Source organism: Mycetocola manganoxydans (assembly GCF_003667545.1).
Taxonomy (GTDB): Bacteria; Actinomycetota; Actinomycetes; order Actinomycetales; family Microbacteriaceae; genus Mycetocola_A; species Mycetocola_A manganoxydans.
The window spans coordinates 1-56,489 of the sequence record NZ_RCUV01000001.1; the positions used below are offsets into that span (position 1 = coordinate 1).

General features: G+C 65.1%; 56 protein-coding genes (1 of these 56 running past the window's edge). 16 read left to right on the plus strand and 40 right to left on the minus strand.

The genetic code is table 11. The annotated features are described in order from the left end of the window. Window positions 1-330: 330 nt before the first annotated feature. Together D9V29_RS00005 and D9V29_RS15060 are read right to left on the minus strand one after the other, a co-directional pair. On the minus strand, window positions 331-1,023 hold the full coding sequence (locus D9V29_RS00005; RefSeq protein ID WP_259462869.1) for an AraC family transcriptional regulator: 693 nt from the start codon (window positions 1,021-1,023) through the stop codon (window positions 331-333). Continuing rightward, window positions 933-1,340, minus strand: coding sequence for an AraC-like ligand-binding domain-containing protein (locus D9V29_RS15060; protein ID WP_310793910.1), 408 nt, complete (start codon window positions 1,338-1,340; stop codon window positions 933-935). The genes D9V29_RS00005 and D9V29_RS15060 overlap by 91 nt, the downstream gene beginning before the upstream one ends. A 510-nt stretch (window positions 1,341-1,850) precedes the next feature. Between D9V29_RS15060 and D9V29_RS00010 the strand changes: the two genes are divergently transcribed. After that, a complete protein-coding gene (locus tag D9V29_RS00010; protein ID WP_147436194.1) occupies window positions 1,851-3,524 on the plus strand; it encodes a sensor histidine kinase in 1,674 nt (557 codons plus the stop codon). A gap of 567 nt (window positions 3,525-4,091) precedes the next feature. Here the strand turns inward: D9V29_RS00010 and D9V29_RS00015 are convergent. From D9V29_RS00015 to D9V29_RS00025, 3 genes are all read right to left on the minus strand, one after another. Then, the gene (locus D9V29_RS00015; protein WP_121671277.1) at window positions 4,092-4,397 is read right to left on the minus strand and encodes a winged helix-turn-helix domain-containing protein; all 306 of its coding nucleotides are present in this window, start codon (window positions 4,395-4,397) and stop codon (window positions 4,092-4,094) included. Next, window positions 4,394-4,969, minus strand: a complete 576-nt coding sequence (locus D9V29_RS00020; protein ID WP_121671278.1) for a hypothetical protein — start codon at window positions 4,967-4,969, stop codon at window positions 4,394-4,396. The genes D9V29_RS00015 and D9V29_RS00020 overlap by 4 nt, the downstream gene beginning before the upstream one ends. Window positions 4,970-5,290: 321 nt before the next feature. Continuing rightward, window positions 5,291-5,677 (minus strand): tautomerase family protein, encoded by a 387-nt coding sequence (locus tag D9V29_RS00025; RefSeq protein WP_121671279.1) that lies wholly within the window; start codon window positions 5,675-5,677, stop codon window positions 5,291-5,293. Window positions 5,678-5,694: 17 nt separating this feature from the next. Between D9V29_RS00025 and D9V29_RS00030 the strand changes: the two genes are divergently transcribed. Next, window positions 5,695-6,483 (plus strand): alpha/beta fold hydrolase, encoded by a 789-nt coding sequence (locus tag D9V29_RS00030; protein WP_121671280.1) that lies wholly within the window; start codon window positions 5,695-5,697, stop codon window positions 6,481-6,483. On the opposite strand, the gene ispG is transcribed toward D9V29_RS00030, so the two are convergent. The 3 genes from ispG to D9V29_RS00045 form a co-directional block, all read right to left on the minus strand. Further along, window positions 6,476-7,630 (minus strand): flavodoxin-dependent (E)-4-hydroxy-3-methylbut-2-enyl-diphosphate synthase, encoded by a 1,155-nt coding sequence (ispG, locus tag D9V29_RS00035; RefSeq protein ID WP_183084854.1) that lies wholly within the window; start codon window positions 7,628-7,630, stop codon window positions 6,476-6,478. The genes D9V29_RS00030 and ispG overlap by 8 nt on opposite strands. Window positions 7,631-7,719: 89 nt before the next feature. Further along, on the minus strand, window positions 7,720-8,361 hold the full coding sequence (locus D9V29_RS00040) for a CoA transferase subunit B (protein ID WP_183084855.1): 642 nt from the start codon (window positions 8,359-8,361) through the stop codon (window positions 7,720-7,722). A 4-nt stretch (window positions 8,362-8,365) separates the two neighbouring features. Further along, the gene (locus tag D9V29_RS00045) at window positions 8,366-9,145 is read right to left on the minus strand and encodes a CoA transferase subunit A (protein ID WP_121671510.1); all 780 of its coding nucleotides are present in this window, start codon (window positions 9,143-9,145) and stop codon (window positions 8,366-8,368) included. A 209-nt stretch (window positions 9,146-9,354) separates the two neighbouring features. Here D9V29_RS00045 and D9V29_RS00050 point away from each other — a divergent pair, with 209 nt between their 5' ends. Next, complete coding sequence (locus tag D9V29_RS00050; protein ID WP_121671282.1) at window positions 9,355-10,539, plus strand: acetyl-CoA C-acetyltransferase; 1,185 nt, start codon at window positions 9,355-9,357, stop codon at window positions 10,537-10,539. A gap of 72 nt (window positions 10,540-10,611) precedes the next feature. Here D9V29_RS00050 and D9V29_RS00055 read toward each other — a convergent pair whose 3' ends face one another. Beyond that, on the minus strand, window positions 10,612-11,397 hold the full coding sequence (locus D9V29_RS00055; protein WP_121671283.1) for an acetoin reductase: 786 nt from the start codon (window positions 11,395-11,397) through the stop codon (window positions 10,612-10,614). A 145-nt stretch (window positions 11,398-11,542) separates the two neighbouring features. Then, on the minus strand, window positions 11,543-13,606 hold the full coding sequence (locus tag D9V29_RS00060) for a prolyl oligopeptidase family serine peptidase (RefSeq protein WP_229790411.1): 2,064 nt from the start codon (window positions 13,604-13,606) through the stop codon (window positions 11,543-11,545). Between the two features lie 105 nt (window positions 13,607-13,711). On the opposite strand from D9V29_RS00060, the gene D9V29_RS00065 reads away from it, so the two are divergent. The 3 genes from D9V29_RS00065 (at window position 13,712) to D9V29_RS00075 (ending at window position 16,015) form a co-directional block, all read left to right on the plus strand. Further along, on the plus strand, window positions 13,712-15,091 hold the full coding sequence (locus tag D9V29_RS00065; protein ID WP_121671285.1) for a pyridoxal phosphate-dependent decarboxylase family protein: 1,380 nt from the start codon (window positions 13,712-13,714) through the stop codon (window positions 15,089-15,091). A gap of 190 nt (window positions 15,092-15,281) precedes the next feature. Further along, entirely contained in the window at window positions 15,282-15,704 is a 423-nt protein-coding gene (locus D9V29_RS00070) for a VOC family protein (protein ID WP_121671286.1), read from the plus strand. Window positions 15,705-15,742: 38 nt separating this feature from the next. Beyond that, complete coding sequence (locus D9V29_RS00075) at window positions 15,743-16,015, plus strand: DUF2277 domain-containing protein (protein ID WP_121671287.1); 273 nt, start codon at window positions 15,743-15,745, stop codon at window positions 16,013-16,015. Between the two features lie 26 nt (window positions 16,016-16,041). Here the strand turns inward: D9V29_RS00075 and D9V29_RS00080 are convergent, their stop codons facing one another. From D9V29_RS00080 to D9V29_RS00095, 4 genes are all read right to left on the minus strand, one after another. After that, on the minus strand, window positions 16,042-16,359 hold the full coding sequence (locus D9V29_RS00080; protein ID WP_229790410.1) for an SHOCT domain-containing protein: 318 nt from the start codon (window positions 16,357-16,359) through the stop codon (window positions 16,042-16,044). Between the two features lie 120 nt (window positions 16,360-16,479). After that, the gene (locus D9V29_RS00085; RefSeq protein WP_121671289.1) at window positions 16,480-17,145 is read right to left on the minus strand and encodes a response regulator; all 666 of its coding nucleotides are present in this window, start codon (window positions 17,143-17,145) and stop codon (window positions 16,480-16,482) included. Then, the gene (locus D9V29_RS00090) at window positions 17,142-17,462 is read right to left on the minus strand and encodes an ATP-binding protein (protein WP_121671290.1); all 321 of its coding nucleotides are present in this window, start codon (window positions 17,460-17,462) and stop codon (window positions 17,142-17,144) included. Before D9V29_RS00090 ends, D9V29_RS00085 begins: the two co-directional genes overlap by 4 nt. Before the next feature lie 480 nt (window positions 17,463-17,942). Beyond that, window positions 17,943-18,884, minus strand: a complete 942-nt coding sequence (locus D9V29_RS00095; protein WP_121671291.1) for a GlxA family transcriptional regulator — start codon at window positions 18,882-18,884, stop codon at window positions 17,943-17,945. Window positions 18,885-18,991: 107 nt separating this feature from the next. Here D9V29_RS00095 and D9V29_RS00100 point away from each other — a divergent pair, with 107 nt between their 5' ends. Both D9V29_RS00100 and D9V29_RS00105 read left to right on the plus strand, forming a co-directional pair. Continuing rightward, the gene (locus D9V29_RS00100) at window positions 18,992-19,303 is read left to right on the plus strand and encodes a putative quinol monooxygenase (RefSeq protein WP_033107114.1); all 312 of its coding nucleotides are present in this window, start codon (window positions 18,992-18,994) and stop codon (window positions 19,301-19,303) included. Between the two features lie 107 nt (window positions 19,304-19,410). Next, window positions 19,411-20,736 (plus strand): ISL3-like element ISPfr2 family transposase, encoded by a 1,326-nt coding sequence (locus D9V29_RS00105; RefSeq protein WP_121671292.1) that lies wholly within the window; start codon window positions 19,411-19,413, stop codon window positions 20,734-20,736. Here the strand turns inward: D9V29_RS00105 and D9V29_RS00110 are convergent. Further along, entirely contained in the window at window positions 20,716-21,528 is an 813-nt protein-coding gene (locus D9V29_RS00110) for a histidine kinase dimerization/phosphoacceptor domain-containing protein (RefSeq protein ID WP_121671511.1), read from the minus strand. The two genes, D9V29_RS00105 and D9V29_RS00110, sit on opposite strands and share 21 nt — an antisense overlap. Window positions 21,529-21,604: 76 nt before the next feature. Beyond that, window positions 21,605-22,933, minus strand: a complete 1,329-nt coding sequence (locus D9V29_RS00115; protein WP_121671293.1) for a M50 family metallopeptidase — start codon at window positions 22,931-22,933, stop codon at window positions 21,605-21,607. Window positions 22,934-23,002: 69 nt separating this feature from the next. On the opposite strand from D9V29_RS00115, the gene D9V29_RS00120 reads away from it, so the two are divergent. Continuing rightward, the gene (locus D9V29_RS00120; RefSeq protein ID WP_229790409.1) at window positions 23,003-24,541 is read left to right on the plus strand and encodes a Mur ligase family protein; all 1,539 of its coding nucleotides are present in this window, start codon (window positions 23,003-23,005) and stop codon (window positions 24,539-24,541) included. Window positions 24,542-24,618: 77 nt separating this feature from the next. On the opposite strand, the gene dxr is transcribed toward D9V29_RS00120, so the two are convergent. Both dxr and D9V29_RS00130 read right to left on the minus strand, forming a co-directional pair. After that, a complete protein-coding gene (gene dxr / locus D9V29_RS00125) occupies window positions 24,619-25,704 on the minus strand; it encodes a 1-deoxy-D-xylulose-5-phosphate reductoisomerase (RefSeq protein ID WP_121671295.1) in 1,086 nt (361 codons plus the stop codon). Window positions 25,705-25,738: 34 nt separating this feature from the next. Further along, entirely contained in the window at window positions 25,739-26,719 is a 981-nt protein-coding gene (locus D9V29_RS00130) for an FKBP-type peptidyl-prolyl cis-trans isomerase (protein WP_183084856.1), read from the minus strand. A 238-nt stretch (window positions 26,720-26,957) separates the two neighbouring features. Between D9V29_RS00130 and D9V29_RS00135 the strand changes: the two genes are divergently transcribed. Next, window positions 26,958-27,638 (plus strand): lysophospholipid acyltransferase family protein, encoded by a 681-nt coding sequence (locus D9V29_RS00135; protein ID WP_229790422.1) that lies wholly within the window; start codon window positions 26,958-26,960, stop codon window positions 27,636-27,638. Window positions 27,639-27,641: 3 nt separating this feature from the next. Here the strand turns inward: D9V29_RS00135 and D9V29_RS00140 are convergent, their stop codons facing one another. After that, a complete protein-coding gene (locus D9V29_RS00140; protein ID WP_121671298.1) occupies window positions 27,642-28,112 on the minus strand; it encodes an OsmC family protein in 471 nt (156 codons plus the stop codon). Window positions 28,113-28,162: 50 nt separating this feature from the next. Between D9V29_RS00140 and D9V29_RS00145 the strand changes: the two genes are divergently transcribed. Both D9V29_RS00145 and ald read left to right on the plus strand, forming a co-directional pair. After that, window positions 28,163-29,185 (plus strand): asparaginase, encoded by a 1,023-nt coding sequence (locus D9V29_RS00145; RefSeq protein ID WP_121671299.1) that lies wholly within the window; start codon window positions 28,163-28,165, stop codon window positions 29,183-29,185. A 121-nt stretch (window positions 29,186-29,306) separates the two neighbouring features. Next, window positions 29,307-30,422 carry an alanine dehydrogenase gene (gene ald / locus D9V29_RS00150; protein ID WP_121671300.1) on the plus strand — a complete coding sequence of 372 codons (1,116 nt, stop codon included), beginning with the start codon at window positions 29,307-29,309 and terminating at the stop codon, window positions 30,420-30,422. On the opposite strand, the gene D9V29_RS00155 is transcribed toward ald, so the two are convergent. The 6 genes from D9V29_RS00155 to D9V29_RS00180 form a co-directional block, all read right to left on the minus strand. Beyond that, window positions 30,419-33,292, minus strand: coding sequence for an FtsK/SpoIIIE domain-containing protein (locus D9V29_RS00155; protein WP_121671301.1), 2,874 nt, complete (start codon window positions 33,290-33,292; stop codon window positions 30,419-30,421). The two genes, ald and D9V29_RS00155, sit on opposite strands and share 4 nt — an antisense overlap. 94 nt (window positions 33,293-33,386) lie before the next feature. After that, entirely contained in the window at window positions 33,387-34,205 is an 819-nt protein-coding gene (locus D9V29_RS00160; RefSeq protein WP_121671302.1) for a PP2C family protein-serine/threonine phosphatase, read from the minus strand. Window positions 34,206-34,284: 79 nt separating this feature from the next. Beyond that, window positions 34,285-35,439 carry a DUF4192 family protein gene (locus D9V29_RS00165; protein WP_121671303.1) on the minus strand — a complete coding sequence of 385 codons (1,155 nt, stop codon included), beginning with the start codon at window positions 35,437-35,439 and terminating at the stop codon, window positions 34,285-34,287. An 87-nt stretch (window positions 35,440-35,526) separates the two neighbouring features. After that, window positions 35,527-37,503 carry an ABC transporter ATP-binding protein gene (locus D9V29_RS00170; RefSeq protein WP_121671304.1) on the minus strand — a complete coding sequence of 659 codons (1,977 nt, stop codon included), beginning with the start codon at window positions 37,501-37,503 and terminating at the stop codon, window positions 35,527-35,529. Continuing rightward, window positions 37,500-39,233, minus strand: a complete 1,734-nt coding sequence (locus tag D9V29_RS00175; protein WP_121671305.1) for an ABC transporter ATP-binding protein — start codon at window positions 39,231-39,233, stop codon at window positions 37,500-37,502. Before D9V29_RS00175 ends, D9V29_RS00170 begins: the two co-directional genes overlap by 4 nt. A gap of 146 nt (window positions 39,234-39,379) precedes the next feature. Further along, the gene (locus D9V29_RS00180) at window positions 39,380-40,357 is read right to left on the minus strand and encodes an aldo/keto reductase (RefSeq protein ID WP_121671306.1); all 978 of its coding nucleotides are present in this window, start codon (window positions 40,355-40,357) and stop codon (window positions 39,380-39,382) included. 110 nt (window positions 40,358-40,467) lie between these two features. Here D9V29_RS00180 and D9V29_RS00185 point away from each other — a divergent pair, with 110 nt between their 5' ends. Together D9V29_RS00185 and D9V29_RS00190 are read left to right on the plus strand one after the other, a co-directional pair. After that, complete coding sequence (locus D9V29_RS00185) at window positions 40,468-41,001, plus strand: methylated-DNA--[protein]-cysteine S-methyltransferase (RefSeq protein WP_121671307.1); 534 nt, start codon at window positions 40,468-40,470, stop codon at window positions 40,999-41,001. 53 nt (window positions 41,002-41,054) lie between these two features. Next, on the plus strand, window positions 41,055-41,636 hold the full coding sequence (locus D9V29_RS00190; RefSeq protein WP_121671308.1) for a DNA-3-methyladenine glycosylase I: 582 nt from the start codon (window positions 41,055-41,057) through the stop codon (window positions 41,634-41,636). Between the two features lie 3 nt (window positions 41,637-41,639). Here D9V29_RS00190 and D9V29_RS00195 read toward each other — a convergent pair whose 3' ends face one another. The 13 genes from D9V29_RS00195 to prmC all read right to left on the minus strand — a co-directional run bounded on the left by D9V29_RS00195 (window position 41,640) and on the right by prmC (window position 52,772). Continuing rightward, window positions 41,640-42,380 (minus strand): YaaA family protein, encoded by a 741-nt coding sequence (locus D9V29_RS00195; protein ID WP_121671309.1) that lies wholly within the window; start codon window positions 42,378-42,380, stop codon window positions 41,640-41,642. A 29-nt stretch (window positions 42,381-42,409) separates the two neighbouring features. Beyond that, window positions 42,410-42,673 (minus strand): F0F1 ATP synthase subunit epsilon, encoded by a 264-nt coding sequence (locus D9V29_RS00200; RefSeq protein WP_121671310.1) that lies wholly within the window; start codon window positions 42,671-42,673, stop codon window positions 42,410-42,412. A gap of 2 nt (window positions 42,674-42,675) precedes the next feature. Then, window positions 42,676-44,142 (minus strand): F0F1 ATP synthase subunit beta, encoded by a 1,467-nt coding sequence (gene atpD / locus D9V29_RS00205; RefSeq protein WP_121671311.1) that lies wholly within the window; start codon window positions 44,140-44,142, stop codon window positions 42,676-42,678. Between the two features lie 27 nt (window positions 44,143-44,169). After that, entirely contained in the window at window positions 44,170-45,069 is a 900-nt protein-coding gene (locus tag D9V29_RS00210) for a F0F1 ATP synthase subunit gamma (protein ID WP_121671312.1), read from the minus strand. Window positions 45,070-45,072: 3 nt separating this feature from the next. Then, entirely contained in the window at window positions 45,073-46,710 is a 1,638-nt protein-coding gene (atpA, locus tag D9V29_RS00215; protein WP_121671313.1) for a F0F1 ATP synthase subunit alpha, read from the minus strand. A gap of 48 nt (window positions 46,711-46,758) precedes the next feature. Then, window positions 46,759-47,553, minus strand: a complete 795-nt coding sequence (locus D9V29_RS00220; protein ID WP_121671314.1) for a F0F1 ATP synthase subunit delta — start codon at window positions 47,551-47,553, stop codon at window positions 46,759-46,761. Further along, a complete protein-coding gene (locus tag D9V29_RS00225) occupies window positions 47,553-48,116 on the minus strand; it encodes a F0F1 ATP synthase subunit B (RefSeq protein WP_121671315.1) in 564 nt (187 codons plus the stop codon). The genes D9V29_RS00220 and D9V29_RS00225 overlap by 1 nt, the downstream gene beginning before the upstream one ends. Window positions 48,117-48,125: 9 nt before the next feature. Continuing rightward, window positions 48,126-48,353: an ATP synthase F0 subunit C gene (gene atpE, locus D9V29_RS00230; protein ID WP_183084857.1), complete on the minus strand. Its 228-nt coding sequence runs from the start codon at window positions 48,351-48,353 to the stop codon at window positions 48,126-48,128. A gap of 51 nt (window positions 48,354-48,404) precedes the next feature. Continuing rightward, the gene (gene atpB / locus D9V29_RS00235; protein WP_229790407.1) at window positions 48,405-49,226 is read right to left on the minus strand and encodes a F0F1 ATP synthase subunit A; all 822 of its coding nucleotides are present in this window, start codon (window positions 49,224-49,226) and stop codon (window positions 48,405-48,407) included. 163 nt (window positions 49,227-49,389) lie between these two features. Then, window positions 49,390-49,836 carry a Cg1360 family ATP-synthase-associated protein gene (locus tag D9V29_RS00240; RefSeq protein WP_121671318.1) on the minus strand — a complete coding sequence of 149 codons (447 nt, stop codon included), beginning with the start codon at window positions 49,834-49,836 and terminating at the stop codon, window positions 49,390-49,392. Beyond that, window positions 49,833-51,122: an MraY family glycosyltransferase gene (locus D9V29_RS00245; RefSeq protein ID WP_121671319.1), complete on the minus strand. Its 1,290-nt coding sequence runs from the start codon at window positions 51,120-51,122 to the stop codon at window positions 49,833-49,835. The genes D9V29_RS00240 and D9V29_RS00245 overlap by 4 nt, the downstream gene beginning before the upstream one ends. After that, window positions 51,119-51,823, minus strand: coding sequence for an L-threonylcarbamoyladenylate synthase (locus D9V29_RS00250; protein ID WP_121671320.1), 705 nt, complete (start codon window positions 51,821-51,823; stop codon window positions 51,119-51,121). The genes D9V29_RS00245 and D9V29_RS00250 overlap by 4 nt, the downstream gene beginning before the upstream one ends. 76 nt (window positions 51,824-51,899) lie before the next feature. Next, on the minus strand, window positions 51,900-52,772 hold the full coding sequence (gene prmC, locus D9V29_RS00255) for a peptide chain release factor N(5)-glutamine methyltransferase (protein ID WP_121671321.1): 873 nt from the start codon (window positions 52,770-52,772) through the stop codon (window positions 51,900-51,902). A 169-nt stretch (window positions 52,773-52,941) separates the two neighbouring features. On the opposite strand from prmC, the gene cysK reads away from it, so the two are divergent. Both cysK and epsC read left to right on the plus strand, forming a co-directional pair. Continuing rightward, a complete protein-coding gene (gene cysK / locus D9V29_RS00260; RefSeq protein WP_121671322.1) occupies window positions 52,942-53,880 on the plus strand; it encodes a cysteine synthase A in 939 nt (312 codons plus the stop codon). A 3-nt stretch (window positions 53,881-53,883) separates the two neighbouring features. Continuing rightward, a complete protein-coding gene (gene epsC, locus D9V29_RS00265) occupies window positions 53,884-54,447 on the plus strand; it encodes a serine O-acetyltransferase EpsC (RefSeq protein WP_121671323.1) in 564 nt (187 codons plus the stop codon). A gap of 77 nt (window positions 54,448-54,524) precedes the next feature. On the opposite strand, the gene prfA is transcribed toward epsC, so the two are convergent. After that, a complete protein-coding gene (prfA, locus tag D9V29_RS00270; RefSeq protein ID WP_121671324.1) occupies window positions 54,525-55,604 on the minus strand; it encodes a peptide chain release factor 1 in 1,080 nt (359 codons plus the stop codon). A 114-nt stretch (window positions 55,605-55,718) separates the two neighbouring features. Continuing rightward, window positions 55,719-56,489: the final stretch of a transcription termination factor Rho gene (gene rho / locus D9V29_RS00275; RefSeq protein ID WP_121671325.1), read on the minus strand. 1,458 nt of this gene lie beyond the right edge of the window; the window shows 771 of its 2,229 coding nt (coding positions 1,459-2,229); the start codon falls outside the window, past its right edge; it ends in the stop codon at window positions 55,719-55,721.

The window sequence follows — 56,489 nt, forward strand, 5'->3', positions numbered from 1 at the left end:
ACATCTTCAGCGGGGACAAATAGGAGAACAACGATTTTCCGCGCCTGCGAAATTGCTTGTGTTCAGCACGCCCAACCGCTGTCAAGAACCACAGCGTTGGAAACGCGACGTACTTCGTGGACGTCTACTGGAAACAACAGCTGACGCTGCAGCGCGGCATAAGGGACCCTCTATGGCGCACCGCGGGGAAGGTTGCGACGGCGCCCGTCAGCCAAACACTTGAATAGCGATCCAGCCGTTCGTGATCGTCGGTATTCGGCCCTGAATACTAATCAGCACACTTATGGAATCCGGGCCTCGCAACGCCCATGGGCGGGCTCTTATTCCTAATCAGCGTCTCAGGCTATCCGATGGGCGTTCGGCGAACGTTTGCCGATAGGCGACCGCGAAGCGACCGAAATGGACGAATCCCCAACGCGCTGCTACTTCCGTCACTGTCACGGCCCCGGGCTCGGCGGCTATAAGTACTTTGTGCACCTGCTCGAGCCGGAAATCGCGTAGGTATCTCATCGGTGATGTGCCAAGTGAACGGCGGAAGTTCTCCTGCAGGCTGCGTACGCTGGTCGAAGAAGCGGCGGCGAGCTCAGCCGCAGTCCACGGGTGGGCCGGACGTGCACGCATCAGCTCCACTGCCTCCGACACTGAACGTGTCCCGGCGAGCGGCGGTGTAACCCGAAGGCTTTCGGAATAGTTGTGAGGTTGCGCGAACAGCAGACTGTGCATCAATACTTGCTCAAGACGGTGTGCGGCGAGCGGGTGCTGAAGCATGCCGTCTTCTTGGTTCGACGCAGCATCGATCATTCGCAGTGTCTGCAACACTGCGCCTCCAGGCGCAGACGCCAGGTCCAGGACCATTGAAAACTCCAGCGGCGTCCTGAGGCTGTGTCCCAGGAGGCTTTCCAGCTCGAGGTGCAGTTCAGTCTTCGGGAGCATCAGTGCGATCTGGGCGAATTCGTCGTCGCAGACGAGATCGACGGGAAGCCCGGGGGCGAAAATCGCTGCCCTCCTCGGGGTTCCGTACACGGGTCACGGAAGCCGGCCTGCATCCTCGCCCTGCCGGCGACGGGGATGTCGACATGGTAGTTCGCAGCTTCAACAGTCTGAATCCGCATGGCGTCCCCGAACTGCAGGTATCCGGCAGTCACACGTCCAATCTTGATGACGTTCAGGGACATGTCGAGGGAGGTCGACGCTGACGCCGATGGGAATTCCATCGGCAGGTACGCCTCGCTCAGCGCCTGCCGCGCCACATCAAGGTCTCGAGAGGAGACGACGGGATGACGGCCGAACAGCTCAGGAGACGTTGACGGCATACTGTGATTCTGGCTTAGAGAAGGCATCGTAGGCACGCCTGCCACTCCGGTGCGCGTTATTGGGATCCCGTGCACCGCGCTTTTCGGATTTCGTATTCACCTGCAGGCGCTTAGCTTGGAAGGACCACGCTCCGGACCGATAAGGCTCCGTCGCGCGGCCGCACGGCGCTCGTCCTTCACGGGTAAGATGGGCACGGTACTTTTCCGAACGCCAGAATCAACGCTATGCAAAGCCTCCTCGGCTCGCACTAATCACCATGACTTGGGCGTGTCGACGCGTCCAACAGGAGCTGGCTATGGCGGCCGCTCCCCACTGGGTGGGGTTGTATCCCCTGCATCCCCACCCTCCCTCACTTGCCGCGCCTGGCGACGATTCCAAGGACACCACGAACATCGAGACCAACACGTCCCAACCAGCAACACCCGAGTTCCTAAGTAGACGTAGCAGTCGGGCGGCGGCGATGGCCTCCGGCCCGCGGCAGCGAGCGAGGCTACTCGCGATTCCGATTATTTTTATCCAGATCGGCCTGGTGATTCGTGAACCAGTTCAATAAGGGGACCACGATGCGCACTGAACGTTTCTTGCCCGACTGGGACGGGGATGTGCCGACGTTCAGTCGACGACGAGTGGTGCTCTACCAGCTTCCGCTGTCTGTCACGCTGCTGGTTCTACTCGTCATTTATGCCGCGGTCAGTCCGGCAGAGCTCGGAGATCCTCGGCTCCACGCGAGCATCATCCCTCACGTCATCATCGTTGGCGTGTGCGCCGCGGTTCCCTGGGGTCGGCTTCCCGAACAGCTGACACTGCTCATACCCCTTCTCGATATGTTCGCAATCGGGCTGAGCCGCGAAGTGGATCCACACGTTCTGAGTGCCATGGGCCTCCTGCTGGTTTACCCGGTCGTGTGGCTCTCGACGGCCGGTCCAGTGGTCGGGCCGATCCTCACCGTGATTGGTTCAGGACTTGCGTTGATGCCGTCATTCGTACTGAGCGACGATGGCGACCACGGGACTGTTGTTCGTCCCTTCCTTTTGACGTTCGTACTCGTCGCGATCTCGATTTCGACCGCCATCGTCTTCAGAGCTCTCATGATGAAACGCCAACAGCTCGACGTTAAGGACGCCGAGCTCCAGACACTGCTCCGTGACGCCGAACAACGCGAACGCCTCGTCAACACCATTGTTAACACGGTGAGCGTTGGAGTGCTGGCACTCGATGAACACGGCGATTCAATCCTCATCAGTCATGAGCAGCAGGAACACATGAACTGCGCTATCGAACCGCACCAGACGTTGGCTGCGTCAATGCCGATTTTCTCCGGAGACATGATCACTCCGATCCCGGAAGCGGCGCATCCGATCTCTCGCGCCGCGAAAGGTGAAACTTTCGCGGATCAACTGGTCTGGTCAAAGAGAGGAGACGACCGAGTCGCCCTTGCCGCAACCGCCCGGGTTATGACCGATGACGCTGGCAATTTCGCAGGCTCCGTACTGGCCTTTTCCGACATCACATCCCTAGTCACCGCGCTCACCGCCAAGGATGACTTCGTCGGGAATATCTCTCACGAACTCCGAACCCCGCTGACGTCGCTGCTCGGCTACCTCGAACTCGTCAAGGACGGGTCCTTCTCTTTGCCCGCCGACGTCACCAAGTACCTTGCCGTAGCCGAACGAAATGCACAGCGGCTACTGCGACTCGTCACAGATGTGCTGGCTGTAGCGGCCGACGAGTTCACCGTCAGCCCGCAGCCAACCGATCTGGCAGAATTGCTCGAGAAGAGGGTCGCGAACGCTCGACCTGCAGCCGCCAGTAACAAGGTCCAGCTGATCCTTGATCAACCTCCGTCGCTGACAGCGTACGTCGATACGGACCAAATCTCGCGCGTGGTAGATAACCTGATCTCCAACGCAATCAAGTTCTCTCCTGCGGGTGGCACCGCGAAAGTGTCCGTGAGGCACACCGCACACAACGCCATAGTCGAGGTCTCAGACACGGGCATCGGGATGAGCGCAGATGAGCAATCACAAGCCTTCACGAAGTTCTTCAGAAGCCCAACACACAGCAAATTAGCCATCCCCGGCGTCGGACTGGGCCTGCTCACGTCTAAATCAATAGTTGAAAGTCATGGCGGAACTCTCACACTCACAAGCGCACTCGGCACGGGCACCACCGTGACGGTGAGCCTTCCCTTGAGCCAGAGGGACTCCTAAATACCTCAGGGTGTGAACGTTCAAGGGAGCAACAGCCTTGTCGAAACGAGCGAAGGACGCCGATGTGGGTGGCGAACAGACCTGGGCACGAACACGCGCCGTCATGCGCTTCCCGCGAGCGTGTATGCCTGTCCTTGCATTGTCGTTGTGCGCCCCGGATGACGGTCCAATCCCAGAGCACACTGTGCCCGCAGGCTATTGGTATTCCTTACCCACCTGTGAACGACCGGACGGCGAGACTTCTGCGGGCCACGAAATGCGCCTCACAAAGAAGGCCGTAGCAGGGAGCCGTTCCCGGCTGCCCGGACACGATTCTGCCTTGGGTTGCCCGCAGATGACTAGCAAAACGCTGAAGAAGTTGAGGTCGACGATGGCGCTGCTCTACGTGCCGATCCGGCGGGTGGCCGGCGTTGCAAAAACCCACGCCCGCCTCGGCCTCAGCCGCTGAACTCGGTCCAGCTCCCTAAGCAGAGATGCAATCGAGGAACGACTGACGCAGCAATAGTCGTACAGCGGCTGCACGAGCGCAGCGCTTCGATCAGACGCGCGACAGCACCGCCTCTTCGATCAATTTTGTGACGGTTGCACGCGGCCGACGATATCGCGCAACATATCGACCTCGATCCGAAGGGCACTGGTTCCCTGCGGGGTAAGGCTCACCCAAGTGCGGGCTCGTCGGCCGTCGTATCCCCGTCGAGTAGCGACGTATCCCGCGGCGGCGAGGACTTCGATGTGCCGACCGAGGTTGCCATCGGTGAGGTCCAGGGTGCTTTTCAGAAACGCGAAGTCTGCCTCGCCGGCCTCGTATAGAACGGTCATGATGCCGAGACGTGTGCGCTGGTGGATGGTTTCGTCTAGGTCGAACGGATTCATGACGACCGTCGCCGAAGGGTTGCTGATTCACGTCCGAACCGTTTGAGGCCACTGACAAGGAAGAACACGCCAAGAAGCAGGAGGACGACATCATCTGCAGCCATTGCCGTCTCCCAGACTGCACCCGTCAGTGCTTCCTCGATGCGATAGACCAGGGTTTGAATGAGCGAGTAGCTGAGTACCGGTGAAGCCACCGCAATGATTGCTCCAGCAGTCCACTGCCCACGATCAAGCGATCGCCAGCCCACGAAGAACAGCAGAACTCCCAGGAGAAACGCTGGGCCAAGAGCGAGTTGAATCAACCAAACGGTACTGACAAGGGCGATCACGATGACGATCAGCCCATAACGTTCCCGCCCCATACCGACCCCGGCCCGTACTGCCGTGACCTTCATGCTGATCCAGAGAGCGAGCGCAACGACAGGCGTAACGACCATGCCGACCTCAAAATCAAGGTCTACAAGCGGCGACAGCGCAACGAGGATCACGCCAATGGGAACAACGATGAGTGGGATGGAGGTTGCTCGCCGCGTAGCGCGCACCCGCGTCTGGAGGATTTCCTCGATCGTCATGGTCCACTCCTCTGCGCAGGCTGTTTGCTCTGCAATACAGAGCAAGTTACTCTGCGTTGCAGAGTAAAGCAAGAGCCCCGATCAGCGGAAGTCGATGTTGCTCGTGTCCACCTCCGTCGGTGGGGGGACCCTGAGCGGACACTCCCCCGCGATTCCGGTGCCCAGCGCATCGGGCGGAGCTCGCAGTGCCGTTTGACCCGCCCGCGTGAGATTCGCAGTGACGCACCCTATGCGGACGCCTCATGTGAGCCAGCGAAACCAACCGAAGCTTCGATCAAGCTGAGACGCACCGCACTGGCGACCCGCCGGGTCATATGAAAGTTACACATCGACCGAGTAGTTCAACTCCAGTTCATCCGCCGGCACTCCCCTGATTGCCCAGTTCGCACGGGGCGTCTCAGTGATCGTGATCTCAATGTCGTCAGGCGCGATGCCGAGAGCTGCCACATTCCTGATCAGCAGGCGAAGAAAGTCCTTTTTCGTCTCGCTGGAGCGCCCCTCGAACATACTGATCTCGATGATCGTGTAGTCGATCGAACGGTCGGCAGGCGCGATGAACTGCTCGGGATCCAGAGGGATGAAGCGGTGAAACCGTTTCTCAGCCGGGAGCCGAAGTATCGACACCGCGGCGGAGTGGATCGCGTCGGACACCGCAGGGATCCGCGGCATGATGGCGGCCCGATGACCGTAGACAACAAATTGAGCCATGCCTCAGTGTTGCAGTTATGGAATGCCGAATCTCTGAGGTTTCTGTTCACTACGTCGCGCATGGCGAGGGCGTGCCGCTCGTCGCGCTTCACGGCGCCGGTGTTGACCATCGGGAGATCGAGGCGGCCCTGGAGACGATTCTGCCCTCCGCGGGGTACAGGCGGATCTACCCTGATCTGCCCGGCATGGGGCTCTCGAGTGCGGACGGTCTCGAATCCAACGGTGACGTCGTCACACTCCTGTCCGATTTCATCGACTTTCTGCAGGCCGGCCCGGTGCTGCTCGTCGGGCATTCCTACGGCGCCTACCTGGCGCGCGGTCTCGCAGCAGCATTTCCCGACAAGGTGCTCGGCCTCGCACTCATCTGCCCCGCGGGCGAACACACAGGTGATGTGCCGACCCACGATGTCGTGCGTTCAGACAGGAACGCATACGACGAGCTCGACCCCGCCCTGCGACCAGGCTTCGACGAGTATTTCGTCGTGCGCTCCCGAGTGACGGCCCGCCGCTACCGGGACTCCGTCGTCCCCGGCACTGCCTTGGAGCGGGAGCAGGACCTAGAACGCATATTCACCCGGTGGCCGATCGACGTCGGCGCTGACCCTGTCTCCATCCCGAGCCTGATTGTGGCCGGCAGGCGCGATTCAACGGTCGGCTACTCCGACGCCGTCGCGCTTCTCGAGCAGTACCCGCACGCGACCTTCGCGATTCTCGAGGACGCCGGCCATGCGCTCATGCACGAGCAACCTGAGCTCCTGGCAGCACTTCTTGACGACTGGTTGGAACGATGCCGAAAGGTCAGCTGACGCTGACGACCGGAGAACCGAGAGACGTTTCGCTCGCCGGCATTTCGGCAGCAATACGGTTCGCCTCTTCGATGAGCGTCGCGACGATCTCGGACTCAGGAACGGTCTTGATGACCTCGCCCTTGACGAAGATCTGACCTTTACCGTTTCCGGATGCCACGCCGAGGTCCGCCTCGCGCGCCTCGCCCGGTCCGTTGACGACACAGCCCATGACAGCCACACGAAGCGGAACAGTCATGCCCTCGAGCCCGTCGGTCACGTCGTTCGCAAGCTTGTAGACGTCGACCTGGGCACGGCCACAGCTCGGGCAGGAGACGATCTCGAGCTTGCGCTCACGCAGGTTCAGCGACTGCAGGATCTGCAGGCCGACCTTGATCTCCTCCGCGGGAGGGGCGCTCAGCGACACCCGGATGGTGTCACCGATGCCCTCGGAGAGCAGGATGCCGAACGCCGTGGCGCTCTTGATGGTTCCCTGGAACGATGGCCCCGCCTCGGTCACTCCGAGGTGAAGCGGCCAGTCGCCCCGCTCGGCGAGCAGGCGGTAGGCCTTGACCATGACGATCGGGTCGTTGTGCTTGACCGAGATCTTGAAGTCGTGGAAGTCGTGCTCCTCGAACAGGCTCGCCTCCCAGACAGCACTTTCAACCAGTGCCTCCGGTGTCGCCTTGCCGTACTTCTGCAGCAGGCGCGGGTCGAGCGATCCGGCGTTGACACCGATCCTGATCGAGACGTCAGCGGCCTTCGCGCGACGCGCGATCTCGGCAATCTGATCGTCGAACTTGCGGATGTTGCCCGGGTTCACGCGCACAGCAGCACAGCCGGCGTCGATTGCCGCGTAGACATAGTTCGGCTGGAAGTGGATGTCGGCGATGACCGGGATCTGGCTCTTCTTGGCGATGATCGGAAGTGCTTCGGCGTCGTCGCGACTCGGAACGGCGACGCGGACGATGTCGCAGCCGGATGCCGTCAACTCGGCGATCTGCTGGAGCGTCGCGTTGATGTTCGGCGTCGGGGTGGTCGTCATCGACTGCACGCTGATCGGCGCATCTCCACCGACGAGAACCTTGCCCACCTTGATCTGGCGGGTCTTCCGACGCGGAGCGAGGACTTCAGGGACCTTGGGCATTCCCAAATTTACTGCTGGCACGATGCCATCCTATGCCGGGTGCCCTGAGCGCTTGCCTTACGCCGCTCTCAATCAGCGGCCATTGACAGCGGATGCCGCCGTGTGGCCGCTCAGTCCCGAAGCGCGACTTTCAGAGGCGGCTCGGTCGCAGCGACGACGTCATCGACGCTCACCCCTGGCGCCAATTCCACGAGTTCCAAGCCGTCGGGTGTCACGTCGATCACGGCGAGATCCGTGATGATCCGGGACACGACGCCGCGTCCGGTGAGCGGAAGCGAGCACGCGTTCACGATCTTCGCCGACCCGTCCCGCGCGACATGTTCCATCAACACGATCACCCGGCCTGCGCCGTGCACGAGATCCATGGCACCGCCTGGCCCCTTCACCATCTTGCCGGGAATCATCCAGTTGGCGAGGTCGCCGTTCACCGACACCTGCATCGCGCCGAGGATCGCGGCGTCGATCTTTCCACCGCGGATCATCGCGAAACTCAGCGCTGAATCGAAGAACGCAGTTCCGGGCAGCGTCGTCACTGTCTCCTTGCCCGCGTTGATCAAGTCGGGATCGACGGCATCCTCCGTCGGATACGGGCCGACCCCGAGGATGCCGTTCTCCGATTGAAGGGTCACGGTCACCCCCTCGGGAACGTAGTTGGGCACGAGCGTCGGCAGACCGATGCCCAGGTTCACGTACGACCCGTCGGCCAGTTCGCGTGCGGCTCGAGCGGCCATTTCGTTGCGGGTGAGAGCCATGGGTTCAGTTCCCTTCCGTCGATCGAACCGTGCGGCGTTCGATACGTTTCTCGATGGCGCTGCCGACGGGAACGACCCGGTGCACGAAGACCCCTGGCAGGTGGACCGCGTCGGGGTCGATCTCTCCCGGTTCGACGAGTTCCTCGACCTGGGCGATGCAGATCCGCCCCGCCATCGCCGCGAGCGGCGAAAAGTTCCGTGCGGACTTGTTGAAAACGAGGTTGCCGTGGCGGTCGCCCCTGACGGCATGCACGAGGGCGAAGTCGGTGGTGATCGCCTCCTCGAGAACGAACTGCTTCTCCTCACCACGCACACCGAACGCACGCACATCCTTCGGCGGTGACGCGATCGCCACTCCCCCGGAGCCGTCGTATCGGCGCGGCAGCCCGCCCTCGGCGACCTGCGTGCCGACACCCGTCTGCGTGTAGAACGCCGCGATCCCCGAGCCGCCAGCGCGAAGCTTCTCCGCGAGCGTGCCTTGCGGGGTGAGTTCCACTTCGAGTTCACCGGTGAGGAACTGGCGCTCGAACTCCTTGTTCTCCCCCACGTACGACGACGTCATTTTGCGGATGCGGCGATTGGCCAGCAGAACTCCGAGACCCCAGTCGTCGACGCCGCAGTTGTTGCTGACGATCGACAGGTCGTCGCTGCCCAGATCGAGCAATGCCGAAATCAGGCTCATCGGGTTGCCGCACAGGCCGAAGCCGCCGACGGCGATCGACGATCCGCTCGAAATGTCTGCGACAGCCTCGCTCGCGCTCACCACTGTCTTGTCCATTGCCATCGGGTGCACCTCCATCGCTGCGTTCCGCGGGCGATCGACGAGGGGCATCCGTGCCGTCTGGACGTCGATGTCCGCGACTACCAACCTAGCGTCTGCGCGGTGCAGTATCCCGGTTGCTTCGGGGAGAATCCGGTCCGTTCCGTGGCAAGCTGGAAGGAGCGGAATTGCGGCCCGACGGCGCCGCACCCAGACGAAGGAGTCGACGAAGAATGAGTTCAGACGATGTGGTCATCCTGGCCGGAGCACGCACCCCACAAGGGCGGTTGCTCGGCCAGCTCGCGAGTTTCAGTGCGGTCGAACTCGGCGCCATCGCGCTGAGATCGGCGATCGAGCGTGCCGGCGTCGACGTGTCAGACATCGACGCTGTGATCTTCGGCCAGGTGCTCCAGGCCGGGGCGGGCCAGAATCCCGCCAGACAGACCTCGCGTGCGGCCGGTATCGGCTGGGAGGTGCCCGCCGTCACCGTCAACAAGGTCTGCCTCTCCGGTATCCACGCTGTCGTCGACGCGGCCCGTCTCATCCGCGCCGGCGAGGCATCCGTCGTCGTAGCCGGTGGCCAGGAGTCGATGACCAACGCTCCCCACGTTCTTCCCGCCGCCCGAAAGGGCTATAAGTACGGCGAGGTCACGATGATCGACACCGCGGCATTCGACGGGCTGACGGATGCCTTCGACGGCGACTCGATGGGAATCTCGACGGAACGGCACAACGGCCCGCTCGGCATCGATCGCGGCGAACAGGATACGGTCGCGGCCGCATCCCACCAGCGCTCGGCTCAGGCGCAGGCTGCCGGAGTGTTCGACGACGAGATCACCCCGGTCACTGTCCCGACCCGCCGCGGCGAGCCCACGGTACTGACGAGTGATGAGGGAGTCCGGGGCGACTCAACGGTCGAATCGCTCTCGGCGCTGCGACCGGCGTTCGACAAGGAGGGCACGATCACAGCCGGCAACTCGTCGCCGCTCAGTGACGGCGCGTGCGCGCTGATTCTCGCCCGCCGCTCCTGGGCCGAAGAACGCGGACTGTCATGGCTCGCCGTCGTTGGCGCATCCGGCTCCGTCGCCGGCCCCGACAACTCCCTGCACTCGCAGCCGTCGCGCGCGATCGCGGATGCTCTCGCGAAAGCGGGCTGGACGGCATCCGACCTCGATCTGATCGAGATCAACGAGGCGTTCGCGGCGGTGAGCGTGCAGTCGATGCGCGACCTCGACGTCGACCATGAGAAGGTCAACATCCACGGCGGGGCGATCTCGCTCGGTCACCCGATCGGTGCATCAGGGGCGCGGGTGGTGCTCCATGCTGCTCTCGAGCTGTCGCGACGCGGGTCAGGCAAGGCAGCCGCAGCATTGTGCGGTGGCGGCGGGCAGGGCGACGCGCTCCTGTTGTCGCGCTGAGCTGAGCGCTGAGGCGTTAACGACGAAGCGGGGCCTGCCGGCACTTCGGCAGGCCCCGCTTGATCGCGTTGCCTAGTTGTACAGCATTCCGCCGTCGACGAGGAGGACCTGTCCTGTGACGTAGTCAGAGTCAGGGCCGGCGAAGAAGGAGACGACCTTCGCGACATCCTCAGGGGTTTCGATCCGGCCGAGGGCGATGCCCTCGACATTCTCCTTGAGGTTTTGGCCGATCGGCTTGCCGTTGATCTTGCTGAGCTCGGCGTCGATCTTCTCCCACATGCCCGTTCCGACGATGCCGGGCGCGTACGCGTTCACGGTGATGCCCTTCGGTGCCAGCTCCTGTGCGGCAGCCTGGGTGAACCCACGCACCGCGAACTTTGATGCGGAGTATGCGCTGAGGATCGGGAAGCCCTGAATTGCGGCGATCGACGCGGCTGAGATGATCTTGCCGCCGTGTCCGAGCTCGTCGAACTTCGCGGCCGCGGCCTGGATGCCCCAGACGACGCTGTTGACGTTGATCTGGAAGATCGAGTTGAGCTCGTCTTCGGTGATATCGAGGATGGGCTTGATCTGCGCGATACCTGCGTTGTTCACGATCACGTCGAATCCACCGAGCTTCTGGGCTGCGGCGTCGACAGCACCGACGATGTCGTCACGCTTCGAGACGTCTGCTGCGACGAAGATCGCCTTGCGACCGAGGGCTTCGATCTCAGAGACGACGCCCTGGCCCTTTTCTTCCTGGGCGGCGAGGTCGGCGATCGCGACGTCGAAACCGTCCTGTGCGAGCCGCAAAGCGATGCCGCGGCCGATTCCCTGTCCTGCTCCAGTGACGAGTGCGACTTTGTTTTCTACAGTCATGGGCTTCTCCTTCTGTTTCGGGCGGGATGCGCGCAACGCGGACCCGCCGGACGTTTCGGAAGACGCATAACGCGTCTCCCCACACCGGCTACAACAGAGATGGAGGGAGGACTATTCCATACGTACGTATAAAAGATCGCTCCTGTTAGGCGTCTGGGGATGCCATGCCAAGACGCTCGGCGAGGAACCGGTAAGCGAGAGCCGACATCCGTGCGGCCTGCGCGTTGTTGGCCGCCCCGCCGTGCCCTCCCTCGATGTTCTCGTAGTAGGTCACGTCGTTGCCGAACTCGAGCATGCGGGCAGCCATCTTGCGCGCGTGACCCGGGTGCACCCGGTCGTCGCGGGTCGACGTCGTGAACAGCACGGGCGGATACCGACGCTCCGGGTCGACCAGGTGGTACGGCGAGAAAGTCTGGAGGAACTCCCACTGCTCGGGGTCGTCCGGGTCGCCGTACTCGGCCATCCACGAGGCTCCGGCCAGCAGGTGCGAATACCGTTTCATGTCGAGCAGCGGGACCTGGCAGACGACGGCACCGAAAAGTTCCGGGTAGCGGGTGAGCATGTTGCCGGTGAGGAGACCGCCGTTCGAGCCGCCCTGGATGCCGAGGTGTTCGCGTGAGGTGATTCCGAGAGACACGAGGTCTCGCGCGACGGCGGCGAAGTCCTCGTACGCCCGATGGCGGTTCTCGCGGAGCGCCGCCTGGTGCCAGGTCGGACCGTACTCTCCCCCGCCGCGGATGTTCGCGACGGTGTACGCGCCGCCCTGTTCCAGCCATGCCCTGCCGAGCGTCCCGGAGTAGCCGGGAGTCAGGGAGATCTCGAATCCGCCGTACCCGTAGAGCAGGGTGGGTGTCGATCCGTCGAGTACTGTGTCCTCCCGCCGGACGAGGAAGTAGGGCACCCGCGTGCCGTCGTCCGACTCGGCGAAGTGCTGCTCTATGGTGAGGCCTGCCGCATCGAAGAACGCGGGCTGAGACTTGAGTGCCACCGGGAGCGCGCCGCCCTGTCCCACGGTCGCGATCGACAGCGTGGTCGGCGTGAGGTAGTCGGTGGCCACAACCCAGACCAGGTCGTTCTCGTCGGGGTCGACGGCTGACACCTGCACGGTACCGATCTCGGGAGCGCCCGCGAATTCGCTGCGGTGCCACGCGGCATCCGTCGGGGTGAGGACACGGATGCGACTCTTCACGTCATCGAGGACGGTCAGGACCAGGTGGTCTCGCGTCCACGTTGCGCCGGCCAGCGATGTCGTGGGAGTGGGCTCGAACACGACCTCGAACCGGCGGTCGCCGGCGAGGAACCCGTCGAAGTCGGCGGCGAGAAGCGAGCCGGCTCGATAGGTGGTGTCGGCAATGGTCCAGTCGTCGCGCAGCTCGATGAGGAGCCACTGCCTCGAGTACCCGATCTCTGCCGAGTCCGGTACATCGATCCGGGTCGGGGTACCGTCGACGAGCACGAAGACCTCGTTGGTGTAGAAGGTCGGTGCCCGCCAGAAGAAGTCGCGGATGTAGCCGGGTGTGTGGCTGCGGAACGCCCGAACCGATACGTCGGTTTCGACGCCCTCGAAGACCACCTCGGATGCGTCGATCGGGGTGCCGCGGCGCCAGCGGCGGGCGATGCGCGGGTATCCGGAGGTGGTGAGCGAGTTCTCGCCCAGTTCGGTGGAGAGGTAGACGGTGTCGTCGTCGATCCAGCCGACTCCTCCCTTCGCCTCCGGGCGGAAGAAACCGCCCTCCTCTGGAGATACGAACCGGAAGCTATCGAGGTCGAATTCGCGCGTGACGTCGGCGTCTGAACCGCCGTGCGAGAAGTCGATGAGTGCTTTCGTGTAGCCCGGCCGGAGAACGCTCGCTCCATGCCACACCCAGTCTTCGCCTTCCTCCCGGTTGAGAGCGTCGATGTCGAGCACGATCTCCCACGCCGGTTCGGGTGTGCGGTATTCCTCAAGTGTGGTCCTGCGCCAGATGCCCCGTTCGTGCTCGGCATCGGTCCAGAAGTTGTAGTAGAAGTCACCGATCTTGTGCACCAGCGGCAGCTTCGCCGAGGAGTCGAGAACCTCACGGATGCTGTGCTCGGTGTGCGCGAATTCGGCGGTTGCCCCGAGGCTGCCGAGGGTTTCGGCGTTGCGCTCACGCACCCAGCCCAGAGCGGCGTCCGAATCGATGTTCTCCAGCCAGAGGTATGGATCGTTCCGCTCGTCGACAGTCATGGCACCCAGCCTAGGAGTTTCTCCGGTGCCGCCACGTGGCATCCGCCCGATGGGCCTGTCGATGGGGTCTACCGCGCCCCGGGGTCGAGGATTACGCTGCGTCGTGTGACCGCTTCATCTGAGGATTATCGCGCCGCGCTCGACCGGGCGCACGCACACACGAGCGAGTGGCTCGAATCGCTCGACACGCGGCCGGTGGCGCCGCGGCAGACGGCCGATCAGGTCGCTGAACACTTCGGCATCGCCCTTCAGACCGAGGGGATAGACCCGGCCGAAGTCGTCGACGAGCTCGCCACGTTCGCCGAACCGGGTCTCATGGGCATCCCGTCCGGGCGTTTCTACGGCTGGGTGATGGGCGGGACCCTCCCCGCCGCGCTCGCCTCGGACTGGCTGGTCAGCGCGTGGGACCAGAACACGGGCATCCGTTTCGCGACCCCGGCGTCGGCGGCGATCGAGGAGGCGGCCGAGACCTGGTTGCTCGACCTGCTGGGACTGCCAGCGGAGTCCGGCGTCGGGTTCACCACCGGGGCGACGATGGCGAACTTCGTCGGTCTCGCGGCAGGCAGGAAGAAAGTGCTGGATGCCGTGGGCTGGAACGTCGACGAGGACGGGCTCTCCGGCGCACCCCGGATCACCGTTCTTGCCGGTGCCGAAAGCCACGCCTCGATCGACATGGCGTTGCGGTATCTGGGGCTTGGCCTTCGTTCACCGGTCGCCGCAGATGAGCAGGGCAGGATTCGGGTGGACGCGCTTCGGGAGGCACTGGACGCTTCCTCCGGACCGACGATCCTGTGCCTGCAGGCCGGGAACCTCCACTCCGGTTCGTTCGACCCGTTTCGGGAGGCGATCGAGCTGGCTCATGCCCACGGCGCGTGGGTCCATGTCGACGGTGCGTTCGGGCTCTGGGCTGCGGCCAGCCCTGCCTGGGCTTCCGCCGTCGACGGCCTCTCGCTGGCCGACTCGTGGGCAACGGACGCACATAAAACCCTCAATGTGCCATACGACTGCGGTGTCGCGATCGTCGCCGACCGGGCCCTGATGCGGAGCTCATTCGGGGTCCACACGGACTACCTGATTCACGATGCGCAGGGTGACCCCTTCGAGCGCGTGCCGGAGTTTTCGCGCCGTGCCCGCGGCATCCCGGTCTGGGCTGCTCTTAGATCTTTGGGCCGAAGCGGAACCATCGCCCTCGTCGAACGGCTCGCTGCCAACGCGCGCGCTCTCGCCGACGCTCTCGGCGCCCTGCCCGGCGTCGAGATTCTCAACGATGTCGTGTTCACCCAGGTCTGCCTGAGCTTCGGAACCGACGAGCGCACGAGAGCCGTGACGGAGGCGCTCATTCGCGACGGAGCGGTGTGGATGTCCGGCTCACGCTGGCGCGACCGCGCGATTCTGAGGATCTCGGTCAGCAACTGGTCGACGGATGCCGAGGACGTCGCGGAGTCGATTCAGGCGGTGCGCAGGGCGATGGCTGCCGCCGGTTGACTTTGGATTCACGCCGCTGGCATCGATACGCCACACTCTGCTGCTCCGGGCGTCCGGTAGCGACAGAGTGCGGTGATTCGGCGAGCGCGACGACGTTTCGTGGAGAATCGGCGCGCCGGCGGGGGCTTCTGCGAAACGGCGTCACGGAACATAATTCTCGGCAGGACGTCGACAGAAAAGGAACTCGACCATCGCCACTCAGCTGAACCCGTACCTCAACTTCGCCGGCACCGCACGGGAGGCGATGACGTTCTACTCCGAGGTCTTCGGCGGTGAACTCGACCTCAACACCTTCGCCGAGTTCGGCGTGAACGATGACCCTGCCGACGCCGAGAAGATCATGCACGGGCAAGTCACGAGCCCGTCCGGACTTGTGCTCATGGGGGCAGATGTCACCAGCGGGATGGAGCACGTCGAGGGGAACAACTTTGCGGTCTCGCTCAGCGGCGAGGACGAGACTGAGCTCCGCGGTTACTGGGACAAGCTGGCCGACGGTGCGACCATCGTCGAGCCGCTCGTGAAGGCTCCGTGGGGTGACACGTTCGGGATGCTGGTCGACCGGTTCGGCATCAACTGGATGGTCAACATTGCGGGCAGCACCGACGAGAGCTGACCCTTCCGTGTGCGGCACAACAGGCTTAATCTGTTGCCATGTGCCGGAACATTCACACCCTTCACAATTTCGAGCCCGCCGCGACTGACGACGAGGTCCACGCTGCAGCTCTTCAGTTCGTCCGCAAAGTGAGCGGGTCGACCAAACCGTCCAAGGCCAACAGCGAAGCATTCGACCGTGCGGTGATCGAGATCGCCCACGTGACCCGTCACCTGCTCGAGGACCTGGTGACGACGGCTCCTCCGAAGAACCGTGAGGTGGAGGCGGAGAAGGCGCGCGCCCGGTCGGCGGAGCGATACGCCCGCGTGTAGCCCAAGGCTCCACGCGGGCGTCACCCTCACCGCTGGTCGGGGTTGTTCGCGCGGATGACTTCGAGGCGTGCCCGGTATTCGGTCTCGTCGATGTCTCCCTGGGCGAACCGTTCCGCGAGCGTGGACTCAGCACTCGTGCCCGGGCCGTGTGCGGTCACCCACGGCGGTGCCGATCGGCGCCAGCGGCGGCTGAACAACCCGATGAGCAACGCGATCAGGAGGACCCAGAGGAACGGGACGAGGATGAACACCCAGCCGGGTCCTCCTCCACCTCCCCAACCGGGTCCCCAGCCTGGGTGCGCAGCCACCGACGCCAACGCGGGTGAGACGAGTGTGCTGATCATGGACATGTCCCTTCGTTCCTGAGATCCCAGCCGGGACCCTCGGATTCAGCATCGCCGGGTGGCGCGTCGGGCGAATCTGCCGCGGGAACGAACCCGGCATACTCCGCTGGGAGGATGAGTTCAGTCGGCAAAGCCCGGAGAGACGAGTCCGCTCTCGTAGGCGAGGACGACGAGTTGCACCCGATCCCGGGCACCGAGCTTGCCGAGGATGCGGGACACGTGTGTCTTCACGGTCAGCGGACTGAGAAGGAGCCGCGCGCCGATCTCCTCGTTCGAAAGGCCCGCAGCCACGAGAACCATCACCTCACGCTCGCGATCGGTGAGGACCTCGACGAGGTTCGGCATCGCGGTCCTGTGCAGCCGCCCGGAGATCCGTTCGAGCAGCCGCCGCGTCACACTCGGTGAGAGCAGCGCGTCGCCCGCCGCAGCGATGCGGACCGACCGGATGAGCTCGACCGGCTCCGTGTCCTTGACGAGGAATCCGCTCGCCCCCGCGGCGATTGCCTGGGCGACGTATTCGTCGAGCTCGAACGTTGTCACGACCACGATCCGCGTCGTCGACAGGTCCGGGTCCGCCGTGATCTGCTCCGTCGCCCACAGCCCGTCACCGTCCGGCATCCGAATGTCCATGAGCACGACGTCCGGGCGCTGTTCACGGATGCGGGTGACGACATCCACTCCGGTCGCCGCCTCGCCAACCACGTCGATATCGGGCTCCGCTTCGAGCAGCGCACGGAAGCCGGCCCGGATGAGCTGCTGGTCATCGGCGATCACCACGCGGATCATGGCACCTCCGGAAGAAGAACGGTGACCTGGAAGCCGCCGTCCCGCCGGTTGCCCGCGGTCAACGTGCCCCCGAGAAGCTCAGCACGTTCGGTCATCCCGAGGATGCCGTTCCCCGCGTCCGAGCGTGCTGCAGCAGCGCCCGCGCCGTTGTCCGAAATGGCCAGGCGGATGCCCGCATCGTCCTGGGCCAGTTCCACGTGTGCGCGGGTCGCCTGTGCGTGCCGCAACACGTTCGTGAGGCTCTCCTGAACGATCCGGTAGAGGGCGAGCTGCATCGCGGCGGAGGGCTGCCGGGCGATCGACACCGAGTAGTCCACGTCGAGTCCCTGGGCGCGGAACGACTCGATGACACCGGGGATCCTCGCGAGGTCCGGCTGCGGTGCCAGTGCCGCAGCACTAACGCGGCTCTTCCCAGATGAAGGTGTAGGTCGGCCGGGCGCGTCGGTCCGCAGATAGACGTCGAGGTCTCCCGACGATGGAGGTTCCTACGCCATCCATCCGAAAGACCTCGACGTGCCCGACGCTACCCCGCCGGCCGGCTTCGGCCGCCCTGACCTAACCGCCTTCGCGGCTCATCCCAATCGGCTCTGATCGGGTCTGCTGACCCTCTCGACGAGAACGCAGCGACATCACAGCCACCCAACCCCGACCGTCCGGGAAGCCGGGGCACGTCACATGGGCTGTGCTGCGGGCGTGTCGAGTGGGTAGTCCAGGGGCGACGCAGGAGCGTCGACGCGACGTGCTGAGAGGTGGTTCCAACCGAGCGCTAGGACACAAGCTACAGGCATGGCGATAGGTCAGGAACGGCGTCGCTCCCTGCGCAGGAGGGAGCGCAGAGTCTCGGCGTTTGCGTAGCCGACCCGTAGCGCGATCTCGGCGGAGGTGAGGTCCGTGGTTGCTGAGAGGTGTCGAGCTCGTTCGGTGCGAAGCCGTTGGACGAAGCCGAGCGGAGTGAGGTTGAGCGCCGCACGGACTCGTCGTTCGAGGGTGCGCCGGCTGGTGCCGAGCGACTGCGCGACGAAGGCGACGTTGAACGGTTCGTCCAGGCGGGCGCGCACGAAGCGTTCGAACTCGACGACGATCGGGTCCTCGTGCCGGAGATGTTCGTAGGCGACGAAAGCCGCCTGCGACGGGCGCTCGTCGATGATGAGGAGCTTGGCGACATGTTGGGCCAGGTCGGGGCTGATCGATCGCACGAGTGAGAGCGCGAGGTCGATGTGGGCGAAGGCGGCGCCGGCGGTGACGAGGTTCCCGTCGACCACGACCATGGTGTCGAGATCGAGGGCGACGGTCGGATAGCGCTTCCGGAACTCCGGCCCCAGGAACCAGCTGGTCGTCGCCCGCCGATGATGCATCCGTCCTGTCTCGGCGACGGCGAACACGCCGGTGCACGCCGCGGCGATCCGGGTGGTCGCGTCGTCGAGGCGCCCGAGTGAGGCGATGACCGAACGAGCATCTCGACTCTGGAGGGCGTCGTTGGTAGCGGCGGCCGTGAGGGTTCCAAGCGCAGGGACGACGACCACGTCGAACTCTCCGGACTCCGGCAGCGGGTGGTCCACCGACAGGGTCATCGATGCCGTCGTGGTCACTCGCCGTTTCGGTCCGAGGATGGCGAGTTCGATCGGGTCGATCCGCGGGTCGACATCGCCGCGGGCTCCGTCGGCCACCCGCACGATGTCGATGATCGACGCGATAGCCGAACCGAAGCAGCCGTCGATCGCGATCAGTCCGATACGCATGACGTAAACAATAGCAATACTGCCGTATACGCCACTACCCACCGGCCCTCGCTCGTCATACGCTGAACTCGTCCCACGAAGAACCCCGACGTCAAGGAGAGTCCCTCATGTCCACACCCGCATCACTTCCGTATGCCTTCGTCGCCAAGATCGTCGCGGCCGATGGACAGCACGACGCGGTCGCCGATCTGCTCGCCGGCGCTGTCGCACTCGCCAACGAAGAAGTAGGAACGATTGTCTGGTTCGCGGTCAGGACCCACGCCGACACCTTCTGGATCTTCGATGCATTCCCCGACGAAGCCGCTCGCGACGCCCACGCCAACGGCGCAATCGTCGCAGCCCTGATGGCCAACCAGCACCTCCTCGGCGCAGCACCCGAGATCCTGGCGGCCGACGTCCTCGCGTCCAAGCTCCCGTAGTCCGCCAACGCACGAGACGATCGCGCCCCGCCGAGTCGGTCCGCAGATAGACGTCGAGGTCTCCCGACGATGGAGGTTCCTACGCCATCCATCGGAAAGACCTCGACGTGCCCGACGCTACCCCGCCGCCCGGCTTCGGCCGCCCTGGCCTGACCGCCTTCGCTCGACTCGACGGCCTCGGTCTGAGCGTGATCGGGCAACGACTTGAACCGGATCGTGCGGTCCTCGCGTGCCGCGTGGTGGAACCAGATCAGTGGTGCCGACGGTGCGGCAGCGAAGGCGCCGCTCGTGACACCGTGATCCGGCGGTTGGCCCACGAGCCGCTGGGCTGGCGACCGACCGTGCTGAAAGTTGTAGTGCGCCGCTACCGCTGTGCAGACTGCGGACACGTGTGGCGCCAAGACACCAGCGCCGCGGCGGAGCCACGCGCGAAGCTCTCGCGCACCGGGCTGCGGTGGGCGCTGGAAGGGATCGTGGTCGCACACCTCACCGTCGCCCGTGTCGCCGAGGGACTCGGGGTCGCGTGGGACACCGCCAACAACGCGGTCCTGGCCGAAGGCAAGCGGCTGCTGATCAACGACCCCACGCGGGTCGAGGGCGTGAAGGTGATTGGCGTCGATGAGCACGTCTGGCGCCACACCAGGCGTGGCGACAAGTACGTCACCGTGATCATCGACCTCACCCCGGTCCGCGATGGCGCCGGCCCAGCAAGGCTGCTGGACATGGTCGAGGGCCGGTCGAAGGCGGCGTTCAAGACCTGGCTCGCCGACCGCGACGACGCCTTCCGTGACGCGGTCGAGGTGGTCGCGATGGACGGCTTCACCGGGTTCAAGACCGCCGCTGCGGAGGAGATCCCGGACGCGGTCACGGTGATGGATCCCTTCCACGTCGTGCGCCTGGCCGGTGACGCCCTCGACAGGTGCCGGCGCCGGGTCCAACTCGCGATCCACGGGCACCGTGGGTTCAGGGACGATCCGCTCTACAAATCGCGGCGCACGCTGCACACCGGCTCGGACCTGCTCACCGACAAGCAGAGCGACAGGCTACGCGCGCTGTTCGTTGATGACGCTCACGTCGAGGTCGAGGCGACCTGGGGTGTCTACCAGCGGATGATCGCCGCCTATCGCCACGAGGACCGGCAACGTGGCCGCGAGCTCATGGAGAAGCTGATCACCGACCTCAGCGCCGGCGTCCCCAAGGTGCTCACCGAGCTCACCACCCTGGGCCGGACCCTGAAGAAGCGAGCCGCCGACGTGCTCGCCTACTTCGAACGACCCGGCACCAGCAACGGGCCGACCGAGGCACTCAACGGACGGCTCGAACACCTGCGCGGCTCCGCACTCGGGTTCCGCAACCTGACCAACTACATCGCCCGAAGCCTGCTCGAGACCGGCGGCTTCGGACCCCAACTCCTACACCCCCGATTGGGATGAGCCACTAACGCTGTCTGCGCGCAGGAACGCGAGCACACCGCGTACCTCGTCGAGGGCGGTCTTGCTCGACGACTTGATGTTGCTGAGCGCCTCGCGTGCCCGCTCCGGTTGCGCATCCATCAGGTGGAGCCCGACCCCCGCCTGGACGTGAATCTGTGACAGCGAATGGGCGAGCACATCGTGCAGTTCGCGCGCGATTCGCATCCGTTCCGCCTGCTCGACACTCTGGCGGTGCTCGAACGCTTTCCGCCGGGCCGCGGCGAACCGTTCACGACGCTCCCGAAATCGTTCAGCGAACGCGAGCAACAGTGCGATTCCCGCTGTCGTGACGGCGATGCGCACCGGGTGCCAGCCGACGCCCAGCAGGGAACCAAGCGTGAGCGCGGCCACCCACCCGACCGCGACCGACGCGTACACCCACATTCGCGCCCCGCGCAGGATGCCGGAGACGACCGCGAACGCGAATGCGAGGTAGGGCGGACCTCCTTGTGGCGGCAGCAGCAGATCGGCGACCGCTGCTGCGGTGACGACGGATGCAACGGGGCCGGGAAACCGTCGCGCCGCCAGGAGTGCGAGCGGCCCGAGGGCGGCCAGCGCCAGAGCGATGGGGGCAACGGGAAAGCCAGGCGAGAATCGCCACAGCAGGAAGATCGTGGCAGGCACGGAAACGAAGAACGACACCACGACGGGGAGCCACAGCCTCGCCGTCGGCGGCAACCCCCGGAACGGCGGACGGGAACCCCACCTCGCGAACGGGTCTCCCTGTTCGGAGTCGACCGCGGCGGGGAGCATGCGCCCAGCGTAGCGACGGGAGGAGTCGGCGGCATCCTCCACGGGGTACCTCCTCCTACTCCCAGCGGAGTACGGCTCAGCCGAAGAGGTTCACCGGTTTGACGATGTCGGCGAAAATGAGCAGCGCACTCATACCGCCGAGGACGATGACGACGAGGAACGTGAGAGGCATGAGCTTCGCCGCATCCACGGGTCCGGGGTCGCGTCGTTGGAAGAGTTTGGCGAAGCCGCGCCGGATCGATTCCCACAGCGCGGCGGCAACGTGCCCGCCGTCGAGCGGGAGCAGCGGCACGAGGTTGAAAACGAACAGGGCGACGTTGAGCGAACCGAGGATTCCCACCATGGTCTGGACCTTGCTGGCGACGGGAACCTCTTCAAGGCTGACCACTTCACCGGCGATCCTGCCGACGCCGACGACACTGATCGGCCCGTTGGGGTCGCGCTCCCCCGGACCGAACGCGGCGTTTGCGATATCGACGAGGCGTTCGGGCAGGTTGACGATCATGTTGGCGACACGGCCGATGTTGTCTCCGACGGCGGGAAGCACCGCAGTAGCCGGCTCGGGCACGAGTTCGGTCTGGGAGATGATTCCCACGAAACCGACCTCCTCCGTGACAGGCGTACCCGAGGCATCCGTCACGATCTGGCCGTCCTCGTCTGCCTTCTGTCGCTCGGTGAGCAGTGGTGTGAGCGTGACCTGCTGCTCAGCCCCGTCGCGCAGGACGACGACGTCGAGGGCCTCGCCCGGAGAGGTGCGGACGACGCTCGTGACGTCGGACCAGGCGTCGACCGGTGAGCCCTCGATGGTGAGGATGGTGTCACCGGGCTTGAGGCCGGCGGCGGCGCCCGGGGCGAGTGGGTCGTCCGGGTCGCAGCTGGTCTTGGTGCTGCCGGCGGGGAGCACGCACTCGTTCACCGACGCGATCGTCGGGCTGGCCTGGGGGCTGCCGAATCCCATCAGCACGATGGCGACGAGCACGACAGCGAGCAGCAGGTTCATCATGGGCCCGCCGAGCATGATGATGATGCGCTTGTAGACGGGAAGGCTGTAGAACGTCCGCTTTTCTTCGCCCTCGCCGACGGTCTCGGCGCTCGCTTCGCGGGCGTCCTGAACGAGGGTCTGGAAGAAGCCGGTGCTGGAGCTGCGGGTGGCTCCGTCCTTGCCTGGCGGGTACATCCCGATCATCGAAATGTAGCCGCCGAGCGGGATCGCCTTGACGCCGTATTCGGTGTCGCCCTTTTTTCTCGACCAAAGCGTCTTGCCGAACCCGATCATGTACTGGGTGACTTTGACGCCGAACAGCTTGGCGGGGACGAGGTGGCCGATCTCGTGCAGCCCGATCGACACGGCGACGCCGACCAGAATGATCAGCACACCGAGGATGTAAAGCAAGACGGATTCCACTCCCAGAGAGTAGCGTCACGCGCTGGACGGATGCTGGTGGCGCGCTGGGAGAGGCGCCCCGATCGCGCTGTGAGAACATGGGCTGTGCGTCCGAACCAGCCCCAACCCACAAGCCTTGAAGACTTCGCCGCCAAGTTCCGTCTGGCGCTGCACGACGAGATTTCTCCGGTCACCCTGACCGGGATCACGATGGACTCGCGGTCGGTCGAACCGGGCGATCTCTACGTCGCTGTTCCAGGAGCGCGGTTCCACGGGGCGTCCTTTTCGGCGGATGCCGTCGCCCGCGGAGCGGTCGCAATCCTGACGGATGCTTCCGGCGTCGTCGATGCGACGGTATCCGGTGTCCCCGTGGTCGTCACTGTGGAGTCTCCCCGTGAACTGATCGGTGACATCGCGGCGTGGCTGTACCGGACCGACAGCGCAGCACCGCAGCTGTTCGGGATGACCGGGACCAATGGCAAGACATCGACCGCCCACTTCCTCGACTCGATCCTGCGCCAGCTCGGCATTCCGACGGGCCTCAGTTCGAGTGCCGAACGCCGGATCGGTGCCGAGGTGATGCCCAGCACGATGACCACGCCGGAAGCACCAGAGTTGCACGCCCTCGTCGCGCGCATGCGGGAGGTCGGTGTGAAGGCTGCGGTCGTCGAAGTCAGCGCTCACGCCCTCACCCGGCATCGGGTCGACGGTCTCGTCTTCGACGTCGCCGGCTTCACCAACTTCGCCCAGGATCACCTCGACGACTACGCCAGCATGGAGGAGTACTTCGCCGCGAAGCTCGAACTCTTCACGCCCGCCCACGCCCGGAAGGCGGTCGTCTCGCTCGACACTCCGGCAGGAGCCAACGTGGTCGCGCTCGCTGGCATCCCGACGACGACGATCACATCGCTGCCGGAGATGTCTGCCGACTGGACCGTTGTGGTCGACGAAGAGCAGCCCTCCTACACGTCGTTCAGCCTGACCCACGCCGAATACGGGTCGCTCGCCACCCGCGTGCCGGTGATCGGCAGGCACATGGCCGCGAACGGCGGTCTTGCCATCGCGATGCTCGTCGAGGCCGGGTACTCGCTCACAGCCATCGACGCCGCCCTGCACCGTGACGGCGGGATCACGGCGTCGCTCCCCGGTCGAGCCGTGCATGTGCCCGTGCCGAACGGCCCTGCCGTCTACGTCGACTCCGGGCACACCGCAGAGGCGTTCGCCAAGACACTCGGGGCGGTTCGCGGGCTCACAGCCGGCCGGGTGATCATGGTCGCCGGCGCGAACGGAGATCGTGACCAGTCCAAGCGACCCGAGATGGGGCGGCAGGCAGCACTCGGCAGCGACGTGCTCATCATCACCGACCACCAGCCCCGCTCCGAAGACCCCGCGGTCATTCGCGAGGCGGTTCTCGCCGGGGCGCGCGCTGCCAAGCCGACCGGCGACATCCGCGAGGTTGCGTCACCGGCCGAAGCGATCCGTGTTGCCGTTCGCGAGGCAACCGCCGACGATGCGATCCTGTGGGCCGGGCTCGCCGAAAAGAACCATCGCGAGGTCGCCGGACAGAAGATCCCGTTCTCGGTGCTCGACGAGACCCGGGGCGCGCTGGCGGAGGCCGGCTGGCTCTGACCAGCCTCGAATTCACCCGTTACGGACGGATTCACCCGGCGCGCCGCGTGAAACGGTCCGCAGCGGGTGAAAACGCGTCAGCGCAGGGCCGCGATTGCGCGGTCGGCCTCCGCGCGGGCCCAGAGTTCTGCTTCCGCCAGTGACTGGAGCGTGAGCTCTCCGTCGGGCTTGTGCGCGTCGACCACCCGAGCGATGGTGTCGACGATGTCGAGGAATCCGATGGCACCAGCGTGGAACGCCGCCACGAGCTGCTCGTTGGAAGCGTTGAACACGGCCGGGTAGGTGCCGCCGGCCCGACCGACGGTCTTAGCGAGTTCGACGGCCGGGAAGGCAACCTCGTCGAGCGGTTCGAACGTCCAGTTCTGGGCACGTGTCCAGTCGAGCGGCGCTCCGACCCCGGCGACCCGGGCGGGCCAGTCGAGTCCGAGCGAGATCGGCAGGCGCATGTCCGGAGGCGATGCCTGCGCGATCGTCGACCCGTCGACGTATTCGACCATCGAGTGCACGATCGACTGCGGGTGAACCACGACGTCGATCCGCTCGTACGGCACGTCGAACAGCAGGTGCGCTTCGATCACCTCGAGGCCCTTGTTCACGAGCGTCGCGGAGTTCGTCGTGACGACGAGGCCCATGTCCCACGTGGGGTGGGCGAGCGCTTCAGCGGGAGTCACGCGCGTCAACGCCTGCCTGCTGCTGCCACGGAAGGGACCACCGGATGCCGTCAGCACGAGGCGGCGGACCTCCTGCTTCGTTCCCGACCGGAGCGCCTGCGCGATGGCGGAGTGTTCGGAGTCGACGGGCACGATCTGGCCGGGCTTCGCAAGCCTCGACACCAGGTCGCCGCCGACGATGAGGGACTCCTTGTTGGCGAGCGCGAGGGTGCGTCCGGTCTCGAGTGCTGCGAGTGTCGGACCGAGCCCGACCGATCCGGTGATGCCGTTGAGCACGACGTCGGCATCGACGGAGCGGACGAGACGTTCGGCGTCTGCGGCACCGAGTGCGGTGTCGTCGACGTGGAACTCGTCAGCCTGTGCCTCGAGCTGCTCCCGGTTGCTGTTCGCCGAAAGCCCGACCACCTCGAATCGGGTGGGGTTCGCCCGGATGACATCCAGGGCCTGGGTTCCGATCGAGCCGGTTGATCCGAGTATCAGTACGCGTCGCACCGTGCCAGCTTAGCCAGCGGGCCGCCGGGGAGGTCTACCGGCCGGTGGAGAGTACGTCGACGACGAAGACCAGGGTGTCTGTTCCCTCGATGCCGGCGCTCGGCTGCCCGGCTTCGCCGTAGCCCTCCGACGGCGGGAGCACGGCGAGAACCTGCGAGCCGACCGCTGCGCCGACGAGTGCGGCGGAGAACCCGGGCACGACGCCGGTGGTCGGGAAGCTCGTCGCTCCCCTGCCCCAGCTCTGGTCGAAGACCTCGCCGGTACGCCAGTTCACGCCCTGGTACTGAACGGTGACCGTGTCACCCTCCTGCACCACTTCGCCGTCGCCCTGTTTGAGCGTTGCGAGCTGGAGTTCGGCAGGCGGGTCGGTCTCCGGGATGGTGACGGTGGGAACGCCCTCGTCGTCGAGTTCGACGACGGGCATGCCCTCGACCGGGGCGACCGGGGTACCGGTGGCGACGGACGGAACGATTCCGACGGCATCCGCGACGATGACGAGTGAGTCACCTGCAGCGACGGCTCCGTCCGGGGAACCCTCCGAGCCGAAGCCGTCCTCCGGTGCGACGACGCTCACGATGCGGGAGCCTTCGTTCACGCACTCGAGGGTGCGGACGAGTCCCGCGATGAATTTGGTGTCGTTGACCTCGATCGACGTGTATCCGCCGCCCGAGTATGCCGTCTGGGACACGACGTCTCCGCTGGTGCCGTTGAGGATGGTGACGTCGAAGTTGACGACATCGCCCGGCTGGATTTCCTCGCCGGTCCCTTCGATCGCAACCGTTCGCTCGGTCGCTTCGACGCTGACCGGCGCGGGGACGTCGATCGTCGGTGCGACTCCGAAGTCGCCCGCGACCTTGACGGAGTCGACGGTTGAGCCACCGGGGGTGTCTTCACACGTCAGAGCTGCCGGTTCCTCGCTCGCTTTCGGGGCGGCGGGCTCCGCTGATGCGCACCCCGTGAGGATGAGGGCGGATGCCGCGGCGGCCGCGACGAGGACGGGGAGGGATGTGCGCACAGGAATATCGCTTTCGAAGAGGGGGAACTGTAGGCCAGTCTGCCGCACCCACCCGGTGGTTGCCTGCGAATGACCTTCACACGGACCGAACGGGCCGGCAGACATGGGCCGCCATGCGCAAGGAGGAATACGACAGAGACTACGCTCATCCGTTGTGCCGAACACGGAAAAAGACGCCCCCTCGCCGAGCGAGGCCTCCTCTCCCGGCCTCGTCTACCATCTCGGTCGCGCGGTGCTCATGCCCATCGTGCGGGGCATCTACCGACCCCGCATTATCGGCCGGTCGAACGTGCCACGCACGGGCCGAGTGATCCTCGCCAGCAACCACCTGTCGTTCATCGACAGCGTCGCGATTCCGGTTGTCGCACCACGGCGGGTTCAGTTCCTCGCGAAGTCCAGCTACTTCGACGGCAAAGGATTCCGCGGCTGGGTCTCCCGCATCTTCTTCACCTCGATCGGCGCCGTCGGCGTCGAACGAGGTGCCGGAGCGGCCGCGCAGGAAGCGCTCGACGCCGGTCAGCGCATCCTCGAAACCGAGAGCGCATTCGCGATCTACCCCGAGGGCACACGATCCCTCGACGGCCGCCTCTACAAGGGCCGCACCGGGGTCGCGTGGCTCGCGCTCAGCACCGGCTCCCCCGTCGTTCCGGTCGGACTGATCGGCACCGACGAACTCATGCCCGTCGGCAGCACGGTTCCGCGGCTGAAACGCGCCACCGTCATCTTCGGCGAGCCGATCGACGTCAGCCACCACGGCCCAGCGACGAGTGGAAAAGCGAGACGCCTCGCCACCGACGAGATCATGGCCGCCATTCACGCTCTCACCGGCCAGGAACTCGCCGGCTCGTACAACGAATCGCCGCCTGCTGACACGATCGAGAAGATCAAACGCGCGGTCTTCCAGCGTGAGCGGATCTGACGCTCAGGCGACGACGATCACCGGTTCGTGACGGACAGGAAAGTTCACCGACCGGGCGATGAAGCACAATTCGTTGGCGCGTTCATGGGCCGCGAGCGCGGCATCCGCCATCGAGGCGTCGGCGACGGTGACCCGGGGGCGAAGAATCACCTCGGTGAACGCTCCCCCACTGTTGCCGTCTTCGACCATGGTGCCGGTGGCGTCATCCTCGTATGCGGTGACGACGACTCCGACCGTCACCGCCACGTGAAGGTACGACAGCAGGTGGCACTGAGCGAGGGCGGCGAGCAGCAGTTCCTCCGGGTTCCAGCGCGACAGGTCCCCGCGGAACGGTTTATCGGCGGATCCCTCGATCGGATGCTTCCCCGCGGCTGACACAAGAAGCTCACGACTGTAATCCCGGTACCCGCTCGTGCCCGTGCCGCGGTTTCCGCGCCACTCAACCCCGACGGTGTAGTTGTGTTCGCCCAACATGGCCCCAGTCTGTCACGACCGGCACCGGCGATCGGGGCTACCCTTGACCGGTGACTACTGCACCGGACCTCGTCGAAACCTTTTCATCGGCGAGCGCCGTCGAACTCGCCATCGTCACCAGGAGTGGCTTCGTCGAATCCCGGCACTCCGGCTCCGCGATCGTGATCGATCAGCACGCCGATGTGCTGCGGTCGCTCGGGGATCCATCCGCTCCGGTGTTCGCACGATCGACGCTCAAGCCGTTCCAGGCCATCGCCGTGATGAACGCCGGCGTCGGACTCCGCGGTGCCGCCGCCGTTCTCGCGACGGCGAGCCACTCGGGAACTCAGCGCCACGTCTCGGTCGTACGCAGCATCCTCGCGCAGGCCGGCCTGACCGAGGTCGCGCTGCAGTGCCCGGCGGACTGGCCCACCGACTCCGCCGCCCGTGACGAACTCCTCCGCGACAACGGCACGGCATCCCCCATCTACATGAACTGCTCCGGCAAGCACGCCGCCATGCTCCTCGCGTGCGTGACCAACGGCTGGCCGATCGAAACGTACCTCGATAACGACCACCCCATGCAGGTCCTCGTTCGGGATGTCGTCGAGCGGTTCACCGGGGAACGCCCGGTACACACTGGAATCGACGGGTGTGGTGCTCCCGTCCACGCGCTCTCGCTCTCCGGGCTCGCCCGCGGAATCGGTCGCATCCGCACCTCGTCACCGACGTCACCGTTCGCGATCTACCGCAACGCGGGGATCCTCTGCCACGCGGTGCTCGAGAACGGCTGGGCGCTCGACGGCACAGGGCGAGCGAACACCGTCGTCATCGACCGGCTCGGTGTGTTCGCGAAGCTCGGTGCCGAAGGCGTCATGGTGATGGCGGCGCCGGACGGCACCACCGTCGCACTCAAGATGCTCGATGGAAGCCTGCGCGCGGCCTCCCTCGTCGGACTCACGCTGCTCGCAGACGCGGGAGCACTCGATCGTGACGCTGTCGACGCGCTGCTGCCCGACCTGAATCTTTCGGTGAAGGGCGGGGATACCGTCGTCGGCGACATCCGCGTCTCGCCCCTGCTCGAACGCGACTGATCTCGATAGGCTGGCCCCGGGCAACCATGCCCGCCTGACAGTGTCGTCGGACTCCCACAAGGGTGGAAGACCTGTCGCTTTGAGCCGCTCCCGACCGGGGCGGCCAGGATGAAGGAGCACCATGAGAGTCGCCATTCCCCGCGAGGTCAAGAACAACGAGTATCGCGTCGCCATCACTCCCGCCGGGGTCCATGAACTGACCGTCCACGGTCACGACGTCCTGATCGAAACGGGTGCGGGCGAAGGCTCTTCGATTTCCGACGATGCGTACGTCGCCGCCGGGGCGACGATTCTGCCCAACGCTGCGGAAACGTGGGAACGCGCGGAGTTGTTGCTCAAAGTGAAGGAACCCGTCGAGTCGGAGTACCAGTACTTCCGCCGTGGGCTCGTTCTGTTCACCTACCTCCACCTCGCCGCTGAGCCGGAGCTGACCCGCGAACTGCTTGCCTCGGGGGTGACCGCGATCGCGTATGAGACCGTCCAGCTGCCCAACCGGGCTCTTCCCCTCCTCGCCCCGATGAGCGAGGTGGCCGGACGGCTCGCCACGATCGTGGGCGCAAACACCATGCTCAAGCCGAACGGCGGCCCAGGCCTTCTCGTTCCCGGTGTCCCCGGCACCTCGCCCGCCCGGGTGACGGTGCTCGGCGGCGGCGTCGCAGGAACCAACGCGGCGGCGGTCGCCGTCGGTCTCGGAGCGGATGTCACCGTTCTCGACACGAACATCGCCAGACTGCGAGAACTCGATGCCCTCTACGCCGGACGGATCAAGACGATCGCCAGTAACGCGTTCGAGATCGAACACTCGGTGGTATCCGCCGACCTCGTGATCGGCTCCGTCCTCATCGCCGGGGCACAGACACCGAAACTCGTCAGCAACGCGCTCGTCGCGAAGATGAAGCCCGGCAGTGTGCTCGTCGACATCTCGGTCGACCAGGGCGGATGCTTCGAGGACTCACACCCGACGACGCACGCCGACCCCACCTTCACCGTGCACGGTTCGGTGTTCTACTGCGTCGGGAACATGCCCGGCGCCGTGCCCCACACGTCCACCTACGCACTGACGAACGCGACGCTCCCCTACGTGCGGTCGATCGCGAACGCCGGCTGGCGGACTGCCCTGTCGGCTGACCCGACGCTCGCTCTCGGCCTCAACACCCATGACGGCGCGGTGTACAGCGAACCGGTCGCTCGTGCACACGGACTCGAGCACGAGGACCTGTCGGCGGTCACCGACTAGGAACGTGGCGGCGGTTCCAGGCTCACCCGCGTCACCTCCCCGCCGGGTTCCACGAGCCACGCGCGGCCCGGCAGCCGCGACAGCAGGGGCGGCCGGGTGCGGATTTTGGTGATCGCGCGAAACTCGGCCACGGTGCATCCGTCGACGACGATGGCGGCGTCCTGTCGCAGCGCCGTGAGAAGGGACCACTGTCCTTGCCACTCCTCCGGGTCTCCCACGAGAACGACCGGTCCGCCCGACCGGCTGCGGACGTGCTCGGTCGTCAAACGCCCAACCGTTGTGTCGCCGAGAACGGCGACGCTTACCGGCTCGTGCGTGGCATTCCAGCCAAGAATTTCGTCGGCGCGACGCTTCGGCGCGTTCGAGACGACGAGCGTGAGCGGATGTTCATGCCACCGCACCGGTCGGACGGTGCGGCTCGCGCCATGCTTCGCCGGCTGCCGCGCCGGTTCAGGCGCGGCCAGCTGCACCGACGTCCCCCGCCACAGCGCACTGCCCGCCGGCCTGCTCTCGATCCAGCCCGCGGTGCTGCCGCCCGCGAGAACGTGTTCCTGCCGGTTCGCTGTGCCGAGCAGAACCGTTGAGCCGACGAACCCGCCGAGCATCGCCGTCGGCCCGGCGAGCCGCTGGAGCGTCATCACGAGGTGGACGCCGCGGCGGGGTCCGTCCCGGAGTAGCGCGACGACACCATCCCGCAGATCGGATGCCGCGTCAGGGTCGACGCCCGCAAGAAGCGAGTCGAGGTCGTCGAGAAGAATCAGTGTCGGTGGGCTGTCGACGTGAGACGACAGCGCACCGGACTGCGCTATCACGACGTCCCACGCCAGCTCGGCATCACCCCCGACTCGCTCGATTGCCCAGCGGTCGAGCCCGGAGGCCTCACGCTCGATCGTGTCCAGGAGCGTTGTCTTCCCGGTTTGAGCCATGCCGATCACGAGCATGCTCCCGTCAGCGCCCGGGTCCCAGCACACGGTCTCCTGCCGCTGCTCGGTTGGCAGGTCGGCGAGACCGAGACGGATGCTGCCGGCCGGCTCCCCCAGGCTTGCTCGCTCGACCCACGGTGGCAGCGGTTCCAGCCACGGCCTTCGCACCTCAACAACCGGCCGCCACGCTGCTGCCGCCCGGGCAATGTCGGCCTCCGTCGCTGTCGCCACCTGCAGGATGACAGGTGACGAGGCGGTGGCGAGCACCAGACGGCCGGGGAGGGTTGCAGGGACGAGTGCTGCGGCATCCGTTGCGAGGATGGCGGTACTGTCGGCCCGGTTGTTGACCCGCAGCGACATCCGCAACCCGCAGTTCGCGAGGAGCGAGTCCTTCACGACACCGGCCGGACGTTGCGTGCACAGGATGAGGTGAAGGCCGAGCGATCGGCCTCTCGCAGCGATGTCGACGAAGAGGGCGTGCAGGTCAGGGAACCCGTCGAGCATCGCGGCGAACTCGTCGACGACGATGACGAGCCGGGCAAGCGCGGGGGCCTGCCCGATATCCCGGACGCCCAGGTCGCGAAGCATCCGCTCTCGGTATCTGACCTCGGCCCGGAGGCTGTCGAGCGCACGGATCGCCGAGCCGGCGTCGAGGTCGGTGAGCACACCGACGACGTGCGGCAGCCCGAGGAGAGGAGCGAACGCCGCTCCTCCCTTGAAGTCGACGAGGAGAAGGGTGACGACCTCGGGCGGGTAACGTTCGGCGAGACTTGTCGCCCAGGTGACCAGGAGCTCGCTCTTGCCGCTCCCGGTGGTGCCGCCGACGATCGCGTGCGGGCCCTCCGCGACGATATCGACGCAGACCGGCCCGTCACCGTCTGCGCCGATGACCGCGGACAACGAACCGGATGGTCTGGCCGGTGGCGCCGCTGCCGAGACCTGGGCGAACTCGACGACGGCGGGCAGACCACCGCTGTCACCACCGCCGAGGCGCGCAGCATGGAGCTCGAGCATGCGGGCGAACGCGCCGGCCTCCGCTCGGGCGACGAGTTCGATGCGCAGGTCGAGAGGATCAGCGGCCCCGGCGCTACCGGTGCGATGAAGTACCGCGGTCGTCACTCCGGTCAGTTCGATCACACTCGAGCATCGCGTCGGGATCCGGTCCAATCGTTCCGAGAGCACGAGGAGCGCGTCCGAGGAAGGCAGTGGTCGAGCGTCCGGCCCCGATTCGACGACCGCAACCGTTGCCGTCGATCCACGGAGGCGGTGATGTGGGAGAGCGTCTGCCCAGTCCCAGCCGGCGGGCAGTTCGAGCACAGCGAGCGCGTCCGGACCAGCCGCCGAACACAATTGCACAAGGAACCCGCGGGCGAGCGCACTGGTGAGCATCGGAGGTCCGACGAGACCGATTCCTGCGGCAGCATCGACCTCGACGGGAACATCGGGGACAAGCCGGGCGCGCGCTTTCAGCTGAGCCGTCTCGGGACCTGGGGGGCCGTCGACCCGCAGTGTGCTCGGCTGGGCACCACGACCGACAACGACGATTCTCTGGCGATCGACGGGGACTCTCCATCGGCCGAATCCGATCGTCGGGGCCTCCGGGGCGTCGAGTATTCGTCTCGCGCTCGTCGACGTCGAACATCGGGAGCTTTGTTCGGCGGCGTGTCGTGTCTGGACCTCCGTGTTGAGACGCTCAAGCTCTGCCTGCCATGCGGTGGTGTCCGTGCGCAGCCGCCGCCGACCGGACCACCGGTTGTCGGCCACGCTCGCCACCGCGATGACCGGGCCCAGAGCGGCGAAGACGAGCACGAACGGTGATCGGGTGATGGCCCAGATGACAACCGCCGCGACGACCGGGGCGACACTCGCGACGACCGGAAATGGCGACGGACTCATCGGCTCCGGCCGTGGCGGAACGGTGAGGGGTTCATCCGAAATGACCTGCATCCATCAAGGAAAACCGGTCGTGGCCATCGTACGAAGCGCGCCGAGTCTCCGGTGAGATCAGCGTCAGGTGTTCGCGGCTGTGGAGGAGCCTCTGTCAGTCCGAAACGGCGTCGTTGCCCGGTTCGTCGAGCAGCAGCTCGTCGAGCACGATGACGCTGACGTTGTCGCGACCGCCGTTCTCGAGTGCGGCTCCGACCAGTCCGCGAACCGCATCCTCCGGGGTGCTGCTCTGCATGAGAAAGTGGCGCAGCCCGAAGTCCGTGAGTTCCTTCGTGAGGCCGTCGGAGCAGACAAGCCAGCGCGCCCGGTCCGTCGAGGGAACGTCGGTGTAGTCCGGTAGCGGGTCGTCGGTGAAACCGACCGCACGCGTGATGACGTTCCCGTGGGGGTGGGACTCGGCTTCATCAGGCGTGATCGCGCCGATCGAGATGAGTTCCTGGACGACAGAATGATCGAGCGTTACCTGGATCAGCTCGTCTCCGAGCAGACGATACACCCGGGAGTCGCCGATGTTGAAGACGGTCCACGCGGGAACGCTGCCGTCGTCACCAGAGAATCCGAAAACGATGCCGGTCACGGTCGTTCCGGTGCCGAGGTCGGATTTGCCGACCTGTTCGAACATGTCGTCCACCGCTGATCGCAGAGCGGTTTCGACAGCACCACGATCGACGATGTCGCCAGACGCCACCCGCTCAGCCAACCGCGCGATGACCGCAGCACTGGCGACTTCACCAGCGTCATGGCCACCCATGCCGTCAGCAACGGCGAAGATCGGATAGTCGACGATCACAGCGTCCTGGTTGACCTGGCGTTTACGGCCGGTGTCGGTCGCGGCAGCCCAGGTCAGTGCAAGCGGTTGTGTGCCGGGCACCTCGACGTTCCGGGAACCGGTGCTCACGTCGATGGCAGTCACGCACTCATCCTCTCGGAGCCCCACGGAGATGAAGCCTGCGTCGATAATACCGGGCGCTGCGGCGGCCGGTGACCGCGCCCTACCGCTCGCCGTCGATCGTGACCTCCTCGGTGGTGCGCTCCGGCACCTCCCACGCCCAGTCCGGCAGGCGACCGGACTGCAGCATGCAGTCCAGAAGCTCCGCCAGGGAGTACTCAGGATCGAGCGCGCGGGCGTGAGCAACCCACCGTGCGGCGATCGTTCCGGACCCGAGTGCCCAGTGCACCCACGCGAGCATTGTCAGGAGAGGGGGCCGCGCCGCTTTCGGCAGCCGCGGCGCCGTGTAACGCAACACCCCGATCGCCGCTCTCAACCGCGTGATGTCGGGGCGGGGCATGTCGAAGCCACCGAGCGCCAGTGCCCCTGGGAGCGAGCTGATGTCCTCACCCGCCTGATGCCGGGCGTTCATGTCTCCGACGGTCTCGCCGAATTCGGGGCCCCATGCCCAGGTGAGCAGGATTTCGTCTCGCACCGCCGGGGCCTGGGCGAGGAAAGCCAGCAATGCGGCATCCCGGGGGATCACCGGGGCGTTTCCGAGGTCGAGCAGCGCATCGGCAAATCCGACGATGTCACCGGAGAAGTCGTGGTCGAAGAAGACCGCCGGGCCGAGTTCCGGTGAGTGACGCAGAGCTGCGAGTGCGAGATACTTCCTGGTCGTGCGGCTCCGGCTCCCGGAGTCAGCGGCGGGAAGCCGTGATTCGGTGTCGACATCGATCAGCGTGCGCTGCGGTGTCGCGTCGCGAAGCGCCCCGAGGGTGGGAGATGCTGTAATCCGTTCCAGAGGGTGGCCGCGGGCGGGGCAGGCGTCGTCGAGGTAGCTGCCCCAGGCATCCGCTGCGACGCAGAGCGCATCGCGGACGCGGAAGCCGGAGTCCCGTGCGCGAGCGAGAATGGCGCGGATGTCTGCCCGGTGCGGCATCGACGGACCGGAAGAGAACGTGTCGTCGGTGTAGACGACGGGCACGATGGCGTCTGCGCCCTCGATCCGGCAGATCATTCCGATCATCGTCGTCGCGATGCGACGGCGGACGGCTGACGTCGTCGATGGGCCGGGAAGGTCGAGTCTCAGGGCACCGCAGGTCCGGTTGCCGCGGAAAACGACCAGCACGATGCTGTCACGGGGCCCGAAACCGACGAGATGCGGCACGAGGGCCAGAAAGTCACTGGCGTCAGTGGCCTTGATGATGGTGTTCATGCCGGAAGTCTCGCCCCGGTGCTGCCGACGTGCCGGAAAGCCGTCGTGATGTGGATAACCGGTGAGCCGGCATCCGCCTGTGGATTCTCAGTCCGCGTCGCTCACCGGTGCCGCGAATTGCGAGTTGTAGAGGTTGAAGTAGGCCCCGCCTCGAGCGAGCAGGGTCTCGTGGCTGCCCTGCTCGACGATCTGCCCCGACTCCATCACGAGGATCAGATCGGCGTCGCGGATGGTCGACAACCGGTGCGCGATGACGAAACTGGTGCGGTCCTGGCGGAGCGTCGACATGGCCTTCTGCACCAGGAGTTCGGTCCGGGTGTCGACGGAGCTCGTCGCCTCGTCGAGGATGAGGACGCTCGGACGGGCGAGGAACGCCCGCGCGATCGTCAGGAGTTGCTTCTCCCCCGCTGACACGTTCGACGCCTCATCATCGAGGACCGTGTCGTACCCGTCGGGCAGGGAGTGCACAAAGCGGTCGACGTACGTCGCACGAGCGGCTTCGAGGATCTCCTCCTCCGTGGCGTCCGGCCGACCGTAGGCGATGTTGTCGCGGATGGTTCCTCCGAAGAGCCAGGTGTCCTGGAGGACCATGCCGACCCGACTCCGCAGGTCGAGCCGCGTCATGCGCGAGATGTCAACTCCGTCGAGGGTGATGCGCCCTGAATCGAGTTCATAGAACCGCAGGATGAGATTCACGAGGGTGGTTTTTCCGGCCCCGGTTGGACCGACGATCGCGATCGTGTTGCCCGGCTCCGCAACGAGGTCCAGATTCGAGATCAGCGGCTTGTCTGCCGAGTAACTGAAGGAGACGCCGTCGAAGACGAGCCGCCCCTTGCCCGCGTCTGACGTGGCGGGGTTCTCCGGGTCCGGCGATTGTTCGTCGGCGTCGAAGAGCTCGAACACGCGCTCAGCGGATGCCACGCCCGACTGGAGGAGGTTGGCCATCGATCCGAGCTGGGTGAGCGGCTGGGTGAACTGGCGGGAGTACTGGATGAACGCCTGAACACTGCCGAGGCTCAGCGCCCCTGTCGCGACCTGGAGTCCACCGACGACGGCGATGGCGACGTAGACGAGGTTCCCGACGAACATCATCGACGGCATGATGATGCCCGAGATGAACTGGGCACCGAAGCTCGCCTGGAACAACTCGTCGTTCTTCTCACTGAACCTCGAGCTGACCTCGCGCGAGCGCCCGAATACCTTGACGATGGCGTGCCCCGTGTACATCTCTTCGATCTGTGCGTTGAGTTCACCCGTGTGTGCCCACTGGTCCACGAACTTCTTTTGCGAGCGCTTCGCGATGACCGTCGTGATGAGAACGGTCAGCGGGATGGTGACGAGAGCGATGCCGGCGAGGAGAGGCGAGATCGAGAACATCATCGCGAGGACACCGATGACGCTCAGCAGCGAGACGAGCACCTGGCTCAGGGTCTGCTGGAGGGTCTGCGAAATGTTGTCGATGTCGTTCGTGACCCGGCTGAGGAGTTCGCCCCGTGGCATCCGATCGAAGAAGGAGAGCGGGAGCCGGTTCACCTTGGTCTCGACATCTTCGCGGAGCCGGTACATCGTGCGCTGCACGACTCCGTTGAGGACGAGAGCCTGAACCCAGCCGAAGAGGAACGCGAACCCGTAGATGGCGAGTACGAGGAGCAGAACACCGGACAGTGCGGCGAAGTCGATGCCCTCACCGGGAGTGAGGTCCATCGACTCGAGCATGTTCGCCCGGTCGGTCTCCCCCTGCGCCCGGAGACCATCCACGATCTGTTCCTGCGTCGCACCGGCCGGGAGGTTCTGGGAGATTGCACCCTCGAAGATGATGTTGGTCGCTTCGCCGAGGATCTTCGGGCCGATCACCGTGAGACCGACGCTGAGAATCGCGAGCAGCGTGACGATCGTCAGCGGGAACCACTCCGGCTTCAGCCGCGAGAGCAGCCGTTTGGCGCTGGGGACGAAGTTCATCGATTTCTCGACGGGCATGCCTGCGCCGGCCCACGGGCCGCCGCCGCGCGGAGGGCGGGCGGGAACCGTCGGCCGGTCCTCGATCTCGGTGTCGGTGTCACTCATGTCGCCTCCTCCACGGTGAGCTGGGATTCGACGATCTCGCGATACGTGTCCGAGCTTTCGAGGAGCTCATCGTGCGTTCCGATGCCGACGATCGCCCCGTCCTCGAGGACGAGGATCTGGTCGGCCGAGAGGATCGACGACACGCGCTGGGCGACGATGATGAGAGTCGCCCCGGAAACGTGCCGGGCGAGAGCGGCCCGGAGACGGGCATCCGTCGCAAGATCGAGCGCCGAGAACGAGTCGTCGAAGACGTAGATCTCGGGCCGCTTGACGAGCGCCCGCGCGATCGCGAGCCGTTGCCGCTGACCGCCGGACAGGTTCGTACCGCCCTGGCTGATGGGGGACTCCAGCCCGTCAGGCAGCTCTTCGACGAAATCCTTCGCCTGGGCGATGTCGAGGGCGCGCCACAGTTCGTCGTCGGTCGCAGACGGCTTGCCATAACGCAGATTCGACGCCACGGTTCCGCTGAACAGGTACGGCTTCTGCGGAACGATTCCGATCTTCGACCAGAGCAGGTCCTGGTCGGTCTCGCTCACCCAGACACCGTCGACGAGCACCCGGCCGGCCGTCGCGTCGAACAGGCGGGGCAGGAGGTTGACCAGCGTCGTCTTTCCTGACCCGGTCGATCCGATGATGGCTGTCGTCGATCCCGGGGCGATACGGAACGACAGGTTGCGGAGCACGGGCTGGTCGGCGCCGGGGTAGGAGAACGAGACGTCCTCGAAGACCACGCTTCCCGTTGTGTCGATTGTCGTCACGGGGTTGTCCGGCTGGCGCACCGACGACTCGGTCGAGAGCACCTCGCCGATGCGGTCGGCGCTGACAGCAGCCCGCGGAATCATCACCGCCATGAACGTCGCCATCATGACGGCCATGAGGATCTGCATCAGGTACTGCAGGAACGCCATCACCGTGCCGACCTGCATCGAACCCTCCTCGACCCGGAAGGCGCCGAACCACAGCACGGCGATGCTCGAGACGTTGAGAACGAGCATGACGATCGGGAACATGATCGCCATCAACCGACCGGTTCTCAGTCCGACATCCGTGAGTTCGGCGTTCGCTTTCGCAAACCGCGCGGTCTCGATGTCCTCCCGAACGAAGGCACGCACGACACGGATGCCGGTGAGCTGCTCCCGCAGGACGCGGTTGACGCGGTCGATGCGGCGCTGCATCGACTGGAACAGCGGCACCATCCGCACGATGATGAGCCCGACTGCGATCAGGAGCACGGGAATCGCGACGGCCATCAGCCACGACAACTGCAGGTCGAGCCCGAGCGCGAGCACGACACCGCCGATCGCGAGGATCGGCGCGGACACCATGAGCGTGCAGGTGGTGAGCACGAGCATCTGCACCTGCTGCACATCGTTCGTGCTGCGGGTGATGAGCGACGGCGCACCGAACGACGACACCTCGCGTTCGGAGAACACCGAGACCCGGTCGAAGACGGCCTGGCGGAGGTCCCGGCCGAGCGCCATCGCGGCCTTCGCACCGAAGTAGACCGCGGTGATAGCGCACAGCACCTGCACGAGGGTGATGGCGAGCATGACCATACCGACGCGCAGAATGTACTCGGTGTCCCCGACCGCGACACCCTGATCGATGATGTCGGCGTTAAGGGTGGGCAGGTACAGCGACGCGATCGATTGCGCGAGCTGGAAGACGATGACCCCGACGAGAAGCGGCCAGTGCGGCTTCAGGTAGCGTCCGGTGAGTTGAGCGAGCATAGGTTCCCTGTCCGCGAGCATAGCCGAGGAAGCATTGCTGGAGACCCCTCGGGAGTCGGGCCTCGCGAATTCACCCGTTGCGGTCGGATACACCCGGCGTACCGGGTGTTCTGGTCCGCAACGGATGAAAACGTGCGGTTCGTGGGCTACTCGTCGTCGTCCGGCGTGAAGAATGCCGTGATGGTCTCGACGTCTTCGGCGGACGGATGCCACGCTGTGGCGGCATCCGCGTTCTGTTCGATCTGCTCGGGGCTGGTCGCTCCCGCGATCACGCTCGCGAGATTCGGCTGGGCGAGCAGCCAGGCGAAGGTGGCCTGAAGCATGCTCACCCCACGCTCGTCGGCGAAGGCCTGGAACGCTTCGATCCGGTCCCACGGCGCATTCTCCTGGAGGTGGCTGCGCTGGCGCATGATGCGTGAGTCGGCCGGTCCGCCGTCGCGCGTGAACTTTCCGGTGAACAGTCCGTTGTAGAGCGGGAAGTACGGCAGGAACCCGAGGCCGAAGTGGCGCACGGCCGGCAGGACCTCCCGTTCGGCGTCGCGCTCGAGCAGGCTGAACTCGTTTTGCGCCGAGATGAACTTCGGGTGCCCGTGAAGCTCAGCGGTGAGTTCGGCTTCGGCGATCTGCCAGCCGGCGAGGTTGGAGTGCCCGATGTACCGCACCTTTCCCTCACGGATGAGGTCGTCGAGCACCGACAGGGTCTCTTCGATCGGCGTGACCGGGTCTGGCGTGTGCAACTGGTACAGGTCGATCCAGTCCGTCTGGAGGCGCCGCAGCGACGCTTCGACCGCGAGCCGGACGTACCGTCGTGAGCCCTTGGCGCCCCAGCCCTGCAGCCCCACGTCGGCGCCTGAGTGGCCGAATTTCGTCGCGAGGACCACCTCGTCGCGGCGGCCGCGCAAGGCATTGCCCATGAGGGTCTCGCTCAGCCCGGGCTCCTTGCCGTACATGTCTGCGGTGTCGAGGAGCGTGACGCCGACATCGAGGGCTGCCGAAATCACGGCATCCGTCCCCTCCTGCGTTTCGGTCGCGGTGCCCAGCCGACCGAAGTTGTTGCAGCCGAGTCCGATCGTCGAGACGCGGAGGCCGCTGGAGCCGAGGGTGCGGTATTCGATGGTTGCCATGGTCCAAGGCTAGCGGGGCGACTCCCCCACAGCACGGATGCCGCGGGGCACGCTCCACAGACGGTCACCGGCACGGCCGCGCGGGAATTCTCCGTCCTACCGTCGACGGCATGACTCCGCGAACCCTCACTCCAGAACCCCAACCCACCCTGTTCGACCGCCCGGTCGGCCTCATCCGTCTTCCCAGCCCGATCGGCCGGATCGAGGTGTGCAGCGACGGCATCTCAATCACCGGCCTGAGCATCGAGAACGACGGTGTCCTCCCCCGCGATGGCTACCGCGAGAACTCGACCGACCTTCTCGTGCGGGCTGCGGAACAGCTGTCCGAGTACTTCGCCGGTACCCGGCGCCGGTTCGACCTGCCGGTGCACGTCGACGGCACACCGTTCCAGCGCCGGGTGTGGTTCGCGCTCAGCGAGGTCGAGTATGGAACGTCCACCACGTACGGTCTCCTCGGCCATCAGGCGGGACTCGGAGTCGCCGCGCGGGCGACCGGCGGCGCCGTGCGGGCCAACCCGGTTCCGTTGTTCATCCCCTGCCACCGTGTCCTCAACAGCACCGGCCGGATCGTCGGCTACAGCCAGGGCAACGGGGTCTCGACGAAGCAGTGGCTGCTCGACCACGAATCCGTGCCGTACCGCTGACGCAGCATCCGCTAGTCTGGCGACGACCTCCCCCTCGCACCGAAGGATCCGCCGTGGCTGTTCTCCCCTCGATCGTCGAAGGAGCGGATGCCACGCCCCGCTGCGGCTGGGTCGGAGCGGATCCCGAATACCAGCGCTATCACGACGAGGAGTGGGGAACGCCGCTTCTCGGCGACCGCGCCGTGTTCGAAAAGATCAGTCTCGAGGGGTTCCAGGCGGGTCTGTCGTGGATCACCATCCTCAAGCGTCGGCCGGCGTTCCGGCGCGCGTTTGCGAACTTCGACATCGACACGGTCGCGGCGATGACGGAGGACGACGTCGAGCGCCTCGCGACGGATGCCTCGATCATCCGCCATCGGGGAAAGATCCGCGCCGTGATCTCCAACGCCCGCGTGACGAGGGACCTGGATGAAAGCCTGTCCGACCTGGTCTGGCGTTTTGCGCCGACCGCGGAACGGCCGCGGCCGACGCGGCTCGACGTGATCCCGGCGATCACTACCGAGTCGACGGCGTTGAGCATCGAACTGCGCCGCCGCGGCTACCGTTTCGTCGGACCGACGACGATGTATGCGCTCATGCAGTCCGCTGGGCTCGTCGACGACCACGTCGTCGGCTGCTGGCGGGCACCGGACTGAGCGTCAGACCAGCAGGGCCAGATCGGTCGAATCAGGCTGACGTTCGATTCGGATGCCGACGTCGCTTGCCCAGTCCAGCAACTGGTCGGTGGTGGTGAAATTTGTTTCCGACTCGATGAGGGCGCGCGTGAACTCGCCCTTGGCCTTCTTGTTGAAATGGTTGAGCGCGCGCCGGACTCCTCCGGGGCTCTCCGTCAGGACGCGGAGGAAGTGAGTACCCTCCGGCGCGGGGCCGAGAGCGACGTAGGCTTCCGAGCGCAGGTCGAGCACGAGACCGGTCTCCGCCGCGAGCGTCTGTTCGACGGCACTCCGCCAGTGCCGTTTGAGTGGCCGCCCCGGCACCCGGGAATCGTGGGAGAGCCGGTAGGCGGGAATGGGGTCGAGTGCCCCGACCGGACCGAAGAGCGCTGCGTGGATGACGAGATGCTCCCCGGCGAATGCCCGAGCACCCGGGCTGAGGGAGGCGGCGTCGAGGGCGTCGAACAGCACGCCCGTGTACCTGTCGAGGGCAGGAAGAGTCGGCGATTGCCACAATTCGCGGTTGGTATCGACCTCGCCGTGCTGCTTCGGGCCGAGCTTGAGAGCCGCGATCGCGGCATCCGCGTCCTCCGACAGCGCCACGACGTCGTCGGCGAGTGCGCGGCGGGCGTCGGTCAGCGAGGGGAACCGCAGGTCCTCGAGAGACAGCGAACGCCCCGTGCCGCCTGCTCTCTTCGTCTCAGACGGAGGGAGCAGTACGAGCACGGGGCGTTGAGCTGAGCCTTGCGGCGTTACTACTTGACGAGGCTGGCGTTGCCAGCGACGATCGTGACGGTGTCGTTCTCGACCGAGAGGAATCCGTCGGCGGCCGTAGCCGTCAGCTTCTTTCCGTCTTCACCGGTCACGCGGACTTCACCGTCGCCGAGGATGGCAAGCATGGGCTCGTGGCCGGGGAGAATACCGATCTCTCCTTCGATGGTCCGGGCGACGACCATGGAGGCGGTACCAGACCACACTTCCTGATCTGCCCCGACGACACTGACCTTGAGCGAAGCCATGACTAGCCGTTCTCCTTCTGGATGCGTGCCCAGGCCTCTTCGACGTCGTTGATGCCACCGACGTTGAAGAATGCCTGCTCAGCGACGTGGTCGAAGTCACCGTTGGCGATCGCCGAGAAGGACTCGATGGTCTCCTTGAGAGGAACCGTTGAGCCTTCGACACCGGTGAACTTCTTCGCCATGTAGGTGTTCTGCGAGAGGAACTGCTGGATACGACGTGCACGGGCGACCGTGATCTTGTCTTCTTCGCTCAGCTCGTCGACACCGAGGATCGCGATGATCTCCTGGAGTTCCTTGTTCTTCTGCAGGATCGCCTTGACGCGAACGGCGGTGTTGTAGTGGTCATCACCGATATAGCGCGGGTCGAGGATACGGCTGGTCGAGGTCAGCGGGTCGATAGCCGGGTACAGGCCCTTCGACGCGATCTCACGAGACAGCTCGGTGGTGGCGTCGAGGTGCGCGAACGTCGTCGCCGGAGCCGGGTCGGTGTAGTCGTCAGCAGGAACGTAAATCGCCTGCAGGGACGTGATCGAGTGGCCACGGGTCGAGGTGATGCGCTCCTGCAGGATACCCATCTCGTCGGCGAGGTTCGGCTGGTAACCCACAGCGGACGGCATGCGTCCGAGGAGGGTGGAAACCTCTGAACCGGCCTGCGTGAAGCGGAAGATGTTGTCGATGAACAACAGCACGTCCTGCTTCTGCACGTCGCGGAAGTACTCAGCCATGGTCAGTGCCGAGAGGGCGACGCGCAGTCGCGTTCCCGGCGGCTCGTCCATCTGACCGAAGACAAGGGCGGTCTTGTCGAAGACGCCTGCTTCTTCCATCTCGAAGATGAGGTCATTACCCTCACGGGTACGCTCGCCGACACCGGCGAACACAGACACACCACCGTGGTCCTGCGCAACACGCTGGATCATTTCCTGGATGAGGACTGTCTTTCCGACACCTGCACCACCGAACAGACCGATCTTTCCACCCTGCACGTACGGGGTGAGGAGGTCGATCGACTTGATGCCGGTCTCGAAGAGCTCGGTCTTCGACTCGAGCTGGTCGAATGCCGGTGGCTTGCGGTGGATCGGCCAGCGCTCGGTGATCTCGATCTGCTCGCCTGGGGCGGCATTGAGAACCTCACCGATGACGTTGAACACCTTGCCCTTGGTGACGTCGCCGACGGGAACCGTGATCGGCTCGCCGGTGTCGGTCACTTCCTGGCCGCGGACGAGTCCGTCGGTCGGGTTCAGTGCAATTGCACGAACCAGGTCGTCACCGAGGTGCTGGGCAACCTCGAGGGTGAGCGTCTGAGTGTTGCCGGCCATGGTGACCGTGGTCTTCAGCGCGTTGTAGATACCGGGAATCGCGTCGTGCGGGAACTCGATGTCGACAACCGGACCGGTGACGCGGGAGACGCGACCGATTGTGGCGGCCTTCACCTCGCTTGCCGGGTCCTGAGCGGTGGCAATGTCTGTCATGCTCTTCTTCTCTCTGCTTAGTCTGCGTTACTTGGCGGACGACAGTGCGTCTGCGCCGCCGACAATCTCTGAAATCTGCTGGGTGATCTCGGCCTGCCGAGCGTTGTTCCGCAGCCGGGTGTAGTCGGTGATGAGCTTGTCCGCGTTGTCGCTTGCGGAGCTCATCGCCTTCTGCGTCGCCGCGTGCTTCGCAGCGGCGGACTGGAGCAGGGCGTTGAAGATCCGGCTCTCGATGTAAACCGGCAGGAGCGCGTCGAGCACGCTTGCCGCATCCGGTTCGAAGTCGTACAGCGGAAGGATCGCGTTGTCCCCCGGCTCTTCCATTCCCTCGACGATTTCGAGGGGCAGAAGACGGGTGACCTCTGGCACCTGGCTCATCATGCTGACGAGGCGGTTGTAGACGATGTGGATCTCGTCGACGCCACCCTCGGAAGCATCCAGGGAGAACTTCTCGAGCAGCGCGGCGCTGATCTCGTGAGCGGTCGCGAAGGTCGGGCTCTCGCTCTCTCCGACCCACTGGCCCTCTGAGGCACGCTTGCGGAACTGGAAGTACCCCACTGCCTTGCGGCCGACGAGGTAGTAGACGACCTCTTTGCCCTGGCTGCGCAGCAACTCCGCGAGCTCGTTCGCCTCGCGGAGAACCTGCGAGTTGAACGCGCCGGCGAGGCCACGGTCAGAAGCGAGGATGAGCACGGCGGCCCGCTCGATCTTCTCCGGCTCTGTCGTCAGCGGGTGGTCAACGTTCGAATAGGTTGCCACCGCTGATACCGCGCGGGTGATTGCTCGAGAGTACGGAGCGGACGCCGCCACCCGCGCTTGCGCTTTGGCAATGCGGGAGGCGGCGATGAGCTCCATCGCCTTCGTGATCTTCTTGGTCGTCTGCGCAGACTTGATCTTCTGCGTGTAGACCCGAAGTTGAGCGCCCATTACCTATCGACGTCCCTTGACGATCTTTTCCTGCTGAACCTCTTCAGCGGGCAGTTCGGTGAACTGCTCCGAGCCCGGTCCGTTGAGGGGCTTGCCTTCGCCGGTCTGGAACTCCAGCTTGAACTTGTCGACGGCTGCGTCGAGCTCGTCGACGATGTCGTCGCTGAGGACGTTGCTGTCGCGGAGCTTCGTCAGGACCTCGGTGTTGCGGCCGAGGTAGTCGTGCAGCTCGGATTCGAACCGCAGGATGTCTTCGACCGGGACCTCATCGAGCTTGCCCTTCGTTCCGGCCCAGATCGATACGACCTGGTTCTCGACGGGGAACGGCGAGTACTGCGGCTGGCGCAGGAGCTCGGTGAGGCGGGCACCACGGGCGAGCTGGCGACGGCTCGTCGCGTCGAGGTCGGATGCGAACATCGCGAAGGCCTCGAGCGAGCGGTACTGAGCAAGTTCGAGCTTCAGGGTTCCTGAAACCTTCTTGATGCTCTTGACCTGGGCGTCACCACCAACACGTGAGACCGAGATTCCGACGTCGACTGCTGGACGCTGGTTGGCGTTGAACAGGTCCGACTGGAGGAAGATCTGGCCGTCGGTGATCGAGATCACGTTGGTCGGGATGTAGGCAGAAACGTCGTTCGCCTTGGTCTCGATCAGCGGGAGACCGGTCATCGAACCGGCGCCGAGCTCGTCGGAGAGCTTCGCGCAACGCTCGAGCAGACGGGAGTGCAGGTAGAACACGTCACCGGGGTACGCTTCGCGTCCCGGCGGGCGACGGAGGAGAAGCGATACCGCACGGTAAGCCTCTGCCTGCTTCGACAGGTCATCGAAAACGATGAGGACGTGCTTGCCGCCGTACATCCAGTGCTGGCCGATGGCCGAGCCGGTGTACGGAGCGAGGTACTTGAAGCCGGCGGGGTCTGATGCGGGAGCCGCGACAATCGTCGTGTACTCCATGGCGCCCGACTCTTCGAGCGCGGCCTTGATGGCGGCGATCGTCGAACCCTTCTGACCGATGGCGACGTAGATGCAGCGAACCTGCTTGTTGACGTCTCCAGAGTCCCAGTTGGCCTTCTGGTTGATGATCGTGTCGATCGCGATCGCTGACTTACCGGTCTGGCGGTCACCGATGATGAGCTGGCGCTGTCCGCGGCCGATCGGGATCATGGCGTCGATTGCCTTGATTCCGGTCTGCATCGGCTCGTGCACGCTCTTACGCTGCATGACGCCTGGCGCCTGCAGTTCGAGGGCGCGACGGGTCTCCGCCTTGATTTCGCCGAGTCCGTCGATGGGAGCACCGAGCGGGTCGACCACACGGCCGAGGAATGCGTCGCCGACCGGGGTCGAGAGCACCTCTCCTGTGCGGGTGACTTCCATGCCCTCGACGATTCCGCCGAACTCACCGAGGACGACGACACCGATCTCGTTCTCGTCGAGGTTCTGGGCGAGTCCAAGGGTGCCATCCGCGAAACGGATGAGCTCGTTGGCCATGACGCCGGGCAAACCCTCGACGTGGGCGATGCCATCGCCTGCGTCGACGACCCGTCCGGTCTCCGTGCTCGAAAGCTGGCCGGGTTCGTAGGACTTAACGAAGTCCTTGAGCGCGTCGCGGATCTCGTCCGGGCTGATCGATAGTTCTGCCATTCTCTTCCCTTTACGGTTAACGGGCGGTTGAACGCCCGAATAGTTTCGCTAGCTCGCTAGCTGAAGTCTCAGATCGTTGATCCTGCTTGCAACACTGCCATCGATCACGTCGTTGTCGACCTGAATTCGGAACCCACCGATGACATCGGGGTTGATGACCTGATTGACGCGCACTGCTCGGTCGTACTTGCCCGACAGCGCCCGTTCCAGTCGTTCAACCTGTGCCGCTGTGAGTTCGTGGGCGGACTGCACGGTCGCCACGGCGAACCCTGACTGATCCGCTGCAACGGAGCGGGCGTAGTCAATCGACTCGCCGATGTTCCTGCTGCCTGGAGTCCGGACGAAGTGCTCGACGATCAGGATCGTCTGGTCAGATGCCCTGCCGCGAAGCAGTCGCTCCACGAGAGCAACCTTCGCTTCTTTCGCACCTGCTCGTGAGCCGAGCGCGAATTCGAGTTCCGAATCCGACTGGATGACAGAGCCGAAGGCGAAGAGTTCGCCGGCGACGTCCACATCCGCAGGCGCTGAAGCGGCTGCCGCACGAAGTGCAAGCTGTTCGATCCCGGCGACGAGGTCGTCCTGCGACGACCAGCGAGCCGAAACGGCGGCAATGACGAGGTGAAGTGCAGACTCGCTGAGTCGCGAACCGAACAGGCTCGTGACCATGCGCGACTTCTCTTCGACGCTGCGACCGGAGTCCGTGAGGAGGGAGCGCAACTGCATGGATCCAGCAATCGTCGCGGCGGCGCCGAACAGTCCCTGCGCCGAGGCGAGATCGACTGACGGCAATCCGGCGAGTACATTCCTCGCCGAAGTCACGGCTCCACGCGTAGCGCTACCCATCAGCGAACGCCTCTACCGGCTGCTTCGCTTGACTCGAGGTCCGCAAGGAAGCGGTCAACGAGGTCGGTTGCGCGCTTGTCGTCGGACAAGCTTTCCTTGACGACACCAGAGGCCAGGTCGATGGCGAGTGACCCGACTTCGGAGCGAAGCGAAACGAGAGCAGCCTGACGCTCCGCCTCGATCTGCTGGTGAGCGGTTGCGGTGATGCGCGCGGCATCGGCTGCAGCCTGCTCCTTCAGCTCGTTGAGGATCTGAGTGCCTTCTGCCCGCGCCTGCTCACGGATGCGCGCAGCTTCTGCGCGTCCTTCTGCCAGCTGGGCTTCGTACTGTTCGAGAGCCGCGTCGGCCTGGGCCTGGACGCTCTCGGCCTTTGCGATGCCGCCTTCGATTGCTGCGGTTCGCTCGTCGATGATCTTCCGGAACATCGGGATGATGACCTTCCAGAAGAGGATCATGATCAGCGCGAACGGAATCAGCGACCAGACGATGTCATAGATGGCTGGAATGAACAGGCCGATGCCTTCGGGAGCTTCACCCCCAGCGGCCAAAGTGATTTCGGGCATTGACACGCCTTAGTTGAGGAAGAAGAGGGCGACGCCGATGAAGGCGAGCAGCTCGGTGAAAGCGATACCCAGGAACATGGTGACCTGAAGGCGTCCGGCGAGCTCAGGTTGGCGAGCCATTGCCTCGACGGTCTTGCCTGCGACGATACCGATACCGATACCGGGGCCGATTGCAGCCAGGCCGTAGCCGACGGTGTTCAGGTTGCCGGTTACCTCGGCGAGAATGATTGGATCCACAGTGGTTTTCCTTTCCATTGGGCAGCGCGGCGAGAGAGCCGCACCGTTTGTCTAGTGTTCGTCGGCGACCGACTGCTGAATGTAGACGGCCGTGAGCAGGGTGAAGATGTAGGCCTGAAGGATGGCTACGACGAGTTCGATACCCGTCATGGCGATTCCACCGATCAGCGTCGCAGCCCCGAAGAGGCTGAACAGACCGAGGTCCTGACCTGTGACGAAGAAGAAGTGCGTTGCCGAGAAGCAGAGCACGAGGAGGATGTGTCCGACCATCATGTTCAGCAAAAGTCGCAGAGAAAGCGAGATGGGGCGAACGATGAAGATGTTCAGCAACTCGACCGGGGTCAGGATGATGTAGATCGGCCACGGCACGCCCGGCAGGAAGAGCTGGTTCTTGAAGTACTTCCATCCACCGTGCTGCTTGATGCCGGCGTAGACAAACGCAATGTATGCCGCGAGAGCGAATGTGGCTGGGACGATGAAGATCGAGGACCCGGCGATGTTGAGACCGGGGATGACTCCCGTGATGTTCATCGCGAGGATTCCGAAGAACATTCCGGCAAGAAGCGGGAGGAAGCGCTTGCTGTCCTTCAGACCGAGGACCTGGTCGCCGATCTGGGTCTTCACGAAGTCGATGGCGATCTCGGCGACGGACTGGCCGCGACCGGGTACGCGAGTTCCGCGGCGCAGTGCCAGCCAGAACAGGAACAGCATCACGAGGACCGCGAGCATGCGGACGAGCACGATGCGGTTCATTTCGAACCAGGTGCCCTCGAAGAAGATGGCCGGGGGGAAGAATTCGGCTAGCGTCGGGGCGTGGAAGCCTCCGTCGTCGTCGGCCGCCGTCAATACGGAAACATTCGTGACGAGATTCACGGCGTTAACTAGCAGCGCTATCTCCTATTTCGGGGCGGGAGCCAAGGCTCTCACTTCGACGAGTAATGGCATATTTCATTTCGCGCACACGAAAAAAAGTGTGTCTGCGGGGTTCTCTACAAACTGTAGCAAACCATGGTTGTTCCCACGAATCCTGAGGCCCTCAGGACGCACTTTCTGCGGACTCAGAGGGCTCGACGGGAGCGACGTACGCAACGCGCCCCTTCATGACGATGATGGCATCAACGATGAGGGTTGCGACGGCCGCCGCAATCACGCTGACGAACAGGATCAGCGGGTTGATCCAGGGCTGATCGCGCAGTGAGATCGCGAGAACGAGGAAGAGCACGAACTTGAGCAACCAGCCGCCCAGAACGACGCCGAAAAAGATGGTGACGAACATCTCGGACTCGGAATACCGGTTGGCGAACAGGATGCTTCCAGCGGTGATGCTCAGGAACGCGGCCCCGACAACGGCTCCGATGAGTGCGCTGGTCAGCCCGACCGTTCCGTCGACGGTGTAGCCGATGAAACCGCCGACGACTCCGATGAGAACGGCGAGGATACCTCCCCAGATGAGAGCGGCCCGGAAGATCTTGTTCGCGGTCATTTTTCGTCTTTCTGAGTGAGGCCACGAGAAGCTGCAGGGCTCCCCTGGAGGGTGTGGTGCGGTTCAACGGATGCTTCATCCAGCGGATCATGGACGGCGAGCTCTTCGGCATCACCGCTGCCCTCCGGCGCAGCCTGCGCTGTGATTTCCGCGGATTTGCGGCGCCCCAGCGGGGCGAGGGTGAACACCGTGCAGACGACGACCCCGAGGATGAGGAAGCCGAGCGCGAACCAGTACGGCTGGAACACGAAGAACATGAGGCACGAAAGTGCGATGACAGCCGTCCAGCCGTAGAAGATCAACACGGCGTGGAGGTGCGAATGGCCCATGTCGAGCAGGCGGTGGTGGAGGTGCAGCCGGTCTGCACTGAAGGGAGATTTGCCCGCGCGCAGACGGCGGATCACCGCGAGGGCGAAGTCGAGCAGAGGCACGATCAGGATCGCGAAAGGAAGGATGATCGGGATGAAGGCACCGATCAGCTGGCTCCTGCCGACTCCCCCACCGCTCGTTGGATCCGCGTTGAGAGCAGATGGGTCGATCTGCCCGGTGATCGCGACCGCCGATGTCGCCATCAGCAGGCCGACGAGAAGTGCTCCCGCGTCGCCCATGAACATCTTCGCCGGATGCCAGTTCAGCGGCAGGAATCCCGCGCAGGCGCCGACCAGCACAGCGGAGATCAGCAGCGACAGATTGAAGAACGTCGACTGTCCGAGATCGCGGACGAGGAGATATCCGTAGACGAGGAAGACGCCGTTCGCGATGAGCCCCACACCGGCGACGAGACCGTCGAGGCCGTCGATGAAGTTGACGGCGTTCATGACGAGGACGATGGCGAAGACGGCGAGCGCGGCAGACATCCACGAGGACCCGACGGTCAGCCCGCCGATCGGCAGTGAGTAGATCTGAACGCCGAGCCAGGCGATGAGACCTGCCGCCATGAACTGGCCGGCGAGCTTGATCATCCAGTCGAGGTCCCAGATGTCATCGGCGATGCCGATGAGAACGATGAGCAGTGCGGCTCCGAGGATGGCAAGGATGGAACCGGGAGGGTTGAAGGTCTGCTCAAAGAACGGGGTGACACGCGAGATCACATACGCGAGGCCGAATGCAGCCACGACCCCGATGAACATGGCGACCCCGCCGAGCCGCGGGGTGGGCCTCGTGTGTACGTCGCGCTCCCGGATGCCGGGATACAGCTTGTACCTCAGTGCGACTTTGTAGACCACGAGTGACAGGACGAAGGTGATGACCGCCGTGGCAAGGGCGATGAGCGCGTAGAGGATCATGGCGAGGAGGCACCGTCGGCGTCTTCTGTCGCGACGTCGCCGGCCGGCTCGTCGAGAAGATCACCCAGGATCTCGCGCAATTGGCTCCGCGAGATCGCTCCTTCACGGAGCACGGAGATCTTGCCGCCGGGTGCGCTGAGGGCGGTCGCGTCGATGATCGTCGATGCGATCGTCGTGCTGTCGCCGCCGTCGAGATACGTGTCGACCGACTCTCCGAGCATGTCGAATGCCGCCTGCGCGGTGGTCGCCGCCGGCTGCCCGGTCAGATTAGCGCTCGAGACCGCGAGCGGCCCGGTCTCCTCGAGGAGTTCCAGCGCGATCCGGTTGTCCGGCATCCGGACGGCGACGGTTCCGTCGGTGTCGCCGAGGTCCCACGCGAGCGACGGCTGCGCGCTCAGAACGATGGTGAGGCCGCCGGGCCAGAACGCGTCGATGAGCTGCCTGACGGCATCCGGAATCTCGGACGCGAGCGCTTCGAGCGTCGAAACGCCCGGGACAAGCACAGGGGGCGGCGACTGGCGGGTACGCCCTTTGGCGTCGAGGAGTTTCTGAACAGCCTTCGGTGAGAACGCGTCTGCAGCGACGCCGTAAACGGTGTCGGTGGGGATCACAACGAGGTCGCCTTTTCGCACCGCCGCGCGAGCGAGGCGCATGCCGGTGAGGAGTTCGGAATCCTGGGAGCAGTCGAAAAGGCGAGACATCCTGCCGATTCTATCCCGGAGCCGGTGTGAGCGAGCCGCACAGCGGGGACCGTTCGCTGATCGATGCCGAAACCGGTCAGCCGCGGATCGCCGTCGTCGTCCGGTCCCGCTGGGTCAGGTCGCGGAACGTCGCGGCCGCCCGCCAGCCGTCGCCGGTGAGGATGCCGCGAATCGCCTCGCCCTGCAACTCACCGTGTTCGATCACGAGCGTCCCGCCTGGCCGTAACAGCCTCGCTGCCGTCTGTGAGAGTTGACGAACGACGTCGAGCCCGTCCTCTCCCCCGTAGAGCGCCGCTGCCGGGTCGAAGAGCCGCACCTCGGGGTCGCGCGGGATCGCGGCATCCGGAACATAGGGAGGGTTCGAGATGACGACGGATGCCTGTCCGTCCAGTTCCGCGAACGCCCCGGCGAGGTCGTCGAAGACGAGTGTCGCGTTCGGTACCGCGGTCTCGGTGAAGTTCTGGCGCGCCCAGATGAACGCATCCACCGAATTCTCCGCTGCGAAGATGCGCGCGTTCGGGACTTCGGTCGCCATCGCGAGGGCGATCGCGCCGCTGCCGGTTCCGAGGTCGATACCGATCGGTTCGGGGTCAGGCACTGAGCGCAGGGCGTCGATCGCGAACTGCACCACCTGCTCCGTCTCGGGTCGCGGAACGAAAACACCCGGGCCGACGGCGAGCGACAGGGAGCGAAAAGCGGCACGACCCAGGATGTGCTGCAGGGGTTCACGGTGCGCGCGTCGTTCGGCGAGGATCGCGATGGCGGCTGAGTCGGCATCCGTCACGGGCCGATCGGTCACAGCTGCCGCCTGGACTTCGCCGCGGCCGAGCCCGAGGACATGGCCGACGAGAAGCTCGGCGTCGACATCAGGGCTCTCGATCCCCGACGCTCCGAGAATGCCGGCGATGGACCGGAGGAGGGAGCCGACGGTCGCGGTACTCGGAGTCATGGGGGCCTGCCTGCTGGGAATCGGCGGAGAAAAGCGCCGAAGACGAGCCTACCGGCAGGGGCCTGCCAACACAGTGGAATGCAACACAGCCCGCCCCGGTTACACCGGGCAATAAGCTGTAATCCCGACGACTGCGGTTTCCGCAGCCCATAACCCAAGGAGCATATACGTGGCCGGAAAAATCTACGCCAATATCACCGAGGCGTTCGGCAACACCCCGCTGGTCCAGCTCAACCGTGTGACCGATGGCGCTGAGGCCACCGTTCTCGCCAAGCTCGAGTTCTACAACCCAGGCTCCAGCGTCAAGGACCGCCTCGGCGTCGCCATCGTCGACGCCGCTGAGGCCGCCGGTGCTCTCAAGCCAGGTGGAACGATCGTCGAAGGCACGAGTGGCAACACCGGCATCGCTCTCGCCCTCGTCGGTGCTGCCCGTGGGTACAAGGTCATCCTGTCGATGCCGGCGTCGATGAGTACCGAGCGTCGCGTCCTTCTCCGCGCCTTCGGTGCCGAGCTCGTCCTCACCGAACCGTCCCTCGGAATGAAGGGCGCCGTCGCCCGCGCCGAGGAGATCGTCGCAGAGACGCCCGGTGCGATCCTCGCGCAGCAGTTCGCGAACGTGGCGAACGCCGAGATCCACCGCAAGACCACGGCCGAAGAGATCTGGCGCGACACCGACGGCGACATCGACATCTTCATCGCAGGAGTCGGCACCGGCGGAACGATCACCGGAGTGGGCCAGGTGCTCAAGGAGCGCAAGCCGGACATCCGGATCGTCGCGGTCGAACCGATCGACTCCCCCATCCTCAACGGCGGCGCCCCCGGGCCGCACAAGATCCAGGGCATCGGCGCGAACTTCGTGCCGGAGATCCTCGACACCACCGTGTACGACGAGGTCATCGACGTGAGCTTCGACGACTCGATCGAGGTCGCGAAGCGCCTCGCCGCAGAAGAGGGCATCCTCGCCGGCATCTCTTCCGGCGCCATCATCTGGGCGGCAACGCAGCTCGCGAAGCGGCCGGAGAACGCCGGCAAGCGCATCGTCGCGATCGTCTGCGACACCGGAGAGCGATACATCTCGACGCCGCTCTGGTCGGACCTCGCCGACTAATCCATGTCAGCACTCTCCCGCATCCGGGAAGACATCACCGCCGCGCGCGTCCACGACCCGGCCGCGCGGGGTTCGGTGGAAGTCCTCCTCACGTACTCCGGCCTGCATGCCGTCTGGTCGTACCGCCTCACGTCGCGACTCTGGCGGAGAGGAGCACGGATGCCTGCCCGCCTGCTTTCGCAGTTCACCCGGTTCCTCACCGGCATCGAGATCCACCCCGGCGCCGTGATCGGTCGCCGGTTCTTCATCGATCACGGAATGGGCGTCGTCATCGGCGAAACCGCAGAAATCGGTGACGACGTCATGATGTACCACAGCGTCACTCTCGGCGGGAAGTCTCGGGGACGCGAGAAGCGGCATCCGACCCTCGGCAACGGAGTGCAGGTGGGTGCCGGTGCGAAGATCATCGGTCCGATCACCGTCGGCGCTGGCAGCATCGTCGGCGCGAACGCGGTTGTGACGAAGGATGCTCCGGCGATGTCTCTCCTCGTCGGCGTGCCAGCCGTTCCGCGTCCGCGTGAACCAGGCAAGACGTACGGGCTCACCGAGCCGGAGTACCATATCTGAATTCGAGACTCCGAGAGCTCATAACGCAGAAAGCCGGTTCTTCCGAGGGAAGAACCGGCTTTCTCAGTCTCCGGAGATCAGCTCTGGTCGCCGATGTCGGCGAGCCGTGCTTCTTCGTCCGCTCGGATGGCAGATTCGATCAGCGGGTCGAGCGAACCGTTGATGACCGCGTCGAGGTTGTACGCCTTGTACCCGGTGCGGTGATCCGCGATGCGGTTCTCGGGGAAGTTGTACGTGCGGATGCGCTCCGACCGGTCCATGGTCCGGATCTGAGTCTTGCGCTTCGCGCTGTCAAGCTCGGCCTGTTCCTCCTGCTGACGCGCGAGGATGCGCGCGCGCAGGACACGCATGCCGGCCTCACGGTTCTGCAGCTGGCTCTTCTCGTTCTGCATCGCGACGACGATGCCGGTCGGAAGGTGGGTGATCCGCACGGCGGAGTCCGTCGTGTTGACGGACTGGCCGCCAGGGCCGCTCGACCGGTAGACGTCGATCTTGAGGTCGTTCTGGCTGATCTCGACCTCTTCAGGTGCGTCGACCTCGGGGAAGACGAGAACGCCCGTCGTCGACGTGTGAATGCGTCCCTGAGACTCGGTCGCCGGCACCCGCTGCACCCGGTGCACGCCACCCTCGTACTTGAGATGCGCCCAGACACCCTGAGACGGGTCGGTGGCGTTGGACTTGATGGCGACCTGGACGTCCTTGTACCCACCGAGGTCGCTCTCGGTGCGTTCAAGCATCTCGGTCTTCCAGCCCTTGGACTCGGCGTAGTGCAAATACATCCGGAGGAGGTCGGCGGCGAACAGCGCACTCTCGGCACCACCCTCACCACCCTTGATCTCCATGATGACGTCGCGGCCGTCGTCCGGGTCTCGCGGAATGAGCAGGCGGCGGAGCCGCTCCTGCGCCGTCGCGAGGCCTTCCTCGAGACCGGGGACCTCTGCGGCGAACGCGTCGTCTTCCTTGGCGAGTTCCCGCGCGGCGGCGAGGTCTTCCTGCACTTCGAGCCACGCGTTGTGCGCGGCGATGATTTTCGACAGCTCGGCGTATCGCCGGTTGATCTTCTTCGACCGCGCCGGGTCGGCGTGCACTGCCGGATCAGCGAGCTGCTCTTGCAGGTCCTTGTGCTCGTCGATCAGGATCTGTACCGATTCAAACATTTCTCATCCGTCCTTTGCGATTGTCATCCTGCCACTGGAAGAACAAAACCCGCCTGCCCGGCCGGTGACCCCGATGGGTCGCCCAGCCTGAGGCAAACGGGTTCGTTCGATCAGCTAGCGGTGGTCGCGCTCGTCGTGCGTGCGGCCGGACCCGGCGACGGGCGCCGGCATCGACTTCTGCATCTGAACGAGGAACTCCACGTTGGACTGGGTTTCCTTGAGCTTTCCGAGGACGACTTCGAGTGCCTGCTGCTGGTCGAGGCCGGCGAGGGCGCGACGCAGCTTCCAGGTCACCCGGACCTCGTCGGCTCCGAGGAGCATCTCTTCGCGACGCGTCGAGGACGCGTTGACGTCGACGGCGGGGAAGATCCGCTTGTCTGCCAGCTGGCGCGAGAGGCGAAGCTCCGAGTTACCGGTGCCCTTGAACTCTTCGAAGATGACCTCGTCCATCTTGGACCCGGTCTCAACGAGCGCCGTGGCGAGAATGGTGAGCGAGCCACCGTTCTCGATGTTGCGCGCGGCTCCGAAGAAGCGCTTGGGCGGGTACAGGGCGGATGCGTCGACGCCACCGGAGAGGATCCGGCCGGAGGTCGGAGCTGCCAGGTTGTACGCGCGACCGAGGCGGGTGATCGAGTCGAGGAGCAGGACGACGTCATGTCCGAGTTCGACCAGTCGCTTCGCACGCTCGATGGCGAGCTCGGCGACGGTGGTGTGATCCTCAGCCGGACGGTCGAAGGTGGAGGCGATGACCTCGCCCTTCACCGTGCGCTGCATGTCGGTGACTTCCTCTGGGCGCTCGTCCACCAGGACGACCATGAGGTGGACCTCAGGGTTGTTGATCGAAATCGCGTTGGCGATCTGCTGGAGCACGATCGTCTTGCCCGC

Excerpts from the sequence above, each read along its gene's own strand:
- D9V29_RS00185 (WP_121671307.1), top strand. The coding sequence starts at position 40,468 with ATGACTCCGCGAACCCTCACTCCAGAACCCCAACCCACCCTGTTCGAC.
- D9V29_RS00030 (WP_121671280.1), top strand. The coding sequence starts at position 5,695 with ATGGAATGCCGAATCTCTGAGGTTTCTGTTCACTACGTCGCGCATGGC.
- epsC (WP_121671323.1), top strand. The coding sequence starts at position 53,884 with ATGTCAGCACTCTCCCGCATCCGGGAAGACATCACCGCCGCGCGCGTC.
- D9V29_RS00085 (WP_121671289.1), bottom strand. The coding sequence starts at position 17,145 with ATGATCCGCGTGGTGATCGCCGATGACCAGCAGCTCATCCGGGCCGGC.
- D9V29_RS00020 (WP_121671278.1), bottom strand. The coding sequence starts at position 4,969 with ATGACGATCGAGGAAATCCTCCAGACGCGGGTGCGCGCTACGCGGCGA.
- D9V29_RS00250 (WP_121671320.1), bottom strand. The coding sequence starts at position 51,823 with ATGTCTCGCCTTTTCGACTGCTCCCAGGATTCCGAACTCCTCACCGGC.
- D9V29_RS00165 (WP_121671303.1), bottom strand. The coding sequence starts at position 35,439 with ATGAACACCATCATCAAGGCCACTGACGCCAGTGACTTTCTGGCCCTC.
- D9V29_RS00055 (WP_121671283.1), bottom strand. The coding sequence starts at position 11,397 with ATGACTGTAGAAAACAAAGTCGCACTCGTCACTGGAGCAGGACAGGGA.
- D9V29_RS00045 (WP_121671510.1), bottom strand. The coding sequence starts at position 9,145 with ATGGCAATGGACAAGACAGTGGTGAGCGCGAGCGAGGCTGTCGCAGAC.
- D9V29_RS00080 (WP_229790410.1), bottom strand. The coding sequence starts at position 16,359 with ATGATCAGCACACTCGTCTCACCCGCGTTGGCGTCGGTGGCTGCGCAC.
- D9V29_RS00170 (WP_121671304.1), bottom strand. The coding sequence starts at position 37,503 with ATGAGTGACACCGACACCGAGATCGAGGACCGGCCGACGGTTCCCGCC.
- D9V29_RS00225 (WP_121671315.1), bottom strand. The coding sequence starts at position 48,116 with ATGCCCGAAATCACTTTGGCCGCTGGGGGTGAAGCTCCCGAAGGCATC.
- D9V29_RS00180 (WP_121671306.1), bottom strand. The coding sequence starts at position 40,357 with ATGGCAACCATCGAATACCGCACCCTCGGCTCCAGCGGCCTCCGCGTC.
- D9V29_RS00095 (WP_121671291.1), bottom strand. The coding sequence starts at position 18,884 with ATGCGTATCGGACTGATCGCGATCGACGGCTGCTTCGGTTCGGCTATC.
- D9V29_RS00175 (WP_121671305.1), bottom strand. The coding sequence starts at position 39,233 with ATGCTCGCTCAACTCACCGGACGCTACCTGAAGCCGCACTGGCCGCTT.
- D9V29_RS00240 (WP_121671318.1), bottom strand. The coding sequence starts at position 49,836 with ATGACCGCGAACAAGATCTTCCGGGCCGCTCTCATCTGGGGAGGTATC.
- D9V29_RS00140 (WP_121671298.1), bottom strand. The coding sequence starts at position 28,112 with ATGTTGGGCGAACACAACTACACCGTCGGGGTTGAGTGGCGCGGAAAC.
- D9V29_RS00200 (WP_121671310.1), bottom strand. The coding sequence starts at position 42,673 with ATGGCTTCGCTCAAGGTCAGTGTCGTCGGGGCAGATCAGGAAGTGTGG.
- D9V29_RS00220 (WP_121671314.1), bottom strand. The coding sequence starts at position 47,553 with ATGGGTAGCGCTACGCGTGGAGCCGTGACTTCGGCGAGGAATGTACTC.
- D9V29_RS00075 (WP_121671287.1), top strand. The coding sequence starts at position 15,743 with ATGTGCCGGAACATTCACACCCTTCACAATTTCGAGCCCGCCGCGACT.
- D9V29_RS00135 (WP_229790422.1), top strand. The coding sequence starts at position 26,958 with ATGCCCATCGTGCGGGGCATCTACCGACCCCGCATTATCGGCCGGTCG.
- D9V29_RS00025 (WP_121671279.1), bottom strand. The coding sequence starts at position 5,677 with ATGGCTCAATTTGTTGTCTACGGTCATCGGGCCGCCATCATGCCGCGG.
- ald (WP_121671300.1), top strand. The coding sequence starts at position 29,307 with ATGAGAGTCGCCATTCCCCGCGAGGTCAAGAACAACGAGTATCGCGTC.
- D9V29_RS00015 (WP_121671277.1), bottom strand. The coding sequence starts at position 4,397 with ATGAATCCGTTCGACCTAGACGAAACCATCCACCAGCGCACACGTCTC.
- D9V29_RS00210 (WP_121671312.1), bottom strand. The coding sequence starts at position 45,069 with ATGGGCGCTCAACTTCGGGTCTACACGCAGAAGATCAAGTCTGCGCAG.
- D9V29_RS00245 (WP_121671319.1), bottom strand. The coding sequence starts at position 51,122 with ATGATCCTCTACGCGCTCATCGCCCTTGCCACGGCGGTCATCACCTTC.
- D9V29_RS00100 (WP_033107114.1), top strand. The coding sequence starts at position 18,992 with ATGTCCACACCCGCATCACTTCCGTATGCCTTCGTCGCCAAGATCGTC.
- D9V29_RS00110 (WP_121671511.1), bottom strand. The coding sequence starts at position 21,528 with ATGCTCCCCGCCGCGGTCGACTCCGAACAGGGAGACCCGTTCGCGAGG.
- prmC (WP_121671321.1), bottom strand. The coding sequence starts at position 52,772 with ATGACTCCGAGTACCGCGACCGTCGGCTCCCTCCTCCGGTCCATCGCC.
- D9V29_RS00155 (WP_121671301.1), bottom strand. The coding sequence starts at position 33,292 with ATGCAGGTCATTTCGGATGAACCCCTCACCGTTCCGCCACGGCCGGAG.
- D9V29_RS15060 (WP_310793910.1), bottom strand. The coding sequence starts at position 1,340 with ATGCCTTCTCTAAGCCAGAATCACAGTATGCCGTCAACGTCTCCTGAG.
- atpA (WP_121671313.1), bottom strand. The coding sequence starts at position 46,710 with ATGGCAGAACTATCGATCAGCCCGGACGAGATCCGCGACGCGCTCAAG.
- atpD (WP_121671311.1), bottom strand. The coding sequence starts at position 44,142 with ATGACAGACATTGCCACCGCTCAGGACCCGGCAAGCGAGGTGAAGGCC.
- D9V29_RS00040 (WP_183084855.1), bottom strand. The coding sequence starts at position 8,361 with ATGGCTCTCACCCGCAACGAAATGGCCGCTCGAGCCGCACGCGAACTG.
- D9V29_RS00060 (WP_229790411.1), bottom strand. The coding sequence starts at position 13,606 with ATGACTGTCGACGAGCGGAACGATCCATACCTCTGGCTGGAGAACATC.
- D9V29_RS00050 (WP_121671282.1), top strand. The coding sequence starts at position 9,355 with ATGAGTTCAGACGATGTGGTCATCCTGGCCGGAGCACGCACCCCACAA.
- prfA (WP_121671324.1), bottom strand. The coding sequence starts at position 55,604 with ATGTTTGAATCGGTACAGATCCTGATCGACGAGCACAAGGACCTGCAA.